Genomic DNA, 56,497 nt, shown 5'->3' on the forward strand with positions numbered 1-56,497 from the left:
TGTTTATCGCGTCAACTACTTTTTTGCGATTCGTTTTAAATTTTTTCGTCTCGCTTAACTTCCGCTTTGACTACTTCCATTTAAAACGCCTTACAACCTGCTTCACACCTCTTCGCTTCGCCGACATCCGTCGCTCTGTTTTTCAACTTCGCTTCGTGTGTCGCGTCAGCAGGGGGCGAACTATAGCAACGCCCCATCCACCGCGCAAGTACTTTTTGAAAAATAATCGAAAATAATTTAGAAGGATAGTTTCCCAGCCGCCTACCCTACCCCGCAAAGCCTTGCCCAGCTTGGCGTACAGCGGTATTGGCAAGCTCAGCCAAAAACAAAGAGAAACCGGGCCATCCCTGACGGGACGGCCCGGTTTCTCTTTTACTGCTACAAATGATTCAAATAATTAGCGAATATTGTTCCATTCTGAAGATGCTGCTCAACCTGCCTTGACGGTAAGGTCGCTCTTCACATCCCGCACGCCCTCGATGCCGGCGACCAGCTGCAAGGCATGCTGACCCAGTTCCGCACTGGGCACGGAACCCTTCAGTGTCACCACCCCATCCTTGGTGCTGACCTTGATCTTCATGGAAGAAATCTGCTTGTCCTCCACCAGCGCCGCCTTCACCTTGGCGGTAATGACCGAGTCGTCTATATAAGCGCCTGCCTTCTGGGCAGACGGCGCACTGGCGCTGCCCGCATCCGCGGCGTGGACGGCTGGGGCGGCAGCGGCCATCGTGATGGCGGCTGCCAGCAATCGCGCTGCGAGTGAAGATGTATTCATGGCGTTCTCCTTGTTCAATGGGGTGATCCTGGTATTGCCCAACGCTTCATATATATAGGCAACGCTGGCATACCCTATCGCAAAGGACGTGCCACCCCTTCAACTCCCCAATGAAATCAATGACTTACAGCGGACACCACGGGCCGTCAGGCCATGGATGAGCAAACAAAAACGCCATTTCCGTCGGCCTCGCCCGACAACGTGTATCCCTGCTGCTCGCAAGTCCTTGATTTCAAACGACTCCGTCCTGTCGTTCCAGCACGACGGGCTCTTCCCCTCCCCGGAAGCGGCGCGGGTCCAGGCCATTCTTCTGCAGCAGCCGGTAGAACTCGGTGCGGTTGCGGTCGGCCAGCCGGGCCGCATCGGACACATTGCCATCGGTCAACTTCAACAAGCGCACCAGGTAATCCCGCTCGAACTTCTGCTTGGCCTCGGCATAGCGCAGCAGATCCAGCGTCGGCACGCGCAGGGCGCGCTGGACCAGGGAAGCCGGGATCAGCGGTGCCGTCGACAGCGCACACACCTGCTCCACCACGTTATAAAGCTGGCGCACATTGCCCGGCCAATGGGCCAGGCTCAAGACTTCCAGCGCATCGGGCGCAAACCCGGTCAATCGTTTTGGATACTTGGCGGCAATGGACTTCAAGAAATGATTGGCCAGCAGGGCGATATCCTCGCGCCGCTCTTCCAACGGCGGCAGGCTGAGGGTGACCACATTGAGGCGGTAATACAGGTCCGCGCGGAAGTGGCCTTCGTTCATGGCCACCTCCAGGTCGCGGTGCGTGGCCGAAATCACCCGGACGTCCACCTCGGCGGCCAGGTTGGCGCCGACCTGGCGCACGCTCTTTTCCTGCAGTACCCGCAACAGCTTGACCTGCAAGGCCAGCGGCATATCGCCGATTTCATCGAGAAACAGGGTGCCGCCCTCCGCCGCCTGGAACAAACCTTCACGATGCTCTACAGCGCCCGTAAATGCGCCTTTCACATGGCCGAACAGTTCGGACTCCAGCAACTGCTCCGGAATGGCGCCGCAATTGACGGCAATGAAGGGCTTGTCGGCACGCGGACTGGCGCGATGGATGGCGCGGGCCAGCAATTCCTTGCCGGTGCCGCTGTCGCCGCGGATAAGGATGCTGGCATCGGAGGCCGCCACCAGCCGCGCCTCGGCCAGCAGCTCATCGACGCGCTGGCTGCGGCTGATGATGTCGGCGCGCCAGGCTTCGTCCGGCGCCTCCTGGGCGGGAGCGGACAGGCTCAGCGCCTGGGCCACCTTGTCGAGCAGCACATGCCCGTCAAACGGCTTGGTGAGATAGGCGAACGCGCCCTGGGTGGTGGCCTCGACGGCATCGGGAATGGTGCCGTGCGCGGTGAGGAGGATCACCGGCAAGGCCGGATAACGGCTGCGGATCTCGGCAAACAGCGCCAGCCCATCCATGCCGGGCAGGCGCACATCGGTGATCACCAGCGCCGGCAACGCAATGGCCAGCTGGGCCAGGGCGGCCTCGGCGCTTTCCACGGCCAGGATGCGGTAGCCGCTGGCGTTGAGGCGCAGTGTGAGCAATCGCAACAGGTCGGGATCATCGTCGACCAGCATCAGGGGGGCAGTCTTTCCCATCGGGACTCCAGTTCCAATAAAGGGAACGGGCCCGACCCGATGGCGGCCTCCCCGGTCGTCGGGGAGTGAAATTACTTGCCGCCAGCCGGCAGGGTCCGTTCGATGTTCTTGAGCGCTTCCAGTTTGTCGTTGAGCTGATCGACCTTGCGCTGCGCTTCCTTCAGTTGCACCGAGGACTTCTCGGCACTGTCGGCTACGCGGCGCAGGTCGGAATAATGTCCAACCAACAACTGCACCAGAGGCTTGAGCTTCTCCGCTTCGACGCTGCGATCGGCCATGACGTTCCATAGCTGGGCTTCGGCCTTGGCCAGGTCGATGGCGTCGCGCGTCAGGGACAGCGCCATGGCGCGGCGCACGTTGGTGGCCGGACCGGCCGGATAGGTGTTGATGCGCTGCAGTTCGCGGCCCAGTTCGGCCGGCGTCATCTTGCGCAACTGGACGTTGTAGGCCAGCAGCTCATCGATGTTGCTGGTGGACTGGACCAGCTGGATGGTGGAGGTCGGCGCGGACGGCTGCGGCCCCACGCAGGCGGCCAGCACGAGGGAGCCCACCAGGATCAGGATCTTATTTTTCATCAGGCAACTCGATTCGGAAATGCGCCCCGCCCTCACGCGGGACCAGATAGACCTTGCCGCTGTGCGCCTGCACGTACTCGCGCACCACGGACAGGCCGATACCATTGCCACGGCGGGCACCGGAGGGCTGGTGCAAGCCCTGGTAGAAGGGTTCGAAGATGCGTGCGGCGTCGGTCGGCGCCACGCCCGGCCCCTGGTCCAGGCATTCCACGCGGACCATGCCCGGTGCCTCGGTGAGCAGAAAGCGGATGAAACCGCCCTGGGGGCTGAAGCGCACGGCATTGGACAGCAAATTGGCCAGCACGATGGCCATCTTCTCGGGATCGACCACCACGGTCCGGGCCGCCCCCTCGATCTCCACCTTCAGCTCGCGCGCCAGCCATTGCAGGCGCTGGTCGTCGACGACCTTGTGCAGCAGCGCGCGCAGGTCCACCGGTACGGGATGGATGCGTTGGGCATCGAAGGATACTTCGTTATAGCGCAGCAGGTCCTCGATCTGGGTCTGCAGCGACTGGGTATTCTGGCGCAGGATGCGGGCGATCTCGCGCTGGTTGTCGGTCAGTTGCCCGGCCACGCCGTCATCCAGCAAGGCCGCGCCTTCGCACAGCGCGGCCAGCGGGGTCTTCAATTCATGGGAGACGTGGCGCAGGAAGCGCGACTTCTCAGCCTCCAGGTCGGCCAGGCGCTGACGCAGCCAGTCCAGCTGCTGGCCCAGGCGGCGGATATCGGCCGGGCCGCGCACGTCGATAGGCTGGTCAAAGCGGTTGTCACCCAGCCGGCCGATGGCCTGTTCCAGCCGCGCCATCGGGCGCGACAGCCACAGCCCGAAGCAGAAGGCCAGCAAGACCGCCAGCACGATGGCGCCGACCACCTGGGCGGTGAGTAGCTGGCGTTGCTGCTCCAGCGCCGCCGACAGCGCATTGTTGCGACGATCCACCTCGCGCCGGCTCTCCAGCGCGATGCGTTCGTTGAGTGCGGGCAGGCGCGCGAAGTCCTGGAACAAGCGGGCCTGCTCGCCCTTGTCCTTGCGCGCCTCGCCCTCCAGCACGCCGGCGGCTTCATCCACATACACACCCCACTGGCTGAAGAGCTCGCGCGGCGCCATGGGCAGCGAATCCGACAATTCGCCCACGGCCTGGCGCGCCTGCTCGCGCGCCTCGGTGAAGCGGTCATGGAAGGCAGGGTCATCCAGCACCAGGTACTGGCGCGCACTGCGCTCCATGGCCACGGTGCGCTCGGCCAGGCGCTGTGCGGATTCGGTCAGTTGCACCGCCTGGCGCGCGGTCTCGCGGCTGTTGGCCGACATGCGGTCCAGCGTGAACAGGGCGTGAATGGAGGTGCCGCTCAGGAGCGCGGCAATCAGCAGGAAGGCGGCCAGCAGCAATTGCCGGAACGACAGGCCAAGATAGCCGGGCTTGCGGCCGGCCGGCGACTGGGGCGGATGAGTGTGCTCGATGGCGTTGAACATGCGATTGATCTCGGTCCCACAAGGCTTGCTTGGTTATCCGGATGGCAGCACAGCCCTCCGGCCCGGAACATGCCGACAGGAAACGTCGGCCACGCTGTCGCGGGCACACATTGTAATCATTTGTGGCGCGGCCTGCGATGCGGCCGTATTTCCACACGGCAATCCTGCAGGCGCAGCCGGCCAAGATTTCCGCCGGCGCGCCTGGCTCGCGCCGCCCTCAGTCCTGCGGGCCGAGGAAATCCAGCAGCATCAGCGCGACCACCTTGGTGGCCTTCTTGAGATCATCCAGCGCCAGGTTCTCATCGGCCTGCTTGGCATTGGATTCCATGAGGGTGCGCGGACCGGCACCGAACAGCACCACCGGAATACCGGCCTCGCCATACAGGCGGGCATCGGTATAGAGCGCCGAGCCATTGGTGGTGAGGGTCTCGCCCATGACCTGCCGGGCATTGCGCAGCAGGCTGTCCACCAGCTTCTCGTGTCCGGGCAGCGGGCGCAGCGCGCGCGCCAGCAGCAGGCGACGGATCTCCACGCGGATGCCCGGCAGGCCGGCCACTGCGTCTTCGATCAGCTTGCGCACGCCGGCTTCGACCTGCGCCGGATCTTCCTCGGGAATCATGCGGCGGTCCATCTTCAGCACCACCTTGCCCGGCACCACGTTGGTATTGGTGCCGCCATCGATGCGGCCGACGATCATGGTCGGATGGCTGATGCCGGGGATGGAGGAGCGGATGTCCTTCAATCCCGGCAAGGCGCCATAGATCGCATTGAGGATGGCATTGGCCGCCTGCAGGGCATCATGGCCGGTCTCGGGCATGGAGCCGTGGGTAGCGCGTCCATGCACGGTCACCTCGAACTGCAGGCAGGCATTGTGGGCGGTCACCACGTTGTAGCTGAAGCCGGCTGCCAGCACGTAATCCGGGCGGGTCAGCTTCTGTTCCAGCAGCCAGCCCGGGCCGAGCACGCCGCCGAATTCCTCGTCATAGGTAAAGTGCAGCTCGACGGCACCGCGCAGTGCGGCGCCCAGCGACTCCAGCGCGCGGGTGGCGAAGATGTAGCTGGCGAAGTCGCTCTTGGAGACTGCAGCAGCACGGCCATAGATGCGGCCATCGGCCACTTCGCCGCCATACGGATCATGGGTCCAGCCTTCGCCCGGCGGCACCACGTCGCCGTGGGCGTTGAGCGCCAGAGTCGGGCCGCCGTCGCCATAGGGACGACGCACGATCAGGTTGGTGATGCTCTGCATGCCGTAGTCGCGCACCTGCTCGGCGGGCACTGCGTGCTTCTCGGCCTGCCAGCCCCAGGACTGCACCAGCTCGGCGACCGCATCGGCGTGCGGGGCGTTGTTGCCGGGCGGGGTATCGGTGGGGATGCGGATCAACTGCTGCAGGACCGCGACCTCTTCCTCGAAATGCTGATCGATCCATGCGCACAGGCGCTCCGAGAACTGCTGTTTGGACATGCTTGCCACTCCGTGATCAAAGTCGCCAGCCGCGCTGGCGCAAACCGCCATCATAGCGCAGCCGCCCGGCACATGGCCGCCTCCTGCGTAGTCGCACGTTCCCCGCTATCATTGACCGGCGCTGCCCTGCGGGGCCGCGCGCAGTCCCGGACCTCCAAGACAACCACGACAACAAGCGGCGGCGGCGCCACCGGCGGCCTTGCCTGCCTTGCACCAGCACGCTTGCTACGCCAGAACCCTACGACCCCATGTCATCGCAGCCTTCCACTCCCGGCCCTTCCGATCCCGCCCACCACATCGTCATCGCCGGCGAGGGCTTGCCGCCCGAACAGCGCGGGCGCGCCATCCTGGCGCTGGGCATCGCCGTGGGCCTGGCCACCCTCGATACCGCCATTGCCAACACTGCCCTGCCGGCCATGGCATTGGACCTCAACACCACCCCGGCCGCCTCGGTATGGATCGTCACCGCCTATCAGCTGGCGATGATGGTGGCGTTGCTGCCGCTGGCGGCGCTCGGTGAAATCATCGGCTACCGCCGCATCTATATCTGGGGACTGGTGCTCTTTACCGCCGCCTCGCTGCTGTGCGCGGTGGCCTGGTCACTGCCCACGCTGGTGATGGCGCGTTTCCTGCAGGGACTGGGCGGGGCCGGCATCATGAGCGTCAATACCGCGCTGATCCGCTTCATCTACCCCACCCGCTCGCTCGGGCGTGGCGTGGGCCTGAATACGCTCATCGTGGCCATCGCCTTCACGGTCGGGCCCTCGGTGGCCTCGGGCATCCTCGCCATTGCGCCCTGGCCGTGGCTGTTTGCGGTCAACGTGCCGCTGGGTGTGGCCGCCGTCATCCTGGCCCTGCCCTCGCTGCCGCACACCGCGCTGTCCTCGCACGCCTTCGACCTGCGCAGTGCCGTGCTCAACGCCGCCGCCTTCGGCCTGCTGATCCTGGCCATCGGCGAAGGTGCGCACCAGGCCGAGGCCCAGGTGGTCGGGCTGGAACTGGCCGCCGCCCTGCTCTGCGGACTGTTCCTGCTCAAGCGCGAACTGTCGCACCCGGCACCGATGCTGCCGGTGGACTTGTTCCGCCATCCCATGTTCACGCTCTCGACCATCACCGCCGTGTGTTCCTTCGCGGCACAGGGCCTGGCCTTCGTCTCCCTGCCCTTCTTCTTCCACCATGACCTGGGTCGCAGCCAGGTCGAGATCGGCCTGCTCATGACGCCCTGGCCGGTCGCCGTGGCCATCATGGCGCCGATCGCCGGACGGCTCTCGGACCGCTATCCGGTCGGCATCCTCGGCGGTGTCGGCCTGGCGCTCTTGTGTGCGGGCTTGCTGTCGATGACCTTCATGCCGGCTGCGCCCACCGTTTGGGAGATCAGCTGGCGCATGCTGCTCTGCGGCATGGGATTCGGTTTCTTCCAGTCGCCCAACCTGAAGGCGCTCATGACCAGCGCACCGCCCCACCGCAGCGGCGGCGCCTCCGGCATCGTGGCCACCGCGCGCCTGCTGGGCCAGAGCGTGGGCGCTTCGTTGGTGGCGCTGTGCTTCAACTTGTCAGAGACCCAGGGCTCACGCTTTGCCCTCGGTTTCGGTGCAGCATTTGCCGGCGTGGCCTGCATTGCCAGCTTCCTGCGTTTGCTCACCAGCAACCCTTACGCCCCGCCATCAAAAAAGTAAGTTTTTCTCACCATTCCTCACAGCCACCGTCGCCCGGATTCTCAGGCGGTGGCTGCCTGTCTCGGCAAGACGCCAGTTTTGCAACGATCTTCAGATCAAACATTTTCCGCACATAAACTTCCTCGCGCCGACAGGTAAAAATCCTCGGCAAGACGACGACAAGGCGCGTAAAACCGATGCCATTCTGTTACGATAGCTCGTCAGTCGGAAGATGTTCACGGACCATCCCTGGACCTCTTCCTCCGGAGAACAGGCGTCCATTTCATCAGGGAAATCGAACCGCTTTCAGTACGGAAACCAGCGACAGGCTCAGACCTGAATTCGATATGTTGAAATCCATCGCCTTGACCCAATTACGTTTGGGCATGTACGTCCATTCCATCCCCGGCGGATGGATCAATCATCCTTTCTGGCGCAAATCCTTCAAGATCGAGACGCTGGAAGACCTGCAGACGCTGCGCGAGTGCCCGGTCGAAGAAGTCACCATCGACACGGCCAAGGGCCGCGACATTGCGCCCGAACACGAGATCGACGACGAGGCCGACGAAGACGACGAGGGCGAGCACGATGAAGCCGCCCCTCCCGCCGGGATCGCCATCGCCCACGAGGGCGCCAGCGCCACGGTGGCCGTGCGCAAGCCGGCCACGCGCACCGAGACTGCGGTGGAACGCGAGCGCGCCGCGCGAATCATTTCATCCTCCAAGTCCACCGTGCTCAACATGTTCTCCGAAGCGCGCATGGGCAAGACGGTCGACGTCAAGGATGCGGCCGAACTGGTGACCGAGATCACCTCCTCGGTCTCGCGCAATGCCGATGCCTTGATCAGCCTGGCGCGCCTGAAGACCACCGACGACTACACTTACATGCATTCGGTCGCGGTGTGCGCCATGATGATCTCGCTGGCCAACCAGCTCGGCATGACGCAAGAACAGATCAAGCAGGCCGGCATGGCCGGGCTGCTGCACGATGTGGGCAAGATGGCCGTGCCGCTGGACATCCTCAACAAACCGGCCAAGCTGACCGAAGAGGAATTTGCCTCGGTGCGCTCGCACACCGTGCAGGGCCACGGCATCCTCCAGCAGATCGAGGGCATCGGCGAAGCCGCGCTGGACGTCTCGCTGCACCATCACGAAAAGATCGACGGTAGCGGCTACCCCTTCAACCTCAAGGCCGACAGCATTTCCATCATGGCCAAGATGGGTGCGGTATGCGACGTCTACGACGCCATCACCTCCAACCGTCCCTACAAGGCCGGCTGGGATCCGGCCCGCTCCATCCGCCACATGGCCGCCAGCGCCGGGCACTTCGATCCGATCACCATGGAAGCCTTCGTCAAGGCCATCGGCATCTACCCGACGGGTTCCTGCGTGATCCTGCAATCGGGCCGCCTGGGCGTTGTGGTGGACCAGCGCCCGGAGCACCTGCTCAACCCGCGCATCAAAGTGTTCTACTCCACCACCAGCCGCATGCCGCTCAAGCCGGAAATCATCGACCTGGCCCGGGGCAGCGACAAGATCGTGGCCTATGCCGATCCGGCCAAATGGGGTATCCGCAACGTGCCCGGCATCGACCTGCAGTAAGCGCAGCCTGCACCAGCGCAAACAAGAACGGCGCCCTGGGGCGCCGTTTTCACATCTGCTGCCGATCCGGTCTGGCAGGATCAGTCACGTTGCGCGAAGGCCGCCGTCGAGGCCAGCTCATTCAACAGCGCCACGGTGGAACAGCAGGAAACATCGTAGGGATTGAGCTCACCCGTGACCGAATACTTCAGCAACAGCGAGCGGTTGATCTTGTCCAGGCGGATCTTGCCCATGGTCCAGGAGGAATACTGGCGCTCGTCGATCGATTCATAGGCCAGCAGGATCACGTCCTGGTGGCGGTCATCACGCAGCAGGCGGCCATACAGGCGATTGACCTGGTCACGCCCGCCTTCGAGCACCTGCACGAAGGTCGTGTCGCTGTAGCACAGCACGCCGGTGATGCCCTGCTGCGGATTGCGCTGGCGCGATGCCGCGAGGATGCCCTCGATGGTGTCGTGGGTAATGGTCTCGCGCGAGCGGCTTGCATAGATCAGACGAACCAGCATGATTAACCTCGTTGACGTTGGGAAATCAGCGCCAGGAATTCACGGCGCAGGTTGGCGTCACGCAGGAAGGAGCCGCGCATGACGCTGTTGATCATCTTCGACTCCACATCCTTGACGCCGCGCCAGTGCATGCAGAAGTGATCCGCTTCCATGACGATGGCCAGGCCATCGGGCTGCAGCTTCTGCATCAGCAGGTCAGCGGCCTGGGAGACCGCCTCTTCCTGGATCTGCGGGCGGCTCATGATCCATTCCAGCAGGCGCGCGTACTTGGACAGGCCGATCAGGTTGGAATGCTCATTGGGCATCACACCCACCCACACCTTGCCCATGATCGGGCACAGGTGGTGCGAGCAGGCGCTGCGTACCGTGATCGGGCCCACGATCATCAGTTCGTTCAGGCGCTCGATATTGGGAAACTCGGTCACCGGAGGCGCGGCCTGGTAGCGGCCCTTGAAGACTTCGTTCAAGTACATCTTGGCCACGCGCTTGGCGGTGTCCTGGGTGTTGTGATCGCTCTCGACGTCGATCACCAGGCTCTCCAGCACCGCGGCCAGCTTGGACTGCACTTCGGCCTGCAATTGCTCCAGTTCGCCTTCCTTGATGAAGGCGGCGATATTGTCGTTGGCGTGGAAACGCACGCCGGCCGCCTTGATGCGCTGGCGGATGCGGGACGATACCAGCTGGTCATGCACGCTGGGCGCTGCAATCTCGGCGCTGGGTGCGGCCTGGTTCTTGTCTGTTGCCATGATGGAGGGCAGTCACGCCAAGCGGGACCGCTGAGTTGGGGGTGGCGCCATTATGCACGGAAAAACGCCGACGCATTGAGGGCAAACCAGCGTCAAGCCCGAGTCAAAGCGATCACAACAGCGCGGCTGTGGTGTGCCATCCACGGCGGTGACACGCGGCAGGCGAAATCGGCCGGGCTCACCGGTATTTAATGCTGGTTCGATCCAGCATTAACCTGCGCTTAATGCTGCCAGGCATACGACTTAACCGCCATTGATGATTGTTTGCCGCACTTTACACGGGCCTAACCGCTGCTTACGCCGCCAGCGGCCATCATCCCTGCACGCGCCGCCCGGCATCCAGCCTGGCCGCCATCGGGGGAGCAGCATGACATTCCAGTATCGCCTTGCCGGTGCCTGCGCACTGGCCGCATCGCTATCGGCCCTGCTGTCGGCCTGCAGCAGCCCGGCGCCCATGGTCACCGGGCCCACCAGCGTGCGGCCGGCCTACCAGGTGGCCAACGTGGAAAACAATGGCGCCATCTTCCGCGTCTCCAGCGCCCAGCTGTTCGAGGAACCGACCACCTACAACGTCGGCGACATCATCAAGATCGACATCTCCGAATCCATCAGCAGCAGCAACAAGGCTGCCACCACCAACAGCCGCGACACCACGCTCTCGCAACAGGGACCGGGCTCGGGCGCGCCGCTGGGCGGACTGTTCACGCAACTCTACAACGCCAATTATTCGGCCAGCGGCAGCAATACCTTCAAGGGTTCCGGCGACAGCAGCAATACCAACACCATGAGCGGCACGCTGATGGTCTCCATCGTCGAAGTGCTGCCCAACCGCAACCTGGTGGTGGCCGGCGAAAAGCGCATCGGCGTCAACGGCAACACCAACACCCTGCGCTTCTCGGGCGTGGTGCGCACGCGCGACATCCGCGGCGGCATCGTGGCCTCCTCCAACGTGGCCGATGCGCGCCTGGAACAGGTCGGTGGCGGCTCCATTGCCGACGCCAGCAGCGATGGCAATTTCTTCCGGCGCCTGCTGACCATCTGGTGATCGGATGATCGGGTGAACGGGTGAACGGGTAATGGCGTCGGCGCTGCGCACGCGAAGACGGCCCGCCAGAAACGACAACGGCAAGCCTGGGGCTTGCCGTTGTTCATTGGGCCAGGGATAGCGCAAGGGTGCAATACCACCCCCGGTGTTCAAAATCCGTTGGCCGCACTGCGCATGTTGCCCGGAGAGTTGTCCGCCACCTGCGGGTTGCCGGGGAAGAGCGCATCGACCAGCGGCGCCAGCTTGTCGCCGGCGCTGGCCCACTTGTCCTGGCCGAAGGAACCCAGCCGGTACTGCGCCGTCCCCAGTACGCGTCCCTCGCGGCGCAGGGTCAGCGCGGCATAGGTGAGATAGGGGGTATAGGCATCGGTGAAGACCTTGGTATCCCACTTGACGTAGCCCACATAGCTCAACGTCACCGGGCAGGCCAGGGACTGGGTGCCGGCATCGTAGACGCGGCTTTGCACGCCGTGCTTCTGCAGCTCGCCCTGCAGGCCGGGCACGAAGTCGCTCAGCGCCACCGAACCGTTCCACTCGATGCAGACCTCGTGGATCGGATCCTTGCTGTAGACGATGGGATTCTGGACCGAATTGGGCGTCATCGCGCGCACGCTGGAGGCGGTGGACCCGACCAGTCCCACGGCGTCGACCAGGGCATTGCCGGAAGTGACGATGCAGCCCGACAGCGATGAAGCCAGCAAGGTGGCGATGATGATGGTGCGCATGATGCTCTCCCCGAGCGCAATCCCTTGGCTTTCACGATCCCCGCATGGCGCAGGTGGCCGGGATTGCAGGCTGCCCATCATAGCGGCGCCTGTTGCTGCTTCAGGATCGTTTTACCTTGATTTACGCTGACCCTGCGCACGCTTAACAGGCGTGTACGCGGCGCACCGGCAGACCCGGTGGAAGACTGGCGCAGTGCTGGCACAATAGGCGCCTGTGCCAATTTGTGTGCTGCCTTACAAGGAGACTTCCATGCCCTCGCTCACCCTCCGTTCACTGCTGGCTTCGCTGGCCGCTGTCGCATTCACCGGCCTGCTGCAGCCCGCCCACGCCGACACCCTCAAGTCCGAAACCGAAGTACGCGCCCTGGCCGACAAGGTCATGGCCCAGGCCGGCGCCGGCCGCACCGATGACGCCTACGGCCTGCTCTCCCCTTATGCGCTGGTGGACATCCGCGCCTTCGAGGGGGCGCGCACCAATGCACGCAGCGCGCGCATGGCCATCGAAGCGCTGGTCGGCAATTCGGTCGGCTACGAATTCATCCGCTCTGAAAAAGTGGGGGAATCGCTGCTCAAGCTGACCTATATCGAAAAGACCGAACGCCAGGCCATTCCCTGGATGTTCATCTTCTACAAGGCCCCCGCCGGCTGGGCCGTGAGCAGCTTCAGCAATGGCGCCAACGTGGATGCGCTGTTTGAGCGCTGATCAAGCGCACGGCCTTCAGAATGAGCGCTGCGGTTCCAGGTCGGCGCTGTCGATGGCGCTGGCCACGCCCGAGATCTTGTCGGCGATGATGGCCGAGGAACCGCAGGCCGTGGTCCAGCCATTGGAGCCATGGCCGGCGTTGAGCCACAGGTTGGCGTAGCGGGTGGCGCCGATGAGCGGTGCGCCATCCGGTGTCATCGGGCGCAGTCCGGCCCAGTACTCGACCTTGGCCAGGTCGGCGCCCTGTGGATAAAGATTCTTCAGCGACTTCAGGGCAGTGGCGCAATCGCGCGGGGTCACACGCGTATCCCAGCTGCCGATCTCGGCGGTGCCGGCCGCACGGATGGAATTGCCCATGCGGGTGATGGCAACCTTGTAGTACTCGTCCATGACGCCACTGCGCGGCGCGCTCTTGGGATCGGCCACCGGTACCGTGATGGCATAGCCCTTGACCGGATAGATCGGGAGGTCCAGGCCCAGGGGTTTCAGCATGGGCACTGACGCACTGGCGCAAGCGACCACGTAGGCATCGGCACGCAAGGTGCCGGTGGGCGTGCGCAAGCCGCTGACCTGGCCACCGGCCACCTCGATGGCCTGCACCTCTGTGGACAAGTGGAACTCCACCCCATGGGCCTGCAGCCATCCTGCCAGGGCCCGCGCAAAGAGCGGGCAATTGCCGGTCTCATCCATGGGCAGCAGCAGGCCGCCCTTCAATTCGTGGCGGGCCGCATGCAGGCCCGGATCGAATGCCACGCAGCCATCGGCATCGAGCAGCTCGTAGGGCACACCGGCTTCGGCCAATACCTGGGTCGACAGCCCGGCGTTGTCCAGTCCTTCCTGGGTGCGGAACAATTGCAGGTTGCCGCCGGTGGTCTGTTCGTAGCGGATGTCCAGACGTTCGCGGATCTGCTTGAGCTGGCTGTGGCTGTAGCGCGCCAGGCGCCCCATGCGCGCCTTGTTGACGGCATAGCGCTCGGGCGTGCATTGCGCCAGGAAAGTCTTGAGCCACTTCCACTGGTGCGCATCCAGGCGCGGCGTGAAGCGCAAGGCCGCCTCGATGCCCAGCCAGCTCTGCACCGACCACTTCAGCGACTTGGCCGGCATGCCCGGCGCCGCCCACGGCGTGGCATACGAGGGGCAGACATGGCCGGCATTGCCGACGCTGGTCTCGGCGGCCACCTCGGCGCGACGCTCCACCACAACCACCTCGTGGCCGCGTTCGCGGAGGAAATAAGCAGTGGTGACGCCGACGATGCCGGCGCCCAGCACGATGATGCGCATGGTCTCAGTTCAACTTCCGAAAAATATAAATGATATAAATGATTTAAATTATTTGAATCGTTTGCGCATTACAGGGTGAGTCCGCCATCCACATGCCACACCTGTCCGGTGACGTAGGAAGCGGCCGGGCTCAGGAGGAAGGCGATCACGTTGGCGATCTCTTGCGGCTGTCCCAGGCGCTGCAGCGGGATACGCGCCAGCGCCGCCTGCCAGGCGGCCGGGTCGATGGCCGACTTGGCCGGGTCACTTTTCTGAACGTAGCCGGGCGCTACCGCGTTGACCGTCACGCCGGCCGCGGCCACCTGCACCGCCAGCGATTTCACCAGCGCCTCGATGCCGGCCTTGGCCGCTGCCGACGCCGGAAAGCCCGATTCGCCCAGGCGGAACACATGCGCCACGAACGAGCTCACCGCCACCACGCGGCCCTGCCCGCTGGCCTCCAACGGCGCGCGGCAGGCGGTGATCAGGCGGAAGAAGCCACCCAGGAGCGCATCGAGCGAGCGCGACCAGTCCGCATCAGCGAGTTCGCCGATGCGCTTGCGATCGGCAAAGCCGGCATTGGCCACCAGCGCATCGAGCCTGCCGTAGTGCGTGAGCGCCGTGTCGCGCAACTGCGCTGCGGTGTGCGGATCGGCCAGGTCGCCCAGCGCCAGCGTACACTGTGCGCCCTGCGCGCGGCATTGCTGCGCCACCGCCTGCAGCTCCGGCGACTCGGTGCGGGCATGCAGGACCAGGGCGGCATCGGGTGAGGCCACGCTCAAGGCCACCGCCGCACCGATGCCGCGCGCGGCACCGGTGATGAGGATGACACGCCCGCAATGGGGTGGAGTGGCAGCAGGAAGGGAAGGAAAAGGGGACGGGTTCATGATCCAAAAGGTGAAACAGCGCGTTCCCGCTGACCGGGAATTTGGCAAAACACTTCACTTGCGCAATCCCGTCATTTTAGCCAAAGCCCGCATCTACGGGGGTTCCCGGCGCATGATGAGACGTTTTGTTCAGTTCGTGCTCCAGGCGTTCTCCTTTACAATGGCCGGGTTCGCGGCACGCCGCAGCGTCGGTTGCAATCGCTTGCAATCCATGCGCGGGCAGTTCTTCCCATGTCCTCCCTCCTCCCGGCACCCGGCGCGCAAGTGTCCCGGATGAACAGGGCATGGTTCGTGCATGCGCAGCACACCCTGCCCTCCCCGGGCTCATGCAATTGGCAACCAAGGAAAATCGCAGATGTATCAATGGGACTTCGGCTCGCTCTGGCAATTCAGGAGCATCATCGGAATCGGCTTCGTCTATACCCTCTCCTACACCGTGGCCTGTATTGCGCTGGGCCTCCTGGTGGGCCTGGTGGTCGGCCTGGGCCGGCTGTCGTCGAACCCCTTCATCTCCGGCCCGCTGCGCGCCTTCGTCGAAGTGTTCCGCTGCACGCCGGTGCTGGTGCAGCTGGTGTGGTTCTACTATGCGCTGCCGGTGCTGCTGGGCATCGAGATGTCGGCCGGCACGGCGGCCATGCTGTCGCTGGCGCTCTATGGCGGTGCCTTCTATTCCGAGATCATTCGCGGCGGCATCGTCTCCATCGATGTCGGCCAGTCCGAAGCGGGCTGGGCACTGGGCATGACGCGTTTCCAGCTGATGAAGCGCGTGATCCTGCCGCAGGCCTTCAAGCGCATGACACCGCCGCTGGTGAACCAGTCCATCATGCAGTTGAAGAACACCTCGCTGCTGTCGGTGCTGGCCGTGCCGGACCTGCTCTACCAGGGCCAGATCATCGCCCACGAAACCTATCGTCCGCTGGAGATCTACACCCTGGTGGCCATCATCTACTTCGTGATCCTGCTGCCGGCCACCATCTGGGCCAAGCGCCTGGAAAACCGCCTGTCGGTCCAGCACGGTTGAGGAGATCACGATGAACAACCAACACTCGGACGCGATGATCCAGATCAGCAATCTCAAGAAGGCCTTTGGCGAGCACGTGGTGCTCAAGGACATTTCCATCGCCGTGCCCCGTGGCAGCGTCGTGGCCATGATCGGTCCCTCGGGCTCGGGCAAGTCCACGCTGCTGCGCTGCCTGAACCTGCTGACCGTGCCTGACCTGGGCACGGTGCGCATCGGCGAGCGCCACTTCGAATTCAGCGGGCGCAAGTCGCGCCTGCCCAAGGACCGCGAGCTGGCCGCCTTCCGGGCGCGCACCGGCATGGTGTTCCAGCACTTCAACCTGTTCCCGCACATGACGGCCGTGGAAAACGTGATGGAAGGCATGGTCACCGTGCTGCGCACGCCCAAGGCCGAAGCGCGCGCCAAGGCCATGGCGCTGCTGCAGAAGGTGGGCCTGTCGGACCGCGCCGACATGTATCCACAGAAGCTCTCCGGTGGCCAGAAGCAGCGCATCGCCATCGCCCGCGCGCTGGCCATGCAGCCGGACGTGATGCTGTTCGATGAAGCAACCTCGGCGCTGGACCCGGAGCTGGTCGGCGAAGTGCTCAACGTGATCCGCGGCCTGGCCGCCGATGGCATGACCATGATCCTGGTCACGCACGAGATCGCCTTCGCCCGTGAAGTGGCGGACCAGGTGGTGTTCATGCGCGATGGCGTGGTGGTCGAAGCCGGCCCGCCGTCGCAGGTGATCGACAATCCGCGGGAGGCCGCGACGCAGGCTTTCCTGGCCCGTTTCAATGCCTGACCGGGAGCGATGGACATCGCATTGAACCCGGGCTGACAGCAGCATTTCAGCCGGACGAAAAATTGGCGCGCAGATTTCCCTGCGCGCCATTTTTTTTACCGGACTCAGCTGCAGGCCTTACCGGAGATGGTGCACCTCCTGCAAGCCATACACCGGTGTCGCAATGCCCTCCATGCGCGCCTTCAACTGCAGCGCCAGATACAGCGAATAGTGGCGCGACTGGTGCAGGTTGCCGCCATGGAACCACAGCGCTGGTTGCTGCGTGGGCTTCCACATGTTGCGCTGCTCGCCTTCCCAGGGTCCCGGATCCTTGGTGGTAGCCGATCCCAGTCCCCAGCACTTGCCGACCTTGTCGGCCACCTCGTGCGAGATCAGGTCGGCAGCCCAGCCATTCATGGAGCCGTAACCGGTGGCATAGACGATCACGTCGGCCGGCAATTCACTGCCATCGGAGAGCAGGATGGAGTGCGCGCGGATCTCCTTGACGTCGACGCCGCTCTTGAGGCGGATCTTGCCGTCGGCGATCAGCTCGGAGGCACCCACGTCAATGTAGTAGCCGGAGCCGCGCCGCAGGTATTTCATGAACAGGCCCGAATCGTCGTCGCCGAAATCGAGCAGGAAGCCGGCCTCTTCGAGCCGCCGGTAGAAGTCCGCATCGCGCTCGCGGATCTTGTCGAACACCTGCTTCTGCATGGACGGCAAGACCTTGTAGGGGATCGACGCAAACAGCAGGTCGGCCTTGCCGGTCGTGAGGCCGCTGGCCACCGCGCGCTCCGAATAGAGATCACCGAGGGCCAGTTCCATCAACGAATCGGACTTGACGATGTGGGTGGACGAACGCTGCAGCATGGTCACGTCCACGCCGTTCTCCCAGAGTGCCGCGCAGATGTCGTGTGCCGAATTGTTGGAGCCGACCACCACCACCTTCTTGCCGCGATAAGGATCGGGGCCGGGATGGCGCGAGGAGTGATGCTGATCGCCTTGGAAATTTTCCGCTCCGGGAAACTGCGGCACATTGGGCTTGCCCGACATGCCGGTGGCCAGCACCAGCTGGGTCGGCTGCAGCACGACTTCCCGGCCTTCGCGCTCGACCACGACGGTCCACTTCTGCGTGCTCTCGTCGAAGCTGGCGGACTTGCAGACGGTGGAACCCCAGTAGTTCAGCTCCATCACCTTGGCATACATCTCCAGCCAGTCGCCGATCTTGTCCTTGGGCGCGAAGACGGGCCAGTTCTCGGGGAAGGGAATGTAGGGCAGATGGTCGTACCACACCGGATCATGCAGGCACAGCGACTTGTAGCGCTTGCGCCAGCTGTCGCCGGCGCGCGCGTTGCGTTCGATGATGATGGTGGGCACACCCAGCTGGCGCAGCCGCGCACCCAGCGCAATGCCGCCCTGCCCGCCGCCGATGATGAGGCAGTACGGTTGCTGCTGGTAGCCCAGTTCGCGCGCCTCCGCTTCGCGCTCTTCCTTCCAGGTACGGCGCTGCGTATGCACGCCATGCACCGCCCCGCGCGGGCGGTTCACGCCCTTGGGCTCTTCGTGGCCCTTCAGTTCGGCGGCGGTGGTCAGCAGGGTCCAGATCTTGCCGTCGCGCAGGCGCAGGTAGCCCTTGCCGCGGGCGATGCCGGTCTCCAGCAGGATCCAGCCCTGGGTCACGCCATCGGCTTGCGATGGCGTCTCATCCGGATCCAGGCGCAGCTGTATCGGTCCCAGCTGCGGCACTTGCGATTGCAGCATGGCGCGGATCTGCTCGCGACCTTCCAGGGTCTTGATGTTCCAGGTGAAGGCGATCAGGTCGCGCCAGTAGCCATCCTCCTCGAACAGGGCGGCGGCCTTGGCGGCATTGCCTTCGCGCAGGGCGGCCTGCAGGGTTTCCAGCGTGTGGGCGATGGACTGGCTGGGGGTTTCTTCGGGCATGACAAGTCTCCTCTATCTCGACAATAGATCTCGTGGTTGGATGGGGGTGGCGGTTCTTTGACCGCCTGGGTGAAGCCTGCAGCGCTAACGTCGATGCGGCGGCAGGATGCGGTAGCGCGCCATGCGCCGGTACAGCGTGGCGCGTGACATGCCCAGCAATTGGGCGGCGTGCGGCGCACGCCATTTGCATTCGGTCAGGGCGGCGACGATCTGGTCGCGCTCCTGGCGTTCATCGGCCTGGATGGCCTGGCTCTCGCTGCCCGCTGGCGCCTGCGTCCCGGCTGCATGCGCGCGGGCCGGACGCACCGCACGCGAGACCGGTGCGCGGACCCGGCCATAGAGCGTGGCACCGCCATGCAGGCGCAGCAGGTGCAAGCCTTGCAGGGCACGGCTGTCGAGCAGGCCTTCGAAGTGCAGGTCGAAGATCTCGCCCATGGGGCGCGGCAGTTGCTGCAATCCCGCAATGCATTCGCGCGCCCGGCGATTGGCGGCGATGATGTTGCCAAGGGCATCGAAGGCGATGAGGATTTCCGGTTGCGCTTCCACATAATGGCGGCTGCGGTGCACCAGCAGCACCCAGGCGCAGGCCATCGCATTGAGGAAATAGCCGTCCTCGATCAGGGTGGCACTTTGCAGGACGATGCGGTTGACCAGGTTCTGGCTGTCGCGTGCATCGGGCGAGCGTATCGCCGAGGCATCGAGGACGCCGATCAGCTCGCCCGACGGTGAGAAGATGGGCGCGGCGCTGCAGGTCAGCGTGGTGAAGGCGGCGCGGAAGTGATCGCTCTTGTGGACCGTGATCGGCAAGGCGTCCTGCAGCACGGCGGCCACCCCGCAGGTTCCCTCTTCGCTCTCGGACCAGCAGGAGCCGAGGTAGAGACCGGCGCGCTTGAAGTCATGCCGGCGCTCGCGGTCCACGCGATAGTCGATGGTGGTACCGCCGGCATTGGTGAGCATCACGCAGTAATCGGCTTCGCGCACGGTCTGGTGCAGCATCGACAGGCATTGGCCGGATGCCCGCAGGAAATCTTCCTCGCCCTGCTGTACCTGGCGCAGCTCGCCCGAGCTCAGCACGCGCGGGCCGCGCATGTCGGCCGGGTCCAGGTGGTGCTGGTCCAGCGACCGCAGGTAGGATGAGCTCAGCCGTTGCAGGTAGGGACTGGCGGCAGGATCAGGCTGGCCGTCGAGCAGGCGGCGCACGCGGTCGAGATGGCTGACTTTCGCAACGAAGGGCATGGGGGGGCTCCTGGCTGGACGATACTGCGCAGATCCCTTGGCATCAATGCGGACCAGGGCGCAGACGACGGTGAAGCGATGGGTGATGTTGTAGCACAGCGTGCGCGGGGAGTTGTCCTGCGGCGCAGCATCGGGGGATGGTGAGACGCTTGTCTCAAGGAGCGACGGGGCCAATCGCCCAGGTGTCGATGGCGGGATGGCGACAGCGGCTTGTCGCATGGATGGCCGCTCCCGCAGGCCCGGTTTCGCCAATCACCGGGCGAGAGAGACGCCGCAGAAAATCGAGACTCTCCTGCAAAAATTCGTCATGGCCTCGACTTCGGAGAGGGCATCTGGCAACTTCGCGGCTCTCCCCTTTCCCCTGACTGGAGGTTCACCGTGCCTACCGCAGCCATCGCTCCCCACGTACTTGAGTCCACTGCGAAAAACAAGCAAGCCATCGCGGCCGAGCCCCGGTCGCAATCCCCTTCACCAGCCAGTCGTGGTGTCCCTTCAGGATCCATCCTTGCACTCAAGGGGTGCGTACGGTCGCCGCAGCGTACCGTGTCCCTGGAGGAAATGGAGCGCGCCATCACCCAACGAGGCGGGGCAGCGCGATGATCGGATTGGATACCAATGTGCTGGCCCGCTACTTCGCCCAAGACCATCCGCTGCAGTCAGCGCAAGCCACGACACTGATCGAATCGCTGGACGAACAGCATCCGGGCTTCCTCTCCCAGATCGCCCTGGCAGAATTGGTATGGGTGCTGGATGCTGCCTACAAGGTGCGCAAACCCCAATTGGTGCGCATCATCGAGAGGCTCCTGCTGGCGCCTGAAATCATTGTGGAAAACGCCGAAAGCGCATTGCAGGCTCTGCACCGCTTCGCTGAATCAACAGCAGGATTTGCGGATTGCCTGATCGAACGCAACGGCTACCAGGCTGGATGCAGCGATACGCTGACCTTTGATCGCAAGGCCGCCAGAACCGCCGGCATGCGTTTGCTGGGCAACTGAATTCTGCCCACAAGCGCCCTCCGACCCGCCAATAAAAAACCCGCACTGGCAATGCCGTGCGGGTTTTCCTTGCTTGCAGCGGGGCCGATCGGGCCAACCGCCATTACAGCGGAATCTGCGCCGGCACATCCTCAGGCTTCACCCCGGAGAGCTTCTGCAGGTTGCCCAGCACGGTCGGCTTGATCTTGCCGGCAGCGCGCTCTGCGACGATCCACTTGTTGATGGTCTCGACCCAGGCCTTGTCCTCTTCCTTGGGCACGCCGATGTTGGTGGAGGTTGCTTCCAGCGGCTGCGGTACGGTCATCTTGCCCAGCGAAGGATTCTTCTTGAGGATGTTCAGGGCCAGCAGCCACACCAGCACCTGCGCATCGACACGGCCGGTCTGCAGCGCCAGGGTGGCATCGTCGGCCTTTTCCAGGCGCACGATGGTGGCGTTGGGACAGACGCGGCTGATCATCTGGTCGTGCGAGGAACCGATGTCCACGGCGATCTTCACTTCCGGCTTGTTCAGGTCGGCCCAGGTCTTGAATTCCTTCTTGGAGACGATCGTGAAGGCATTGAGGAACAGTGGCTCGGTGAAGCCGATCACCTCGCGGCGCGCCGGGGTCGGGTTCATGCCGAAGAACAGGTCGATCTTGTGCGTCTGCAGGTCCAGCACCGAGTTGCCCCAGGTGGTCTCGGTGATGTCCAGTTTCACGTTCAGGCTGGCCGCCAGGCTCTTGGCGAAATCGATCATGAAGCCGCCCCACTCGCCGCTGGCCAGGTCCTTGTTGTAGTACGGTGCGGCACCGCGCACGGCACCGATGCGCAGGGTCTTGGTCCGCTGCACGCGGGCCAGGGTCGGTTCCGTGGAGCCGGTCGCAGCGGCGGCCTGGGCGAAGACATTGGGGATGGCAGTAGCGGCGGCAAGGCCGGCCACGCCGGTGATGAAACTGCGACGGTTGGTCATTCTCGGTTCTCCCTGATTTGGCGGATGGCGCCGCTGCACTGTGATCGGCAGCATGGCACACGTGGTCTGCAGCCCGGCCCGAGCCGGACGGCGTCAATGATTTTAGCCCAGCCGCCAGCGGCTCGCGCAGGCAAATACCAGGCACGGGGAGCCGCATGCCCTTGCCTCCCAGCAGGCAGGAAATTATTTACTGTTCACGTGAAGTAGCGTCGCCCCGACACGCCTGTACGAAAATTGACAGCTGCCCCTCTTTAACGAGCCTCATTGAAGATTTTTTTACAGCCACGCCATCCGGGTAAAACCGGGTAAGCCACCTCCAACGGCGGCCAGGCTGCGCGTAGGCTTGCGCTGTCGCATTGATGCCGCAGGGCAATTCTGCCGACGGCACGCGTCACGAGCACAACGGGGGATCTCATGCGCACTCAACTTCATCATCATCGCCGTCGGGGCAGCCTGGTCGCCGCCTGCCTCGGAGCCGCCGCCCTGGGTGGCTGCGCCAACTTCAGCGAAGTCAGCGCTGGCCGCGACGATCTCTACACGGTCTCGGCCACGGGGGTGAGCTACACCATGTCGATCCCTGCCCTGACCTCGGCAGCCCGCGAAAAAGCCACCGCCTTCTGCGGCAAGCAGCAGATGCAGGCCGACCTGCGCCAGCTCATCCGTGGCTGGCGACCGATGCAGGTCGAGTTGATTTTCCGCTGCCAGCCTGCGGGAACGAGCCTGCAGGCGCTGCTGGACTGAACGCGCAGGTCAGGCCGCCGGCAGATCGCGCGCCCGCAGCGGCTGCCCATCCGCATCAAAGCCATCGGCCAGGCGCACAGCGGTCACGCCCAGCGAGGCCACCGCATCGGCGGCATCGAACAGCACCGCCTGCAGATCGCCCTCGACCAGATGTTCAGAGCGCGCCAGCGTGGCTTGCGCATTGCGCAGCACGACCTGCAGGGTGGTCTCGTCGTCCTCGTCCACCAGCGCGAGGAAGGCGCTGGCCTCAGTTGCCTGCGCACCGGATTGCGCCAGGCCGGCCTCCAGTTCGGAGAGCATCTGCAAGGTGCGGTATTCGCCATTGCCGGTGTGCTTGGCCCCATGGAACAGATCCTGGTACAGGAAGTGCAACTGGCACTGCGCAACCTCGCCGGATTGCCCGGTCAGGCATTGCTGCATCAATGGCGTGATCTCTTCGCTCCACTGGCGGAAGCGCTGCGCGCGTGCTTCGAAGTAAGCATCGGCGGCGGCTTCCTCCTGCGGAATCGCGTAGAAGGGATCATCCACATCCTTGAGCGAAAAACCCAGCAGGAAGCGCAGTTCCAGCGCCTCATCGTCGGGGGCGAAATGGCTGGCCGGCCAGCCGCGCATGCTGCGCTCGATGGCCGGCACGCTCAGGATCTTCTTGTCGGTCAGCGAGGCGAAGGCATCGCGGTTCATGGCCTCCACTTCACTGAAGCTCAAGGCGTTGATCTCTTCCGGGTGGTAGAGGTGGTGCACCAGCACCACGCGCGCCTTGGGGCTTTCCAGTCCGGCCTTCTGGATGCTCTCGCGCAGTGTGTCGAAGGCATCGCCATCGGCCAGGGCCTGCTCCTCGCGCAGGCCACCGCGTGTACGGGCCAGCAAGGGGATCAGGAAGGCATTGATTTCCAGCTCCTTCTCGCCCCGGCGCAGCACGATGATGTCGGCGCCCTCTTCCACCACTTCACGCAGGAAGCCATGGCCGCGCGGATCGTCGTAGCGCAGCTGTTCCAGCGCTTCATAGAGGGTGTCGTCATCGCGCTCGCGCAGGGTATTGCGCACCATGCGTTCCAGTTCATCCTGGCCGACACGGCGGCCTGCACGGTCCGGCGCATCGGCGGCCACGGCACTGGCCAGCGCCACCATCTGCTGCACGCGCAGTTCATCTTCATCCAGGCTCTGCGAGGCAGCATGCGCCTGGTGCTGGCGACGGCGGGCGGCTTCAGTGGAGACGTGGGTCTTGGGCTTGTCGCGTGCCGGGCCGGCGGGAGCGGGCTTGGGGCCCGCCTTCGCGGCTGGCTTGGCGTGGCCGGGGGCGGCTTTCTTGGGGCCGGGGGAATGTGGTTTGCCGGAGGGGCGTTTGGCTTGATTCATTTTTTTCCTCGCTCAGTTCAGCGGTAATTTTTCGGCGGTATTGCGGCCCGGCAGCGTGGCCAGGAGCATCCCGGCCAGGGCCACGGCGAAGGCGCCGGCCTGCAGGGCCGAGAGGCTCTCACCCAGCGCCAGCACCCCGACCACGGCGGCCGAGACCGGCAGCATCACGGTAAAGACGCCTGCACGTGCAGCCGGGACCACCTTCAATCCCGTCATCCACAGCCACACGGTCCAGACGCTGGCGGCCAGGGCATAGAACACCAGCAGCAGCCAGATGTTGACCGGCACGGTGGAGAAATTGAATTGCAGTGCGGTGTACAAGCCCATGGGGGTCATCAGCAGCAGGCCCCACAGGTTGATGACGGCGCTGATGCGCTTGGGCGTGAGGACCGTGGTCAGCTTCTTGCCGATGACGGCATAGGCGGCCTCGCACAACACGGCGCAGAACACCAGCACGTTGCCCAGCCAAGCGGTCTGTGAGCCGGTGGCGGCGGCCGCGCCATGGCTGTCCTTGGCCAGCGACAGCAAGCCGATGCCGATGGCGCCGCAGGCCACCGCGCCCCAGACGCGCAGGCTGATTTTTTCCTTGAGGAAGACCCAGCTCATCACCGCCACCACCGCCGGAATGGAGGACATGATCACGCCCGCCGAGACCGCATTGGTCATGGATACGCCGGTAATCATGCAGAGCGTGAAGAGGAAATTGCCGAGGAAGGATTCGAGGAAGACCAGCCAGCGCGACTGCGTGGAGAGCGGCTTTTCATCGGCCGGTTTCTTCAGCCAGCGCAGCATGGCGACCGCGCCGATGCCGAAGCGCAGCCAGGCCAGCAGGAATACCGGCAGCAGCGCCGCCAGCGGCTTGGTCAGCGCGACGTAGGCGCCGACCAGGGACATGCTCAGGATCAGGCAGCCATAGCCCATCGGGCGGCTGGGGGTGTAGCTCATGTTCGGTTCGGATATCGTGTCGAGGCCGGCGGCATGGACGACGCTGGCTCCGGTGAATGGAGCCAGCATTTTACCTGCTCGAACGAAGTGAACCGGATGAGGGCGTGCAGCCCTGTGGAAAAGACAAATGCGGCGAGGTCACTGCCAGAAAGTCTCGATGAGCTTTTTGACACCGCTCAACAGCAGAAGCAGCAATACGAACCCAATAGTGCCAAGCTCAGCCACCAGCGCACCGGCATGCATTTCGCCGTTTTTAAGATCCTGCCAGAGCTTGCGGAAAAATGACATGAGCGAATTCCCTCTCGTGAACGTTGAACCGGCCGCATGCGGACATGCGCCGGGACTTCACTATAAGGGCCGCGCTCTCGACGTTGACGCGCTTCAAAAACTTTTGCCGCGCCATCAAAACAAATCAACGTCCGGCAATAACGATCGCACTCACCAAGCCGCCAAAATCCCCCCCTTGAACTCCGTCTCGATATACCGCTTCACCTCCGGTGACTGATACGCCTGCACCAGCCTGCCCAGCCAAGGCTGCGCGCGGTCCTTGTCGCGCACGGCGATCAGGCAGGCATAGGGGCTGTCGCCGCTTTCCACGAGCAGGCTGTCGCGCGCGGGATTGAAGCCGGCCTTGGATGCATAGTCGGCATTGATGGCCGAGGCATCCAGGTCATCGAGCGTGCGCGGCAATTGCGCGGCGTCGATTTCGACGAACTTCCACTTCTTCGGATTCTCGGTGATGTCGATGGGCGTGGCATTGGTGCCGGTCAGCGGATCGATGCCCTCGCGCAGCTTGATGATGCCCTGCTTCTGCAACAGCAGCAGCACGCGGCTCTCGTTGGCCGGATCATTGGGAATGCCGATCCTGGCCCCCACCGGCACATCGTCCAGCTTGCGATACTTGCGCGAATAGATCGCCATGGGCCCGATCATGGTCTTGCCTTCGGCATAGAGCTTGTAGCCGCGCGCCTTGATCTGCGCATTGAGGAAGGGACGATGCTGGTAGCTGTTGGCATCGAGCTCGCCTGCGTCCAGCGCCGCATTGGGCTGGATGTAGTCGTTGAATTCGATGATCTTGACCTTGTAGCCAGGATTGTCACGCTCGAAGACGCGGCGTGCCTGCTCGAAGATCTGCGCATGCGGACCACTGGTCACGCCCACGCGGATCACCTGGTCGGTGGCGGCCTGGACCGTGATGGTGGCGCTGGCCAGCACGCCCATGGCAAGGCCAGAAAGCCAGTTGGTGACGAACGATTTCATTGTTTTCCCCGGTTGAAAAAAGGCCAATGTAGCGAGCCCTCAACCGGTGCGGAAGGAATCATTTCCGCTTTGCTTATGTGCTGCGCGCATGTGTCTGCGCGCAGCCACCAGGCGATTTTCTTCAGGCGTGCTCGACCGCCGCTCCCACCCGGAAACCCGCACCTACGTGCTCTTGCGGCAAGGTAGCACCGCGCTGGAAAAGTTTTTCACGCAAGGTCCCCTGGGCATAGTCGCGCTTGTAGGAACCGCGTTCCTGCAGCACCGGGATGACCAGGTTGACGAAGTCTTCGAAACTCTCCGGCGTGACCGTACGGGTCAGGTTGTAGCCGTCAATGCCGGTGTCGGCCACCCAGCTTTCCAGTTCATCGGCGATGCGATCGGGCGCGCCCACGATGCTGGAGTAGCGGCCACCCAGTTCGAGCTGTTGCAGCAGCTTGCGCTTGGTCCAGTTCAGCTCCGGTTGCGTGACCACCTTGGTCAGCGATTCGATGGCATTGGTCTTGGCCGCGCGGATCGGTTCATCCAGCTCATACTTAGAAAAATCGATGCCGGTGCCCGCCGAGAAATGCGCGAGCCCCGCTTCGGGACTGGCATAGCTGGCATATTCGCGGAAGCGCTCCTGGGCCTCTTGGTCGGTGCGGCCGGTTACCACCGTCAGGCCCATGAAGATCTTGATGGCATCCGGATCGCGTCCCTCGCGTACCGCTCCGTCACGAATGCTCTGCACCAGCTTGCGGGTGGCATCCTTGCTCTGGCTGGAGATGAACACGCATTCCGCATGGCGTGCACCGAAGGCCTGTCCGCGTCCGGACGAACCGGCCTGGTACAGCACCGGCGTGCGCTGGCGCGAGGGCTCGCTCAGGTGGATGCCTTCAACATGGTAGTAGTCGCCGTGATGCGCAATCTTGTGCACCTTGGCCGGGTCGGCATAGACGCGGCGCGCGCGGTCGCGTACCACGGCACCGTCTTCCCAGCTGCCTTCCCAGAGCTTGTAAACCACTTCCATGAATTCATCGGCGCGGTCATAGCGCTGGTCGTGTTCCAGCTGTTCGTGCAGGCCCATGGCGCGCGCGGCGCTGTCGAGATAACCGGTGACGATATTCCAGCCCACACGGCCACGGCTCAAGTGATCCAGCGTCGACATGCGGCGTGCAAACAGGAATGGCGCCTCATAGGTGAGGTTGGCGGTGACGCCAAAGCCCAGGTGTTCGGTCACTGCCGCCATGGCCGAGACCAGCATCAGCGGGTCGTTCACGGGCAGCTGTATGGTCTCGCGCAGGGTGAGGTCGGTGTTGCCCTGGTAGACGTCATAGACGCCGACGATATCGGCCAGGAACAGGCCGTCGAACTTGCCGCGTTCCAGCAGGCGCGCGAGGTCGGTCCAGTAGGTGATGTCGGTGTAGTCCTGCGAGCGGTCGCGCGGGTGCGTCCACAGGCCGTGGTTGATGTGGCTGACGCAATTCATGTTGAATGCGTTGAGACGGATTTCCTTCTTGGCCATGCGGGCTCCTCAGATCGCGCCGTGGCGCGGCGGCTTCTTGCCATTCAGGACGTAATTGCCGATGGCGTGATATTTCCAGCGCACCGGGTCATGCAGCGTATGGGTGCGGGCATTGCGCCAGTGGCGGTCGAGATTGTGTTCGGACAGGGTCGATTGCGAACCGGCCAGCTCAAACAGTTTGCTGCCGGCCGCCAGCGAGACTTCGGTGGTCAGCACGCGTGCCTCGGCGACCGCAATGGACGCCTCTGCGATGCTGTCTTCAGTGGGCTCGGCGGCCGCTGCATCGACCTTGCGGCCGGCGCGGCGCACCAGCGCTTCGGCGGCGTGCAACTGGATGGTCAGGTCACCCACTTCGCGAATGGTGAGCGGATCGTCTCCCGCGCGTTCCACACCGCTGTCGACCCAAGGGCGCGAACGGGTGCGCACGAATTGCAGCAGGTCCGCATAGGCCACGCGCGCGATGCCCAGATCGATGGCCGCGTGCTGGATCTGCGCCATCGGGCCGATCTGCGTGGGGCGCGAGAAGGCAGTGGCAAACCCGATCACGGCATCGGCCGGCACACGGACGTTTTCAAACACGGCACTGCCGCTGCCGGTGGTGCGCTGGCCGAAGCCGGACCAGTCATCGATGATGGTCAGGCCCGGTGCATGGCGCGGCACGATGGCCAGTTGCTGCACACCCTCCTCATCGATCACCGAGGTCGGCACCCAGTCGGCATAGAGCGCACCGGTGGCGTAGAACTTGCGGCCGTTGATGCGGTAGCCGGGGCCATGCTCGTTGCGGGTCAGCCGGGTCTTGCGGTCATGCGAAGTCTTGGTGCCGAGTTCGGCCAGGGCATTGCCGAAGCGGTCGCCCTGCAGCACGCGGTCGAAGAAGAAACGCTTCTGCGATTCGCTCCCGTTGACTCGGATCAGTTCCACCGCATAGAAATGGTTTTGCGGAATCTGTCCGATGGAACCATCCGCTGCCGAGATGGTGGCGATGACTTCGGCGAGCGTCCCGTAGCTGACGCCCGCGCCGCCGTATTCCTTGGGTACGGTGATGCCCCACAGGCCTGAACGCACGTAGCGTTCCAGCTCATCCCAGGGCAGCTTGCGCTCGCGGTCGCGCAGGGCGGCTTCGCGACTGAAGTCTTCGGCCAGTTTGCGTGCGGCGGCAATGGCCTCGGCATCGTCGCGGATGCGCGCCACCAGGCGCGGCGGCGTGCTCGACGGCGGCGGCAGGGAATCGAGCGTGGTGTGGGTGGCCTGGGCGGTAGCGGTCTGGGTCATGAGGGTTCGCGTTCGAATGAGGGAAGGCAGGGTCAGGGCATCAGATCCAGGAGTGGCGCGGCGGTGGCGTGCCGTTCAGGGCGTAATTGCCGACCGCAAAATATTTCCAGCGCACCGGATCATGCAGCGTGTGCACGCGCGCATTGCGCCAGTGGCGGTCGAGGTTGTGGCTGGCCAGCGTCGCGGCCGAACCCGACAGTTCGAACAGTTTTTCCGAGGCCAGCAAGGCCACTTCCGTGGATAGCACCTTGGCCTCGGCCACGGCCACCGAGGCTTGTGCCATCTGCTCGAAGCTGATCTTGGCGGGCAGGCTGTCGAGCACGGCGGCCGCATCCTCCAGCAGCGCTTCGGCCGCATGCAGCCGCAGGCTCAGGTTGCCGATGTCGCGCAGGATGTAGGGATCGTCGCTGGCGCGCTCCAGGCCGCTATCCACATAGGGACGCGAACGGGTGGTGACGAAGGCGATGGTGTCCTGCACGGCCGCGTGGGCGATGCCGGCATCGATGGCGGCCTGGATCAGCTGCGAGACCGGGCCGATGTTGTTGGGCTGCTGCAGCGCGTCCTTCAAGGGCAGCACCTGCGCAGCCGGCACGCGCACGTTGTCGAACACCACCGTGCCGCTGGCCGTGGTGCGCTGGCCGAAGCTGGACCAGTCATCGATCACTCGCAAACCCGGCGCATCGTGGCGGCTGTAGACCACCAGCGGCTGGCCCTCGTCATCGATGGCGCGGCTGGGGATCCAGTGCGCATAGAGCGCGCCGGTGGAATAGAAACGCGTGCCATTGAGCAGGTAGCTACCATCACCTGCTGCGGTGTCGAGGGTGGCGCGGGTACGCACGTCGAGCACGTTCTTGCCGTTGCGCTCGGGCCCGGCATTGCCCAGGCGTGCGCCTTCGAGCACCTCGTTGAAGAAGAAGCGCTGCTGGTCTTCACTGGCGAGGTTGGCGATCAGGTTGAGATTGCCGAAATGATTTTGCGGAATCTGGCCGATGGAAGGATCGGCGGCAGAGATCAGCCGAAACACCTCGGCCACCGTCTGCCAGGACGCGCCGATACCGCCATGGGAGCGCGGTACGGTAATGGCCCACAGGCCGCTGTGCGAAAAGCGTTCGATCTGGTCGAACGGCAGGATGCGTGCACGGTCGCGCTCGGCGGCGCTCCGGGCAAACTCGGCGGCCAGCTCGGCGGCAACCTGCAGTGCCTGCGCTTGACTGGTAATGCGCTGGGCCTGGCGCAGGCCGGGACGGCGGACGGTTTCTAGGATGTGCGCGGACATGAACCACTCCTGAGGGATAGTGCGGGCAGCGCCGAAGGGCGCGCGCGAGGGGTCTCATTAGAGCAAAGCGGGGAGCGAATCCGAACGAAGCATTGCGCATGTGCTTGCTTGTTTTTCGCATGCTGCAGCGTGCGCAGATGCTTATGCGGAAATTGCATGGAGGCTCGGCAAGCCCGGCCATACTGTGTTTTCAACCAGTACCGGAGGCCGAAATGGAGTAGAATGCGCCGACGTTTTACCTTACGTCTTTATCAAGAAATACCGCCATGCTCACCCTCACCGAACTCGAAGATGCAATCAACTACTGGCGCCACCAGCGCCCGGCCAGCGGAGAGGAGTGCGCACTGTCACCCGAAGTCAATGCCCTGGCGGGCCTGTACGCGATGATGATTTTCCATCGCCGCCATGAAGTGGACCTGGAGCAGATCGATGCCCAGGCGCGCCAGCTGATCGAGGCCTGGCTGGCCAGCTGATCGCTGGCGTTGCGGGCGCGCCTGCGCCCTTTTCGGTCACTTCCCCGTAAGCGCGTTATCCTAGACTCCTGCTGTTGTTGCAGAACCTTCACGTTGTTGCCGGATCCATCCGGTATCCCTGAAAGGAAGAACGATGCGCAAGGACCAGGATCAGTCGCCGCCCTCCCCCCGCCGCAAATCCGCCACCGCCGCCGTGGCCGCCAAGCCGCGCGTGGCGCTGGTGCTGCAGGGAGGCGGTGCGCTGGGCGCCTACCAGGCCGGGGTCTACCAGGCCCTGCACGAGAACGACCTGACCCCCGACTGGGTGGTCGGCACCTCCATCGGTGCCATCAATGCCGCCTTGATTGCGGGCAACCCGCGCGAGACCCGCATCGACCGCCTGCGTGAATTCTGGGAGACCGTGGCGCATCCGGACGCGTTCGACCTGCGCCAGGTCCCGGACGCCTTGCGCCCCTGGGCCACCCGCCTGACCACGCTCGATACGTTTCTGCGCGGCACCGCCGGCTTCTTCCGTCCGCGTCCGCTGAACCCCTTTGCGCTGGGACTGCCGGTGCCGCCCGATGAGGCCAGTTTCTACAGCACCGCCGAGCTGGGCGAGACGCTGTCGCGTCTGGTCGATTTCGAATACCTCAACGGTCCCTCCGGCATCCGCATGACGGTCTCGGCGGTCAAGGTCACCTGTGGCACCCTGGTCAATTTCGATTCGCGCCAGCGGCCGCTGGGGCCGCAACACGTCATGGCCAGCGGTGCCCTGCCCCCGGGCTTTGCGCCGGTGCGCATCGACGGGGAGCTGTACTGGGATGGCGGGCTGTATTCCAATACGCCGCTGGAAGCCGTGTTGAACGACGAGCCGCGCACCAACCTGCTCTGCATGATGGTCGACCTGTGGCATGCCGACGGACCGGAGCCGCGCACCCTGGAAGAGGTGCAGACGCGCGAGAAGGATGTCACCTTCGCCTCCCGTTCGCAGCGCCACATCGATGCCTACCTGCAGCAATACAAGCTGCGCCGCGCGGCCCACGCGCTCTACAAGCGCCTGCCCCCGAGCATGCTGACCCAGCAGGATCGCCAGATGATGGAGGAGCTCGGTGCCGACAGCACCATCCACATCGTGCGCCTGGCCTATGCCGGGCGCGACTGGAACATGGCCTCCAAGGACGTCAACTTCGCCAGGGGCTCGGTGATGTGGCGCTGGGAACAGGGTTACCAGGATGGCCTGCGTGCCATCGCGCTGGGCAAGGGCTGTCCGTTTTCCGAGAGCGAGACCGGCATCGTGGTCCATGACCTTCCCAGCGGCGACACCCACGACCGTCCGGAGAAAACGACCGAACGTTCGGCTTGATCACCCGCAAAGCCGCTGCTGGTGCGGCGTAGCAAAATGTCCACGCGGCGGATTATTTTTTGTGCGCCGCACAAATAACACTTGATTTCACCAAAGAAGTGCATAGAATAAGAATTGTTGCGGCGCACAAATCATGATTGTTGATTGATTCTGGTCGAAAGCCGCGCTCGAACGCCGATTGTTTTGATCGTCACGCTCGTCGGCAAGCTCATTTGTCATATCACCTAGGAGATGCACATGTTTTCGTACCAAGATCAGTTTTCCGCCGCCACCAAGGCCAACCTGCAAGCCCACCTGGACCTCATCAACAACCTGACCGCCAAGGCTTTCGAAGGCGTGGAAAAGATCGTTGAGCTGAACCTGTCGGCCACCAAGGCCACCCTGGAAGAAGCCACCGCTGCGGCCAAGCAGCTGGCCGCCGCCAAGGACCCGCAGGAACTGCTGTCGCTGGCCGCCGCCCAAGCCCAGCCGGGCGCTGAAAAGGCCACCGCCTACAGCCGCCACCTGGCCGGCATCGTGTCCTCGACCCAGGCTGAATTCACCAAGGCTGCCGAAGCCCAGATCTCCGAAACCAGCCGCAAGCTGTCGGCCCTGATCGACGAGATCAGCAAGAACGCGCCCCCGGGTTCGGAGCAAGCCGTCTCGATCCTGAAGGCCACCCTGACCAACGCCAACGCTGCCTACGAGCAACTGTCCAAGAACTCCAAGCAAGCGGTCGAAACGCTGGAAGCCAACCTGGCCAACGCGACCAAACAGTTCACCGCTGCTGCTGAAAAGACCGTCGCTTCGGCCCGCGCCAAGAAGTAATCTTCACTTCAGGCCGTAAAAACAAAACGCCGCCCCGGGTCACCGGAGCGGCGTTTTGCTTTGGGTGGCCAGACAGGCAAGCTGTCTGACCAGGCCTCAGCCCTGCGCCATCATATCCAGCGCCAGCGCTTCGGCCACGCGGATGCCGTCGATGGCCGCCGACATGATCCCGCCCGCATAACCGGCCCCTTCACCGGCCGGGTACAGGCCCTTGGTGTTGAGGCTCTGCAGGGTGTGGTCATCGCGCTTGATGCGGATGGGCGAGGACGTGCGCGTCTCGATGCCGGTCAGCACGGCGTCATGCATGGAGTAGCCACGGATCTGCTTTTCGAAAGCCGGCAGCGCCTCGCGGATGGCGTCGATGGCGTACTTGGGCAGCGACGGGTTGAGGTCGCCCAGCGTCACGCCCGGCTTGTAGGACGGCTCCACGCTGCCCAGCCCGGTCGAGGGGCGATTGGCAATGAAGTCGCCCACCAGCTGCCCCGGCGCGTTGTAGTTGCCGCCGCCAAGCTCGTAAGCGCGGCTTTCCCACTCGCGCTGGAAGGCGATGCCGGCCAGCGGATGACCCGGATAGTCGGCCGGCGAGATGCCCACCACGATGCCGCTGTTGGCATTGCGCTCATTGCGCGAATACTGGCTCATGCCATTGGTGACCACGCGGCCCGGTTCGGAGGTGGCTGCCACCACCGTGCCACCGGGGCACATGCAGAAGCTGTAGACCGAACGGCCATTGGAGGCGTGGTGCACCAGCTTGTAGTCGGCCGCGCCCAGGATGGGATGGCCGGCACCGGGACCGAAGCGGCACTTGTCGATCAGCGACTGCGGGTGCTCGGCGCGGAAGCCGATCGAGAACGGCTTGGCCTCGATGTAGACACCGCGTTCGTAGAGCATCTCGAAGGTATCGCGGGCGCTGTGGCCGATGGCCAGCACCACGTGGTCGGCTTCGATCTGTTCGCCGGTGTTGAGCGTGAGGCCACGGATCTGGCCATCTTCGATCAGCACATCCTCGACGCGCTGCTCGAAGCGGAATTCACCGCCCAGCTTCTCGATCTTCTCGCGCATCAACTGGATCATCTTGACCAGGCGGAAGGTACCGATGTGGGGCTTGCTGACGTACATGATCTCGGGCGGCGCGTCGGCGGCCACGAATTCGGCCAGCACCTTGCGGCCATAGTGCTTGGGATCCTTGACCTGGCTGTAGAGCTTGCCGTCGGAGAAGGTCCCGGCCCCGCCCTCGCCGAACTGCACGTTCGATTCCGGCTTCAATTCGCGCTGGCGCCACAGGCCCCAGGTGTCCTTGGTGCGCTCGCGCACGGTCTTGCCGCGTTCCAGGATGATGGGGTTGAAGCCCATCTCGGCCAGGATCAGCGCCGCAAACAGGCCGCAGGGACCGAAGCCGATCACCACCGGACGCTTCTTGATGCTCGCCGGGGCGCGCGTGACGTAGTGATAGGAGGTATCGGGCGTGGGGCCGACATTGGTGGTCTTGGCGTGGCGCGCCAGGACGGCCGGCTCGTCCTTCACTTCGACGTCGATGGTGTAGTTCAGGGTGATGGCCGTCTTCTTGCGGGCATCGTAGCTGCGGCGAAACAGGGTGAAGGACAGCAGCTCCCCGGCCGGGATGCCCAGGCGATCGAGGATGGCGGCGTTCAGTTCTTCTTCCGTATGGCTCAACGGAAGGGTCAGTTCAGAGATGCGCAACATGTGCGGGGACTTTCAACAAGACTGGGGATGCAGGAGGTGGCGCAGGCCACGATGACCGGTGTGCTCACGGCGGAAGGCTGCGCGAAAGGCGACATTTTACTCCACCCCGGCAGGCGCTCCCAGCCCGGCCCCGCCAGTTGCGCAGGTGCGACAGCGAGCCTGCCCCATGCCACCAAACAAGTTGCATAACGCAATCATCTGGCGCAACATTGATTGCACTTCGCAACCATTACCGGATCTTGCCATGGACTATGACGGCCTGCACTCTCCCCCGCGCGACCAGACCATCCGCCAGTTGCGCGAGCTGTCGCGCAAGCTGGTGCGCGAACTGGGCTTCATGCGCAGCACCCTGGCCGGCAGCGACCTGGCGCCCTCGGCGGTGCACGCCCTCATCGAGATCGGACTCAAACCCGGCCTGCAGGCGCGCGAGCTGGGCGAACTGCTGTACCTGGACAAGTCCAACACCAGCCGCCAGCTGGCCAAGCTGGAAGCGCTGGGGCTGGTGCAGCGCAGCCCAGTACCGGGCGACGGGCGCGCCTACAGCCTGGCGCTGACCGAAGAGGGGCAGACCCTGCGCAAGAAGATCGACAAGTTCGCCACCGACCAGGTCTCCGCGGCCCTGCGGCGCATCCTGCCGGAAGACCAGCAGGGCCTGGTGCGGGCGCTGGCGCTGTATTCCGAGGCGTTGTCGAGCAACAACCCGAATGCTGCACCACGCCCGGCCAAAGGCGCGACGGTGCCATTGAGCACCGGCTACCAGCCCGGCTGCATCGGCGATATCGCCAGCCTGCATGCGCGTTACTACGCCGAGGCGGCCGGCTTCGGGGTGTTCTTCGAGCACAAGGTGGCCAGCGAACTGGGCAGTTTCGCGCAAACCCTGCCCCGGGCCGGCAAGCAGCTCTGGACCCACATCGAACACGGGCGCTGCCTGGCCTCCATCGTGATCGATGGCGACCTGCAGCAGCGGCAAGCGCACCTGCGCTGGTTCATCGTCGACGACAGCCTGCGCGGCAGCGGCGTGGGACGGCGCTTGCTGGAACAGGCCATGGCCTTCGTCGATGCCCATCGCCTGGCCTGCTACCTGTGGACCTTCCAGGGGCTGGATGCGGCACGCCACCTGTATCTGTCGGCCGGCTTCGAACTGGCCGAAGAGTCGCCGGGCGAACAATGGGGCAGCCGCGTGGTGGAGCAGCGTTACGTGCGCCCGGCGCGCAAGAAGTGAGGGTGCGCATGTATCGGTCTGCCGTGATTTGTTACCGGAACCGGCGCTGCGGCGCGTTCTTCCCGCGCGCTGCACGGCGGGCGCGAAGCCGCTGATACACCTGGAAACACAACATTACAGTCTTAAAGAAGCCCGGCTCCTACAGTGGTTTTCACAGCGCGCCCCACTGGCGCTGCATCCACGCAACACCCACTTGCAGGAGTCCGACATGAAAACCAAGACCACTCGCCTCGCCTTCGTCCTTCTCGCTACCCTCTCCACCCTCGGAGCCACCGCAGCCCTGGCCCCTGCCGCGCAAGCCCAGGTGGTCGGCGTGGACGTGCGCATCGGCACACCGCCGCCCGCCCCGCGCTATGAAGTCGTCCCCGCCCCGCGTCACGGCTATGCCTGGGCGCCCGGCTACTGGGCCTGGAACGGCCATCGCCACGTCTGGGTCGGCGGCCACTGGGAACGCATGCGCCGCCACTACGCCCGCTATGAACCGGCCCACTGGCAACCGGGCCCCGGCGGCTGGGTGTTCATTCCGGGTCACTGGGTGCGTTGAGGCCGGCAGCTGAATCCGCGCCGAAGCGGGCCGGGTCCAGCGCTGCCACCAGTTCGCGCGGCAGCGGCAAGGGCTCGCGCTCGATCATCGCGGCCAGCAACTCGGCCATCAGCGGCGCCCAGATCAGGCCGCGCGAGGCATAGCCCAGCAGGCCATACACGCCCGCCTCGCCCGGCAAGGCACCGACCAGCGGCAAGCGGTCCGGCGCGATGCAGCGCTGGCCGACCCGGCCGGGAAGATGCGCATCCGCTTGCGGCAATGACATGTGCGCGGCGATCTGCGGCAGCATGTGCTGCAGGCGGGCCAGGTTCTCGGCATGGCTGTCGGCACGCAGCGCAGGATCGTCGAAGCGATCGTAGCTGGCGCCCATGCAGACCTGGCCGGCATAGGGACGCGTGAGGTAGCCGTCGCCACACAGCGCATGCGGCAAATCGGGGAAGCCTGTTGCCGGCAGATGCGTGACCTGGCCGCGCACCGCATTCAAGGGCAAACCCGCCGCCTGCTCCAAGACGCGCGCCTGCGCACCCGCTGCGAGGATCACCACCGGCGCTTGCGCAATCAGCACGCCATCGGCATCGACCGCCTTCCATTGATCGTGCACGCGCACCAGGCGCGCGACGGCGCGATTGAAATGCGTGCGCACCTCACCTTGCGCCTGCGCCACCGCCAGCAGGCGGCGGCACACCGACGGCGGATTGAGCCAGCCCGCCTCCGGGAAGAAATAGCCGCCGCCCATGGTCGGCATGCCCAGTGCGTTGGCCGTCTCGCCGGCGGACATCCAGCGTGCATAGCGCGGCGGATACTGCCACTCCTGCGCGCCCTGCTGGAAGGAGATCGCCTGCTTGGCATCGCGGCCGAATTGCAGGATGCCGCAGCGCTCGCCACGAATGGCCGCGTGATCGTCCAGCCCCACCCCGCCCAGATCATCCAGACGCTGCGAGGCAAACAGGAAGGCCGCACGCGTGAGCCGCGCCAGCGGGCTGTCATCGCGAGCCAGCGCGGGCATGAAGAGACCACCGTGATTGCCGGAAGCGCGGGTGGCCACCTCCGGTCCCGCATCGATGAGATCGACGCACCAGCCCCGTGCCGTGAGCCGCTCGGCGGCGGCCGTTCCGGCCAGCCCGGCGCCGATCACCAGGGCCTGCCGTGGATGCGGCAGATCGCGCCGCAAGGGCGTATCGGACGCCGCCACATGCGTGGCAGGCCGCGCCCAGGCCGGGGCATAACGCAAGGCCAGCACGCCGTCACGCGCTGCTCCGTGGAATCCGACCTGGCGCATCGCCGCCATCAGCGCCACATCCGCCGCCCCACCGAACACCAGCGCCCGCGCCCCGGTCCAGGCCAGGCGCGCCAAGCGCTTGCAGGCATGCGCATGCCAGGCTGGCGCAGCAGGATCAAAGCGGGTCGGGTCGGCATGCAGGTAGAACAGGTCCACCGGTGCGTCCAGCCGGGCCAGCTCTTCTTCCACCGCACCCCAGATCAGGGTCAGCGTGACGCGGCCTTCATCGAGCAAGAGACGGTGCGTGCCCGGCAAGGGCAGCGGCCATGCCGCGCGCAAGGCCTGTGCATAAGTCAAGTCTTCGGACAGGGCCTCCACGGCTGGCGGATGCGGCAGGATGGCGATGTAGTGCAGATGCACCGCGCCCTCCCCTTGCGCGCGCTGGCGGGCGAACGCATGCCAGGTGGCGAAGAAGGACTGTCCCAGCCCGAAATGCAGGTCCAGCACGGTGGCGCTGCGTTGTTCGCGCAGGCAGTCCGGAACGCCCTGCAGTGCGGCGGTGATGGGATCGGCCTCGGCGCGCCAGGCGACCAGCAATTCGGAAGAGGCAAGTTGAAGGGGACGCGCAGGCATCGTGAAAAGCCCTGTGGATAAATCAGACAAGGCCGCCATTCTACGCCGCCCTCCCCGTGCGGCATTGCGCCTTGACAAAGCAGGAGCGGCTCCGTAGCGTCTAGGGCCACATCCGACGCCGATCAACCCGCCCCGCAGCATGGCTGCGCCACGCCATGCTCGCCATCTTCAATATCGTCTTCCCGATTTTTTCGTTGATCTTCCTGGGCTGGATATGCCGCAAGCGCCGCATTCTCTCGGCGGGCGCGGCCAGCGAGCTCAATCGCTTCGTGATCTGGCTGGCGCTGCCGGCGCTGCTGTTCGACTCCATGTCGCGCCTGAAGCCTGCGGACTTCGCCAACCTGCGCTTCATCGCCGTCTTCGCCATCGGCGTGGCGGTGGTGTTCCTGGTCACGGCCGCGCTGCGCCTGCGCCAGAAGGCGGCCGCTCCTGACGTCATCATCGACAGCCTCGGCAGCTCCTACGCCAATACCGGCTTCATCGGCATTCCGCTGTGCTACCTGGCCTTCGGCAGCGACGGCTTGCCGCCCTCGGTGATCGCCATGGTGATGACGGCCTGCCTGCTCTTTGCGGTGGCCATCGTGCTGCTGGAAACCTGCCTGCATGCCCAGGCGGCATTCGGCCAGACCGTCGCCAAGGTGGGCCGCTCGCTGCTGCGCAATCCCATCATGATCGCGCCAGTGGCCGGCATCATCGTGGCCCTGAGCGGCGTGGCCATCCCCCCTGGCGTACAGCAACTCTTCAAGATTCTGGGCGGGGCGGCCGGACCTTGCGCGCTGGTCTCGCTGGGACTGTTCCTGGCCCAGCCGGTGCGCACGGCGGGCGGCTCGCCGGTGTGGCTGCTGGTGGCCTTCAAGCTGCTGCTGCAGCCGGCCGTGACCGCCGTGTTGGCCTACTGGATCCTGCCCATGCCGCGCCTGTGGGCCGACAGCGCAGTGCTGCTGGCGGCGCTTCCCATCGGCACCGGGCCCTTCATGCTGGCCGAGCTGTACCAGCGCGAAGTCACCGCCATGTCGCGCGCCATCCTCTTCTCCACCACCCTCTCGCTACCGACCATCGCGCTCATCCTGGCCTGGATTGCGCATCATTGAGCCGCATATGAAAAAGGCCGCAGCGGCATTGCCGTGCGGCCTCATTCCAGAACAGCGCGTGAAGGAAAATTACAGGATCACCCGCTCCTCGCGCAGGATCTGCTCGAACTTCTCGGCGGCCACCGGCGGACTGAACAGGTAGCCCTGGATCTCGTCGCAGCCATAGTGGCGCAGGTAGTCCAGCTGTTCATCGGTCTCCACGCCCTCGGCAATGACGCGCAGTTTCAAGTGGCGCGCCAGCGAGATGATGGAGGCGGTGATGGCCGCATCATCGGCATCGATGGTGATGTCGCGCACGAAGGAACGGTCGATCTTGAGCACGTCGATGGGGAAGCGCTTCAGGTAGGCCAGCGAGGAATAACCGGTGCCGAAATCGTCGATGGAAAGACGGATGCCCAGCTTCTTCATGCCTGCCAGGATGCCGATGGCGTGCTCGACGTCGGTCATCATGAGGCTCTCGGTCAGTTCGATTTCCAGCGAAGCCGGGGGCAGGCCGGTATCGGCCAGCACGTCGGCAATGGAAGAGACCAGGTCCTTCTGCAGGAACTGGCCCACCGAGAGGTTGACCGACACGCTGATGTCGTCATGCCCGGCCAGCTGCCACTGGCGGCACTGGGTGCAGGCGGTGCGCAGGACCCAGGCACCGATGGGCAGGATCAGCCCGGTCTCTTCGGCAAGACCAATGAAGCGCGCCGGTGACACCATGCCCAGCTGCGGATGCAGCCAGCGGATCAGCGCCTCGCTGCCCACCACGCGGCCCGAGGCCAGGTCGACCTTGGGCTGGTAGTGCAGCAGGAATTCGCCGTGATCGAGTGCATTGCGCAGGTCGCCTTCGATGCGCAGGCGTTCCAGCGCCTGCTCGTTCATGGCCGGGGTGTAGAACTGGAAATTGTTGCGGCCGGTCTGCTTGCCGCGGTACATGGCGATGTCGGCGTGCTTGATGAGGGTCTCGCCATCGGTGCCATCGTTGGGATAGCAGGCCACGCCGATGCTGCAGGTCATGAAGAGGGTATGGCCCCCCAGCGTCACGGGTGCGGCCACCGCATCCATGATGCGTTGCAGGCTGCGGGTATCGAGCGTGAGTTCATCCTGCTCCGGCAGGATCATGATGAATTCATCCCCGCCCAGGCGCGCCACCGTATCGGCTTCGCGCACGGCTGCGCGCAGTCGCCCGGCCACGGTGCGCAGCAAGGTATCGCCGGCCTTGTGGCCCAGGGTGTCGTTGACGAACTTGAAGCGGTCCAGGTCGACGAACACCACCCACAAGGCCTGCTTCTGCCGCTCGGCCGCGCCGATGGCCTGCTCCAGGTGATGGCGCAGCATGTGTCGGTTGATCAGGCCGGTCAAGGTATCGCGGCTGGCCTGGAATTCCAGTTCGGCTTCATAACGCTTCATCGAGGTGATGTCGTAGAGCGCGGCCACGAAGTGGGTGACCATGCCGCTCTCATCGCGCACCGGCGCGATGTAGAAATCGTTCCAGAGCTCCGAGCCATCCTTGTGATAGTTGCGCAGCACGACGTTGTGCTCGCGCTGCTCGCGCATGGCGATCCAGACGGTCTCAAACCCCTCGGGATCGCTGTCCCGCCCTTCCAGGAAACGAATGCTCTTGCCCACCGCTTCGCCGGCGCTGTAGCCGGTGATGCGGGCGAAGGCCGGGTTGACGTATTCGATGGCGTACTCCGGGGCCTGGGCCGAGAGGATCAGGATGGCATTGGCGCTGGCCTCGATGGCCTGGTGGCGCAGGCGCAGCGCGCGCTCGGCCAGGCGGCGGGCCTTGATGTCATCCGACAGCAGGGCATTGGTGGTACGCAGCTCGGCGGTCTTCTCTTCCACCAGCTGCTGCACGCGATGCGATCGCATCGACAGTGCCCGCATGTAGGCCGCGCCCAGCAGCGAAGCGATCACGCCGACCAGGCCGATGAGCAGCGAGCCGTAGTGATCGGCAAAGACTGACCGCGGCGGGATGCTGATCTCCATGTGCCAGGTCTGACCGGCGATGTCGAAACTGGTGAGGGTGGAAGAAGGATGGCGGAAGAAGCTGCCCGGCTTGATGATCTGGTCCAGCCATTGGGTTGGCTGGGCGACGCTTTCATGGCGGTAGACCAGGTTGGCCGGATCGGCCTGCGGGCCGACGTAGATGCGCAGGCCGATCTCGTGGTCAGCCATCAGGCCGGCACCGTCGAGGATCTTCTGCACCAGTCCGTTCAACTCCAGCACCGCCGTGGTATCGCCCACCAGCAGCGCGCGCCGGGCGGCGGTATCGGTCGGCTGCACGCCGCCGCGATAGACCGGCTGGATCACCAGCAGTCCGCGCTCATCCGGCCCGGACTGGGCCAGCCGGATTGGCGGGGTGGAGGACGGCCGGCCGCTGACCACGGCCGCATCGAGCGCGCCCGTGATGGCCGCGTTGCGCGAGACATCCAGCCCCAGCGCGGCTTCATTGCCGGCCACCGGTTCCACATAATCGACGACCAGGTAGGTGGGCTGCTGCGAAGCGCGCACGGGCCGATCGCCCTCGAGGGCGGTGATTTCGAAGCCCGGCTTGGCGCCCTGGCGCAGGGCCTCGAACACCAGCCGGTCTTCGTCGGCCACGAAACGCTGCACGCTGAAGGCACGCACGTAGGGATAGCGTTCCAGCAGCGGGCGGGTGAAGCTTTCGAACTGTTCGCGCGTGGGGTCGCCCACGGTGGCATAGAAGTGATTGACCACCGATTGCACCTGGACGGCCTCTTCCAGCCCGCGCTGGATGGTGAAGGCACGCAGCCCCGCCCGGCGCTCGAAGTCCAGGTGGACGGCATCCTCTTCCAGATGGCTGGTGGCGACGAAGACCGTCACGGTGGCACATACGCCAAGCATCAGCGTGAGCGATGCCGACAACGTTGCCCCCAGCTTGTTGATCACACGCTGCATATACGAATCGTTATATCCCTAAGGTGAGCCCGATCATAATCCGGCTTATCCCTCGTTATCGGCCCAAGCGCAGTTATTTTTAATCAGGCAAGTCCCTGGTACCTGCCCGCGAGTTGCCACACGGGAACAATGCAGCCTTTTCCCCCCTGCATGCCGGCTCAGTAGACCGGCGGCGACTGCCGTTGCTGGCGCTGCTCGCGCTCGATGGCCTGGGCCTGCATGAAGGCATCGAAAGAGCGCTCGATGGTGGCCCGCTCGATATCGCGGGTGATGAAGACGATGCGGCTGCGACGGTCTTCCGAGGGCCACTGCGGCAGCGTGGCCGTGGGGTGGAAGATGTGCTGCACGCCGTGGATGACGGTGGGCTTGTCCTCGCCCTTGAGGTTGAGGATGCCCTTGATGCGCAGGATGTTGGGGCCCTTGAAGCCGACCAGCAAGCTCAGCCATTCATCGAAGAGCACCGGATCGATGGGCTCGTCGAAGGTAAAGCAGAAGGCGCGGATGTGGTCATCGTGACGGTTCACGTCATGGGCGTGATCGTCATGATGGTGGCCATGATGATCGTGATGATCGTGATGATCGTGATGATCGTGGTGATCATGTCCGTGGCCATGATGATGGTGCGCATGATGCGCATGGGCCTCTTTCTCGGCAAAGGCTTCCTCGTTGAGCCAGCGCGCGACGTCGGGCATCTTCTCGCCGGGCTTGAAGAGGCCCGCATCGAGCAGCTCGGCTGCAGCGATCTGGCCGACCTGCGGCTGCAGCTGGCGTGCGCCCGGATTGAGCGTGCGCAGGCGTGCCTGCAGGGCCGACAGCGTATCGGCGTCGACCAGGTCGGTCTTGGTCAGCAGCAGGCGGTCGGCGACGGCGGCCTGCTGGATCGCTTCGGGATGATGGTCCAGGGTCGACATGCCATTGACCGCATCGACGGTGACGATCACGCCATCGAGCCGATAGCGTGCCGAGATGAAGGCATCGGTCATCAGCGTGTGCAGGATGGGCGTGGGGGAAGCCAGCCCGGTGGTCTCGATGACCACACGGTCGAATTTGCGCTGGCCGCCTTCGGCGAAGCGCCAGGTGATGTCCTTCAGGGTCTTCTTGAGGTCGCCGCGGATGGTGCAGCACAGGCAGCCGCTGCTCATCTCGACGATGGTCTCTTCCTGGCTGTGGGCCACCAGCAGGTGATCCAGGCCGATCTCGCCGAATTCGTTGATGATGACCAGGGTGTTCTTCATCTCCGGCTGGGTGATGAGATGGTTCAGCAGCGTGGTCTTGCCGCTGCCCAGGAAACCGGTCAGGAGGGAAACGGGTATCGGTGCGGCGCCAGCAGGTAAGGATGGGTTCATGGTGTGAAGACGGGAGAATGGTCGATCCAGCCGTCATGCTACCTGATGCGTCAAGAGGGCCGACTGCGCAAGGCAAAAAAAAGACGGACCGCACCGGGTCCGTCCTGGCTGCAAGCCGCGCCGGGCGCGGGCCGGCATCTTTACCTGGTTTTACCGGCTGGCGGGAATTCATCACCTGAATAGCCGCCCGCCATGCATTCACCCGGGTGATGGATGTGCATTACTCGTTGTCGTGGGCGTCCAGCGGCACTTTTTCCGGTTTCTCTTCGGTCTTGGCCAGTCCCGGCAACAGGTGGCCCAGCTTGCGCGCCTTGGTGCCCAGGTAGCCGATGTTGAAGGGATTGTGGTTGGCGATCAGGGCGATGCGCTCGGCCACGGTGATGCCGCTGTCTTCGAGCGCCTTGACCTTGCGCGGATTGTTGGTCATCAGGCGCAGGCTGGTGATCTTCAGGTGCGCCAGCATGGGCAGCACGATGGTGTAGCGGCGCATGTCGGCGGGGAAGCCCAGGCGTTCGTTGGCTTCCACCGTATCGGCGCCCTGGTCCTGGAGGTGATAGGCGCGGATCTTGTTCAACAGGCCAATGCCACGGCCTTCCTGGCGCAGGTAGAACAGCACGCCACGGCCTTCCTTGGCGATCTTCTTCAAGGCGGCCTCCAGCTGGGCACCGCAGTCGCAGCGCTGCGAGAACAGGGCGTCGCCGGTCAGGCACTCGGAGTGCACGCGGCCCAGCACCGCCTCGCCGTTGCCGACGTCGCCCAGGGTCAGGGCCAGGTGTTCCTTGCCGGAAACTTCATCGTAGAAGGCGTGCAGTTCGAAGGTCGCCCAGGGCATGGGCAACTTGCACGAACTGACGAAGACCAGTTTTTCTTCCGGCGCGGCAGCGGCCGGTGCGATCGGTGAGGACATGACAACCTGCTTTCGAATCGAATGCTCAGAACCGCGTATCTTACCTTGCGCCCGGGTTTATTTCAGCGCGCGGGCCGCCCCGTGAAGCCAATTGTCCAATTCGTGCAGGGAATTTGAACAGGCCGGGCCGGCCGCGTCATAATGCCAGCCAGTCCGGGAGACACCGGACACGGCGCCAGCCCCCAGGGCGGCGCCCCCTTGCAAGCCGGTCAACGATAAAAAAGGGAGACAACCGTGCTGTTCGATTACGTCATCGCCGGTGGCGGCTCGGCGGGTGCCACGCTGGCCGCCCGCCTGTCGGAAGATCCACGCGTCACGGTCTGCCTGCTGGAAGCCGGCGGCCAGGGCGACAGCCTCCTGGTGCGCACCCCGGCCGCCGTGGTGGCCATGCTGCCCGGCTACGGCAAGCTCAACAACTGGGCGCTGCAAACCACCCCGCAGGCGGGCCTCAACGGCCGCCGTGGCTACCAGCCGCGCGGCCGCGCCCTGGGCGGCTCCTCGGCCATCAACGCCATGCTCTACATCCGCGGCCAGCGCCAGGACTACGATGGCTGGGCCCAGGCCGGCTGCCCGGGCTGGGACTGGGAGTCGGTGCTGCCCTACTTCAAGCGATCCGAGAACAACGTGCGCGGGGCCGATGCCTGGCACGGGGGCAGCGGCCCGCTGCAAGTCTCGGAACAGAATCGCCCGCGCCCCATCACGCGCGCCTTCATCGAGGCAGCGCAAGCGCGCGGCTATCCGCTGCGCACCGACTTCAATACCGGCGACAACGAAGGTGTGGGCCTGTACCAGGTCACGCAATTCCACACGCCCGCTCATCGCGGCGAGCGCTGCTCGGCGGCGGCGGCCTATCTGCATCCGGTGATGGGGCAGCGGCCCAACCTGACCGTGCTGCGCCAGGTGCGCGCACAGCGCGTCTTGTTCGAGGGCAAGCGTGCGGTGGGCGTGGCCTATCGCCAGCAGCAGCAAGAAGCGCAGGTGCGCGCCACGCGTGAAGTCATCATCGCCGCCGGGGCCTTTGGCTCGCCGCAATTGCTGCAATTGTCCGGCGTGGGCCGGCCCGAGGACATCCTGCCGCACGGCATCGCCCTGCATCACGCCCTGCCGGGCGTGGGCCAGAACCTGCAGGATCACCTCGATTTCACGCAGGGATGGACCACCCGCGACACCGACAACTTCGGCCTGGGCGTGGTCGGCGGCCTGCGCCTCTTGGGCCAGCTGCTGCCCTGGAAGCGGCATGGGGAGGGGCTCATCGCCACCCCCTTCGCGGAGGGCGCGGCCTTCCTCAAGACCCGTGCGGAGCTGGAGCGGCCCGATATCCAGCTGCATTTCTGCATCGCCATCGTCGATGACCATGCAAGAAAGCTGCATGCCGGTTATGGCTTCTCCCTGCACATGTGCATGCTGCGTCCGCATTCGCGTGGGCGCGTGGGGCTGCAATCGGCCGATCCGATGGCCGATCCGCTCATCGATGCCGGCTATCTCTCCGACCCGCGCGACCTGGCCACCATGATCGCGGGGGCCCGCATCGCGCGCCAGATCGTCATGACCGAACCGCTGCGCCGCTACTGCCGCAAGGAACTGTTCGGCGGCCGCGAGGGCATGGATGACGCGCAATGGGAAACCATGATCCGCCAGCGTGCCGACACCATCTACCATCCCGTGGGCACTTGCCGCATGGGGGAGGACCAGATGGCGGTGGTCGATGCACAATTGCGGGTGCATGGACTGCAGGGCCTGCGTGTGGTGGATGCTTCGGTGATGCCCACGCTGGTCAGCGGCAACACCAATGCGCCCACCATCATGATTGCCGAGAAGGCGGCCGACATGATCCGCGCCAGCCAGGCGCATGCCGACGCGGCCTGACACCGTTCGATCACACCATGCAAGGATGCATCAATGACTGACACCACCGCTGCAGAATTGCAGCAGCTTTTCAGCGCCCAGCAGCAGGCGTTCGCTGCCGACAGTGATCCCTCCCATGCTGTGCGCATGGACCGGCTGGCGCGCTTGCAGGCCCTGATGGACGAGCACGAAGCGGCCCTCATCGCCGCCATCGACGCCGACTTCGGCGGCCGCTCGCAGCATGAAACGCGCATGGCCGAACTGTTCGTTCTGCGCGCCGGAATACGTCATGCGCAGTCGCACCTGAAGCGCTGGATGCGCCCGCAGCGCGTGGCCACCGCCCTGCACTTCCTGCCCGGCAGCAACCGCCTGCTGGCCCAGCCGCTGGGCGTGGTCGGCATCATCTCGCCGTGGAATTACCCGTTGCAACTGGCGCTGGGTCCAGCGCTGGCGGCGCTGGCAGCGGGCAACCGGGTGCTGCTCAAACCCTCGGAACTGACGCCTCGCCTCTCGGGCCTGCTGGCCGAGCTGGTCGCGCGCAGCTACGCCCCGGAGGAAATGGCCGTGGTCACCGGGGACGCCGGCATCGGACAGGCTTTTGCCTCGCTGCCGTTCGATCACCTGTTCTTTACCGGATCGACCCAGGTCGGACGCGAGATCGCGCAACTGGCGGCGGCCAATCTCACACCCGTCACGCTGGAACTGGGCGGCAAGTCGCCCGCCATTCTTGATGCCTCGTGCCGCATGACGAGCAGCCTGCAGCGCATCGCCTTCGGCAAGCTGCTCAATGCCGGCCAGACCTGCGTGGCACCGGATTACCTGCTGGTACCGCGCGGCCAGGCGGCCGGGGTGGCGCAGCAACTGGCCGGGGCCATGGGCCGGCTGTATCCGCGCCTGCACGACAATCCAGACTACACCGCCATCATCAGCCCGCGCCATCGGGCGCGCTTGCAGGCGCTGGTGGAAGAGGCGCGTGCGGCAGGGGCGCAGGTGATCGAGGTGAACCCGGCAGGCGAAGACCTGGGCCAGAGCCGCAAGCTGGCGCCCACGCTGATCCTGGGTGCGACGGCGTCGATGCGGGTGCTGCAGGAAGAGATCTTCGGGCCGGTGCTGCCCATCCTGGAATACGACACGCCCGAGCAGGCCATCGCCCATGTGCGGCAAGGTCCGCGCCCGCTGGCGCTGTACTGGTTCGGCGAGGATGCGGCGCGGCGCGAACAGGTGCTGCGGCAGACCCATGCGGGCGGTGTGACCATCAATGATTGCCTGTGGCACCTGGTGCAGGAGGAGCAGCCCTTTGGTGGTGTCGGCGAAAGCGGCATGGGGGCCTATCACGGACGCTGGGGCTTCGATACCTTCAGCAAGCGCAAGCCGGTGTTCCGGCAGGCGCGTTGGAACGGCGGGACGCTGTTGCATCCGCCTTATGGAAAAACGTTTGAATGGGTGATGGGGTTGATCAGGCGATTGAGCTGACTGCCTCCGCAGACTGGTGCCATCTCAAGCAAAGGGTCTCGCAAAGCACAAGGCCCGGAGCGGTCACTCCGGGCCTTGTTCAAACGATCCTGCTAATGGCGTCAGACCAAGCCGTGCGCCTGCTGATCCGCATGGTAGCTCGAGCGCACCATCGCGCCCACGGCGGCATGCACGAAGCCCATCTTGTAGGCCTCTTCCTCGTACATCTTGAAGGTGTCGGGGTGCACGTAGCGGCGCACCGGCAGGTGGTCGCCGCTGGGCATCAGGTACTGGCCGATGGTGAGCATGTCGACGTTGTGCGCGCGCATGTCGCGCATGACCTGCAGCACTTCCTCGTCGGTTTCTCCCAGGCCCACCATGATGCCGGACTTGGTCGGCACTTCCGGATGCAGGTCCTTGAAGCGCTTCAACAGGCTCAGCGAATATTCGTAATCCGAACCCGGACGCGCTTCCTTGTAGAGGCGCGGTGCGGTTTCGAGGTTGTGGTTCATGACGTCCGGCGGGGCCATCTTGAGGATTTCCAGCGCACGGTCCATGCGGCCGCGGAAGTCCGGGGTCAGGATCTCGATGCGGGTCTCGGGCGACAATTCACGTACACGCTGGATGCAGGCCGCGAAGTGGGCAGCACCGCCATCGCGCAGGTCGTCGCGGTCCACGCTGGTGATGACCACGTAGGACAGGCGCAACTGGGCAATGGTCTTGGCCAGGTTTTCCGGCTCGTTGGGGTCCAGCGGATCGGGGCGGCCGTGGCCGACGTCGCAGAAGGGGCAGCGGCGGGTGCACTTGTCGCCCATGATCATGAAGGTCGCGGTGCCCTTGCCGAAGCATTCGCCGATGTTGGGGCAGGAGGCTTCCTCACAGACCGTCACCAGGTTGTTGGCGCGCAGGATGTCCTTGATCTCGTAGAAGCGGGTGGTCGGCGAACCGGCCTTGACGCGAATCCAGTCCGGCTTCTTCAGCTTTTCGGCGGCCACCACCTTGATCGGGATCCAGGCGGTCTTGCCGGCGCCCTTCTGCTTGTCCAGCGGATTGGCGCGCGCCGAGCCGGTGGCATTGGAGGAAGAATCTGCTGCGGGAGTGAGTTCGGTAGTCATGTCGGTCGTTCCGGCCCCGGGCGCACACGGCGCGTGGGGCTCAAGCCATGCCCGCGAAGCGGGCGATCAGTTGGTCGGCAAGCAAGTCCTGGACAGCGTCCAGCCGGGCGTGGGCAGCCCCGAGGGTCTGCATGTCCACGGTGGCCAGGCCTTCGTAGCCGCAGGGGTTGATCCAGGAAAACGGTGCCAGGTCCATCGCCACATTGAGCGAAACACCATGGTAAGTGCAGCCGTTGCCCCGTATCTTCAAGCCCAGCGCGGCCACCTTGGCGCCCTGCCAGGGGCCGTCGGCGGCGTAGATGCCGGGCGCCCCCTCCTTGCGTACACCGGCCAGATTATACGCCGCCAGCGTGGCGATCACCGCCTCTTCGATGTTGTGCACGAATTCGCGCGCGAACAGGCGCGCCCCGCTGCGGTTGCGGCGCAGGTCCATCAGCAGGTAGATCACCACCTGGCCGGGGCCGTGGTAGGTGACCTCGCCGCCGCGGTCGGTCTGGACAATGGGGATGTCGTGCGGATTCAACACATGGGCGCGGTCAGCGCCCAAACCCAGCGTGTAGACAGGGGGATGCTCGACGATCCAGAGCTGGTCGGGGGTCTCGGGGGTGCGCGTATCGGTATAGGCGCGCATGGCGGCGAAGCTGGCCTCGTAAGGCTCGACGCCGCGCCGGACGATCTCGGGCCGGCGGGCGCCAGCCACGGGTGTGCTGGCGGTGGGCAGTGCAGTTTGCATGCCCGCCAGTGTAGCGAAATTCCTCTTTGCCCGTATCAGAACCAGCGGATCAGGCCGTGCGGCAGGAGCTTGGCAATACGTACCGTATCGTCGCTGCACCCCTTGGGAGGCAAGGGAGTGACCGTGAATTCGGCCGCACCGTTGACGGCTTCGAAGATGGCCTCGCCGCGCCCGTGAAAATCAAAGCAGCGCCCCGCCTTGAGCCAGATATCCTCGCGGCAGCCGGCAATGGTCAGCCACACCAGTCCGGAATTCACACGGATGCGCACGCCGCCCTGCAGGCGACGGGTCTGTACCTGGCCTTCCTGCAACTGGCCCGGGAGGCTGGGATCTGTGAATGAAATTGTCATGGCGCTGGCTCCTTTGCTCGACTGCCTGATTCGCCAGGCAAGCCGCGTCCCTGCCGCGATGCCCGGGAGGGTGCGGCTGCAAGGGGGGAAATGCCTGGAATGATGTGTGATGAGTCATCATTGTAGGAAAGCCCGCAAGCGCGGCAAAACGATATATATTGGTTCTCCTTGCTAATTGAATTCACAAGGAGCCGTCATGGCCGATTTGCGCAAGCTCCCCAACCTGGCCGCCCTGCGCGCCTTTGATGCAGCCGCCCGCCGTGGCTGCTTCTCGCGTGCGGCCGAAGAAGTGCACGTCACGCCCGGCGCCATCAGCCACCAGGTGCGCGCGCTGGAGGAAGACCTGGGCCTGCAGCTGTTCCATCGCCATGGCAAGCGCATTTCCATCACCGAGACCGGCGAACGCTTCGCCGCCACCATCCGCAAGGCCCTGGGCGAGATCGCGCAAGCGGCCGACCACCTGCGCAGCCTCACGCGCCAGCAGCGGCTGGTGATCTCGGCCACGCCCTCCTTCGCTTCACGCTGGCTGGCGCCGCGCCTGTGGAAGTTCATCGATGCCCATCCGGAAATCGAGGTGGTGCTGCAATCGGGCAGCCACCTGGCCGACCTGCGGCTGGACGGGGTGGACATCGGCATCCGCTTCGGGCGCGGCCAGTACGCGGGCGTAGTCACCGAGAAGCTCAGCGATGATTACTACTACCCGGTGGCCGCGCCCGGCTATCGCGGCAAGCAGAACAAGAAGCTCGCGCGCCCCGCCGACCTGGTGCATTGCACGCTGCTGCGCATGGACACGCGCGAATCCTGGCAGCCGTGGCTGACCCTGGCCGGGCTGGACCTGCCCGAGCCGCGCGGCACGCTGGTGGTAGAGGATTCTTCGCTGACGCTGCGCCACGCGGTGGAGGGCAAGGGGGTGGCGCTGTCACGCCATACGATTGCCTGGCAGGAGATCGCCAGCGGCACGCTGGTGCGGCTGTTCGACGTGGCGCAGCTGTGTGAGGAGGCACACTACCTGGTGCACCTGCCGGAGGGGCTGGAGAAGCCGGGGGTGGCGGCCTTCAGGAAATGGATCGTGGAAGAGATGCGGCAATTCCAGGCGCAGTCGGAATGGCCGGGCACGGTGCAGAAAACGTCAACCCGCAAGAAGTGATGCGGCCATGAAAAAACCGGCGCGCCTTGCGGGCTGCGCCGGTTTTCGCGAGGAGAGTGTGGACCTCAGAGCACGAACTTGACCATCTCGTGCGTGGAGAGCGCGCGATAGATGTTGTCGAGCTGGGCGCGGCTGGTGGCGCGCACGGTCAGGGTGAGCGAGAGGTACTTGCCCTGGGTGGAGGGACGCATCTCGACCTTGCCCGCGTGAAACTCCGGGTCGTGCTCGATGACCATGGCGACGATGGTCTCGGCGAAGGCGTCATGGGTGATCCCGACCACCTTGATGGGGAAGTCGCTGGGATACTCGATCAGGGATTCTTCAGGGGAAATAGTGGGCATAGTCATGGCAAACCGCCTTGGCGTTGTCCGCCTGGCGCTCCGGTTTCAATGCTCCCAGATGGGGATGAACCTGCGGGCTTCAAGCGGGGGGAATCGGGTGGGGAATGCCTGCATTCTACGCCATGCGGGCGGGGCGGCGTGCAGAAAGCGTCATCGGCCCGGACGTCCGCGCAAGCAATCTGTTCCAACATCTCCAACTATCGCGATTGATGAGCATGCGCTGCCGCACAAGACTCTGTGTCTTCCCGACAAGATGCGGTGTCCCATGCAAGTCAACCTCAAAATGCTCCAAGGTCGCTTTGAGAGGGGGTATGCCCTCGACAAGCACTCCCTCTACAGTCTCCCGGCCGGGTACAACGCGGCGGGCCACATCCAATGGCACACGCAGCGCACCGAAGTGGGAGAAGCGCTGTATCAGCTGAAATACCGGCAACAGCAGCGCTACGTCCTGCCGCTGGCCCTGGCCGTGCAATCCCACATCCTGCCCTTGCTGCCCGCATTCGGCCTGATCGTGCCAATGGCTTCATCGCATGTACGGGGCGTGCAGCCGGTCGCCGCCATCGCGCATGCGCTGGGACATCTGGTCGGCAAACCCGTGCTTGCGCTGCTGAGCAAGGCCAAGGGTGCAGCGCTTCTGAAAGACTTGCGCACGCGCGCCGAAAAGGACGCCGTGCTCACCGATACGCTGATCCTGAATCGCCTTATCCACGGAGAAGGCCGCTGGGACACGTTGCTGCTCGACGACTTGTACGATAGTGGTGCTTCGGTCGATGCTGCATGCGATGCGTTGCGCGGCTATGAGAAAATCGGGGATATTTTCGTGGCAACGCTGACGTGGAGGTAAGCCCATGACTACCGTTTTCATTGCTGGCTCCATCAGCATCCGGCACTTGCATCCCAAGGTCAGGGAAAGGATCATGAACATCGTGCGCCAGGAGTTCGACGTGGTGGTTGGCGATGCCGACGGCGCTGACACGGCGATCCAACAGTTCCTGCACGCGATGGCTTACCGGCGCGTGACGGTCTTCTGCAGCGGGCAGGCGCCGCGCAACAATATCGGTCAGTGGCCCGTACGACGCATCCACACCACGCAGCGCCCGGGCACGCGTGCCTTCTTCACGGCCAAGGATATCGCCATGGCCAACATCGCCGATTCCGGGCTGATGATCTGGGACGCCAAAAGTAGCGGCACGCTCGGCAACGTGATCGAACTGCTGAATCGCCAGAAATATTCCTGGGTCTTCATCGACCCGCCTACCCGATTCCTGGCGGTGAAGTGCGCGGAAAGGATCGAGGCCCTGCTGTCGTGCATGAGCACCTCAGCGCGCCTGCAAGCGCAGCGCAAGCTCGGGCTGGAACACGTGCTCCCTGCCCTGCATGTCAATACAAGGCAATCCAACCTGTTCACGCAGGACGTGAGCGGCGCATTGCACGCCGCCCACTAGCTCTCACAGCCGCGCCTTGGCCGCCTGGTAAGCCGCATACACCTTGGCAAACACCGGCCCCGGCTGGCCGCTGCCGACCGGCTGGCCATCGAGCGAGACCACCGGCAGCACTTCCTTGCTGGCCGAGGAAATCATGAGTTCATCGGCCGCCAGCACTTCCTCGCGCGTGATGCGGCGTGACTCCAGCACGATGCCCTGCTCGGCGCACAGCTCTTCCATCAGGCCATAGCGGATGCCTTCCAGGATCAGGTTGTCCTTGGGCGGCGCGGAAATCTTGCCATCCTTGACCACCCACACGTTGGAAGACGACGCCTCCGACAGATAGCCATCGCGGAACTGGATCGCTTCGGTCACCTGGTGCTCGGCCGCAAACTGCGCCGCCAGCACATTGCCCAGCAGCGAGGTGGACTTGATCTGGCAGTTCAGCCAGCGGCGGTCTTCCATGCTCACGCAGGCCACGCCCTTCTCGATGGACGCCGCCGGCGGCAGGGCCATCGGATTGGTCATGATCAGCACCGTCGGCACCACCTCCTTGGGGAAGGCATGCGCCCGCTTGGCCACGCCCCGGGTGACCTGCAGGTAGATCATCTGGTCTTCCAGACCATTGGCCTCCACCACCTGGCTGATGAGGGCGTTCCAGCCGGCTTCGTCATGCGGATTCGGAATACCGATGCTGTCGAGGCTGCGGAACAGCCGCGCCAGGTGTTGCTGGCCACGGAAGGCCTTGCGGCCATACATGGGGATCACCTCATAGATGCCGTCGCCAAAGATGAAGCCGCGGTCCAGCACCGGCACGCGGGCTTCAGAGAGGGGCGTGAGTTCGCCGTTGAGGTAGACGATGGGATCGTTCATGATGGGCTTCCAGGTAATCGAGGATGATCGGGTGAAGGCGGCAACCGTGCCGCGATGAATCCATTCTGTCACGCGGCTCCCGGCATCCCTATGCAAAAACGGTATAACGCCGCCCTGCCCTCACGCTGCAATCGGCAGCGCCTCTACACGATGCCCGGCCCCCTCGCCGTCGGCCGGCGGCACGAATTTCCAGCGCACGTCGTGGAAGCGCGCCAGCGTCTCACGGTGGGCGATGCTGATCACGGTCACGCCCGGCAGCTCGCGCGGCAAGGCGGCATAGAGGGCTTCCTCGGTCTCGCCATCCATGGCGCTGCTGGCCTCGTCCAGGAACACCAGGCGCGGACGGTTGAGGAACACCCGCACGAACGCCAGCCGCTGCTGCTCGCCCGGCGACAGCGCCTGGCTCCAGTTGGCCGCCACGTCGAGTCGCGAAGCAAGATGCGCAAGACGGCACAACCCCAGGTAACGAATGATGAGCGCATCATCAAAACTGCCCTCGGCGGCCGGATAGGAGAGCGCTGCACGCAGCGTGCCGATGGGCAGGTAGCTGCGCTGGGGCAGGAACATCGCGGGCGCATCCTGGGGCAGCGCGATGCGGCCCTCGCCGTACGGCCAGATGTCGGCCATGGCGCGGATCAGGGTCGACTTGCCGCATCCGGAGGGACCGCTGATGAGCACGTGTTCGCCCGACTCCACGCGCGCGTCCAGGCGGCGCAGCATGAGGCTGCCATCGGGGAAGGACAGCTGCACGCCGTCCAGCGTCACCGCACTGCCGCCATGCTGCGTGACGGCCAGCGTGCGCGGCATGCCGGCGGCACGTTCGACATCCGCATGGAAGCCCGCCAGGCGGTTGATGGAGGCCTTCCAGCTGGCCAGGGTGGTGAAGGCATTGATGAACCACGACAGCGCATCCTGCACCTGTCCGAAGGCATCGCTGATCTGCATGAGCACCCCCAGCGAAATGGCCCCGGAAAAATAGCGCGGTGCCGATACCAGCATGGGGAAGATCACCGCGAACTGCCCGTAGAAATTGACGGCCACGTTGAGCTTCTTGGTCAGCCGCATGATGTTCCACCAGTTCGCGCGGATGTCATCCAGGCGCGCGGTCAGCTGTGCGCGTTCCTGCGGCTCGCCGCGATACAGGGCCACGGCCTCGGCATGCTCGCGCACGCGGATCAGTCCGAAACGGAAATTGGCCTCGAAGCGTTCCTGGTTGAAGCTCAAACCGACCAGCGGGCGGCCGATCCACCACACCACGCCGGAGCCGATGGAGGCATAGGCGATCACGAACCAGACCATGTAGCCGGGGATGACCCACGCCTGCCCCAGCGCCGTGAAGGACAGCGGCCCGCTCACCGACCACAGGATGTGGATGAAGGAAAACAGCGTCACGCTGCTGGAAATGAACCCCAGCACCAGCGAGAGCGTATCGCTGGTGAGCGCATGCAGGTCCTCGGCGATGCGCTGGTCGGGGTTGTCGGAGAGGCGGCCCTCCTGTCCCTGCTCGATGCGGTAGTAGGCGCGATGCGCCAGCCAGCGATCGAGGTAGCGCGTACTCATCCAGTAGCGCCAGCGGATCTGCAGCGCTTGCTTGAGGTAGACGCTGTAGATGGCGATGGCCACGAAGACGAAGGCCAGTCCCGAGAACTGCCACAGCAGTGATTTGAATTGCGGATAGTCGCGCGACTGCAGCACGTTGTACATGTCGCGGTTCCAGGAATTGAGCCGCACGTTGATGTAGACCATGCCCAGGTTCAGGGCCAGGATCGCCAGCAGCAGGGCCCAGGCTTTCCATTTTTCTTCGGAGACCCAGAAGGGCTTGATGAGGCGCCAGATCTGCGCTCGCGTGGCGCGATTGGCGTGGCTGGCCTGCTGGGCCGGTGTTTGTTCGGTCATGGTGAATCCTGTGGAGGTTGTCTTCCTTGCTGCCCAGCTTGCCGCACAAGACTTAAACCAGGCTTAAACCCGGCTTGAACCAGGCTTGAACCGCGCTTGAACCGGTCCTGAAGCGCATGAGGAGAGCATTAAGCCCGGCTTAATGCTTCATGGATCCAGCATTCACGGCTATTGAATGCATCGAAACAATCAATCACGGCCGCTTCCTATCGCGGCTAGACTGCGGTCTTTGCTGATGTTGCCTGGCATCAATGCCATCGCCGGGGTGGCCGGCTAATACTTTTGTGTCATTGGCGCCGGCCGGGCAGACCGCAATAATCCGACGCACCAGGTCCGGTTCCGTGTCCGGCCCCGTCAGCGCCACCCATCCTTGCAACGCACCGCCAGAGCATCGGCTTACATTTTCCGGAGAATCCCATGCAAGCCCTATCCCCCAAGCGCCGTTCGCTCAGCGTAGCGGCCCAACTGGCACTGAGCTTTGCGCTGGTGCTGGCCATGATGCTGGTGCTGACAGTGGCCAGCATCTCCAAGGTCAACGCCATCGAAGGCAGCCTGGCCACCGTGAGCGAAGACAACAGCGTCAAGCAGCGCTACGCCATCAATTTCCGCGGCAGCGTGCACGACCGCGCCATTGCCCTGCGTGACCTCACCCTGGTGGGCGAGGCCGAGGTCAAGGACGTGATCGCCCTGATCAACAAGCTCGATGCCGACTACCAGCAATCGGCCCGGCCCCTCGATGCCGCCTTTTCCACCATGAAGGTCAGTGCCGATGAACGTGCCGGCCTGGAGCGCATCAAGGCCATCGAAGCCCGCGCCATGCCGCTGGCCGCCAAGGCCATCGCGC

General features: G+C 64.6%; 51 protein-coding genes (1 of these 51 cut by a window edge). 20 read left to right on the forward strand and 31 right to left on the reverse strand.

The genetic code is table 11. The annotated features are described in order from the left end of the window. Positions 1-430: 430 nt before the first annotated feature. The 5 genes from CEJ45_RS20350 to CEJ45_RS20370 form a co-directional block, all read right to left on the reverse strand. Positions 431-775 carry a BON domain-containing protein gene (locus CEJ45_RS20350; RefSeq protein ID WP_088756973.1) on the reverse strand — a complete coding sequence of 115 codons (345 nt, stop codon included), beginning with the start codon at positions 773-775 and terminating at the stop codon, positions 431-433. A gap of 232 nt (positions 776-1,007) precedes the next feature. Then, positions 1,008-2,390, reverse strand: coding sequence for a sigma 54-interacting transcriptional regulator (locus tag CEJ45_RS20355; protein WP_088756902.1), 1,383 nt, complete (start codon positions 2,388-2,390; stop codon positions 1,008-1,010). 71 nt (positions 2,391-2,461) lie between these two features. Further along, positions 2,462-2,965, reverse strand: a complete 504-nt coding sequence (locus CEJ45_RS20360) for a hypothetical protein (RefSeq protein WP_088756903.1) — start codon at positions 2,963-2,965, stop codon at positions 2,462-2,464. After that, positions 2,955-4,433, reverse strand: a complete 1,479-nt coding sequence (locus tag CEJ45_RS20365) for a HAMP domain-containing sensor histidine kinase (protein WP_088756904.1) — start codon at positions 4,431-4,433, stop codon at positions 2,955-2,957. The genes CEJ45_RS20360 and CEJ45_RS20365 overlap by 11 nt, the downstream gene beginning before the upstream one ends. Positions 4,434-4,650: 217 nt before the next feature. Beyond that, entirely contained in the window at positions 4,651-5,895 is a 1,245-nt protein-coding gene (locus tag CEJ45_RS20370) for an ArgE/DapE family deacylase (protein ID WP_088756905.1), read from the reverse strand. 248 nt (positions 5,896-6,143) lie between these two features. Here CEJ45_RS20370 and CEJ45_RS20375 point away from each other — a divergent pair, with 248 nt between their 5' ends. Both CEJ45_RS20375 and CEJ45_RS20380 read left to right on the forward strand, forming a co-directional pair. After that, positions 6,144-7,571: an MFS transporter gene (locus CEJ45_RS20375; RefSeq protein WP_088756906.1), complete on the forward strand. Its 1,428-nt coding sequence runs from the start codon at positions 6,144-6,146 to the stop codon at positions 7,569-7,571. Positions 7,572-7,897: 326 nt separating this feature from the next. After that, the gene (locus CEJ45_RS20380) at positions 7,898-9,151 is read left to right on the forward strand and encodes an HD-GYP domain-containing protein (RefSeq protein WP_088756907.1); all 1,254 of its coding nucleotides are present in this window, start codon (positions 7,898-7,900) and stop codon (positions 9,149-9,151) included. Between the two features lie 80 nt (positions 9,152-9,231). Here the strand turns inward: CEJ45_RS20380 and CEJ45_RS20385 are convergent, their stop codons facing one another. Together CEJ45_RS20385 and folE are read right to left on the reverse strand one after the other, a co-directional pair. Next, the gene (locus CEJ45_RS20385) at positions 9,232-9,657 is read right to left on the reverse strand and encodes a BLUF domain-containing protein (RefSeq protein ID WP_088756908.1); all 426 of its coding nucleotides are present in this window, start codon (positions 9,655-9,657) and stop codon (positions 9,232-9,234) included. A gap of 2 nt (positions 9,658-9,659) precedes the next feature. Further along, positions 9,660-10,403 carry a GTP cyclohydrolase I gene (gene folE / locus CEJ45_RS20390; RefSeq protein WP_088756909.1) on the reverse strand — a complete coding sequence of 248 codons (744 nt, stop codon included), beginning with the start codon at positions 10,401-10,403 and terminating at the stop codon, positions 9,660-9,662. A 367-nt stretch (positions 10,404-10,770) separates the two neighbouring features. Here folE and CEJ45_RS20395 point away from each other — a divergent pair, with 367 nt between their 5' ends. After that, positions 10,771-11,448: a flagellar basal body L-ring protein FlgH gene (locus CEJ45_RS20395; protein ID WP_088756910.1), complete on the forward strand. Its 678-nt coding sequence runs from the start codon at positions 10,771-10,773 to the stop codon at positions 11,446-11,448. A gap of 149 nt (positions 11,449-11,597) precedes the next feature. Here CEJ45_RS20395 and CEJ45_RS20400 read toward each other — a convergent pair whose 3' ends face one another. Beyond that, positions 11,598-12,173, reverse strand: coding sequence for a cell division protein FtsI (locus tag CEJ45_RS20400; protein WP_088756911.1), 576 nt, complete (start codon positions 12,171-12,173; stop codon positions 11,598-11,600). 250 nt (positions 12,174-12,423) lie between these two features. On the opposite strand from CEJ45_RS20400, the gene CEJ45_RS20405 reads away from it, so the two are divergent. Continuing rightward, positions 12,424-12,876: a hypothetical protein gene (locus CEJ45_RS20405; RefSeq protein ID WP_088756912.1), complete on the forward strand. Its 453-nt coding sequence runs from the start codon at positions 12,424-12,426 to the stop codon at positions 12,874-12,876. 15 nt (positions 12,877-12,891) lie between these two features. Here CEJ45_RS20405 and CEJ45_RS20410 read toward each other — a convergent pair whose 3' ends face one another. Both CEJ45_RS20410 and CEJ45_RS20415 read right to left on the reverse strand, forming a co-directional pair. Then, positions 12,892-14,157, reverse strand: a complete 1,266-nt coding sequence (locus CEJ45_RS20410; protein WP_088756913.1) for a D-amino acid dehydrogenase — start codon at positions 14,155-14,157, stop codon at positions 12,892-12,894. A gap of 68 nt (positions 14,158-14,225) precedes the next feature. Next, positions 14,226-15,023 carry an SDR family NAD(P)-dependent oxidoreductase gene (locus CEJ45_RS20415; RefSeq protein ID WP_088756914.1) on the reverse strand — a complete coding sequence of 266 codons (798 nt, stop codon included), beginning with the start codon at positions 15,021-15,023 and terminating at the stop codon, positions 14,226-14,228. 355 nt (positions 15,024-15,378) lie between these two features. On the opposite strand from CEJ45_RS20415, the gene CEJ45_RS20425 reads away from it, so the two are divergent. Together CEJ45_RS20425 and CEJ45_RS20430 are read left to right on the forward strand one after the other, a co-directional pair. After that, positions 15,379-16,044: an amino acid ABC transporter permease gene (locus tag CEJ45_RS20425; protein ID WP_008333808.1), complete on the forward strand. Its 666-nt coding sequence runs from the start codon at positions 15,379-15,381 to the stop codon at positions 16,042-16,044. A gap of 10 nt (positions 16,045-16,054) precedes the next feature. Next, positions 16,055-16,828, forward strand: a complete 774-nt coding sequence (locus tag CEJ45_RS20430; protein WP_088756916.1) for an amino acid ABC transporter ATP-binding protein — start codon at positions 16,055-16,057, stop codon at positions 16,826-16,828. Positions 16,829-16,945: 117 nt separating this feature from the next. Here the strand turns inward: CEJ45_RS20430 and CEJ45_RS20435 are convergent, their stop codons facing one another. Next, complete coding sequence (locus CEJ45_RS20435; protein WP_088756917.1) at positions 16,946-18,748, reverse strand: NAD(P)/FAD-dependent oxidoreductase; 1,803 nt, start codon at positions 18,746-18,748, stop codon at positions 16,946-16,948. An 84-nt stretch (positions 18,749-18,832) separates the two neighbouring features. After that, the gene (locus tag CEJ45_RS20440) at positions 18,833-19,984 is read right to left on the reverse strand and encodes a sigma-54-dependent Fis family transcriptional regulator (protein ID WP_088756918.1); all 1,152 of its coding nucleotides are present in this window, start codon (positions 19,982-19,984) and stop codon (positions 18,833-18,835) included. 617 nt (positions 19,985-20,601) lie between these two features. Here CEJ45_RS20440 and CEJ45_RS20445 point away from each other — a divergent pair. Then, positions 20,602-20,979, forward strand: a complete 378-nt coding sequence (locus CEJ45_RS20445) for a PIN domain-containing protein (RefSeq protein ID WP_338152878.1) — start codon at positions 20,602-20,604, stop codon at positions 20,977-20,979. Positions 20,980-21,082: 103 nt separating this feature from the next. Here the strand turns inward: CEJ45_RS20445 and CEJ45_RS20450 are convergent, their stop codons facing one another. Then, positions 21,083-21,928: a transporter substrate-binding domain-containing protein gene (locus CEJ45_RS20450; RefSeq protein WP_088756920.1), complete on the reverse strand. Its 846-nt coding sequence runs from the start codon at positions 21,926-21,928 to the stop codon at positions 21,083-21,085. A 414-nt stretch (positions 21,929-22,342) separates the two neighbouring features. Between CEJ45_RS20450 and CEJ45_RS20455 the strand changes: the two genes are divergently transcribed. Further along, positions 22,343-22,669 carry a hypothetical protein gene (locus CEJ45_RS20455; RefSeq protein ID WP_088756921.1) on the forward strand — a complete coding sequence of 109 codons (327 nt, stop codon included), beginning with the start codon at positions 22,343-22,345 and terminating at the stop codon, positions 22,667-22,669. 9 nt (positions 22,670-22,678) lie between these two features. On the opposite strand, the gene CEJ45_RS20460 is transcribed toward CEJ45_RS20455, so the two are convergent. The 7 genes from CEJ45_RS20460 to CEJ45_RS20485 form a co-directional block, all read right to left on the reverse strand. Continuing rightward, positions 22,679-24,025: a DUF2863 family protein gene (locus tag CEJ45_RS20460; protein WP_088756922.1), complete on the reverse strand. Its 1,347-nt coding sequence runs from the start codon at positions 24,023-24,025 to the stop codon at positions 22,679-22,681. Positions 24,026-24,037: 12 nt separating this feature from the next. Next, positions 24,038-24,970 carry a DMT family transporter gene (locus tag CEJ45_RS20465; protein ID WP_088756974.1) on the reverse strand — a complete coding sequence of 311 codons (933 nt, stop codon included), beginning with the start codon at positions 24,968-24,970 and terminating at the stop codon, positions 24,038-24,040. Positions 24,971-25,108: 138 nt separating this feature from the next. Further along, positions 25,109-25,258 (reverse strand): hypothetical protein, encoded by a 150-nt coding sequence (locus CEJ45_RS24855; protein ID WP_158214934.1) that lies wholly within the window; start codon positions 25,256-25,258, stop codon positions 25,109-25,111. Between the two features lie 150 nt (positions 25,259-25,408). Then, the gene (locus CEJ45_RS20470; protein WP_088756923.1) at positions 25,409-26,230 is read right to left on the reverse strand and encodes a MetQ/NlpA family ABC transporter substrate-binding protein; all 822 of its coding nucleotides are present in this window, start codon (positions 26,228-26,230) and stop codon (positions 25,409-25,411) included. 121 nt (positions 26,231-26,351) lie between these two features. After that, positions 26,352-27,731 (reverse strand): LLM class flavin-dependent oxidoreductase, encoded by a 1,380-nt coding sequence (locus CEJ45_RS20475; protein ID WP_088756924.1) that lies wholly within the window; start codon positions 27,729-27,731, stop codon positions 26,352-26,354. 9 nt (positions 27,732-27,740) lie between these two features. Beyond that, the gene (locus CEJ45_RS20480; RefSeq protein WP_088756925.1) at positions 27,741-29,003 is read right to left on the reverse strand and encodes an SfnB family sulfur acquisition oxidoreductase; all 1,263 of its coding nucleotides are present in this window, start codon (positions 29,001-29,003) and stop codon (positions 27,741-27,743) included. 40 nt (positions 29,004-29,043) lie between these two features. Further along, a complete protein-coding gene (locus CEJ45_RS20485; protein WP_088756926.1) occupies positions 29,044-30,279 on the reverse strand; it encodes an SfnB family sulfur acquisition oxidoreductase in 1,236 nt (411 codons plus the stop codon). A 266-nt stretch (positions 30,280-30,545) separates the two neighbouring features. On the opposite strand from CEJ45_RS20485, the gene CEJ45_RS20490 reads away from it, so the two are divergent. From CEJ45_RS20490 to phaP, 3 genes are all read left to right on the forward strand, one after another. Continuing rightward, entirely contained in the window at positions 30,546-30,752 is a 207-nt protein-coding gene (locus CEJ45_RS20490) for a DUF3717 domain-containing protein (protein ID WP_034331418.1), read from the forward strand. A gap of 133 nt (positions 30,753-30,885) precedes the next feature. Next, complete coding sequence (locus tag CEJ45_RS20495) at positions 30,886-32,094, forward strand: patatin-like phospholipase family protein (protein ID WP_088756927.1); 1,209 nt, start codon at positions 30,886-30,888, stop codon at positions 32,092-32,094. 237 nt (positions 32,095-32,331) lie between these two features. Further along, positions 32,332-32,901 (forward strand): TIGR01841 family phasin, encoded by a 570-nt coding sequence (gene phaP / locus CEJ45_RS20500; protein ID WP_006463404.1) that lies wholly within the window; start codon positions 32,332-32,334, stop codon positions 32,899-32,901. Positions 32,902-32,997: 96 nt separating this feature from the next. On the opposite strand, the gene CEJ45_RS20505 is transcribed toward phaP, so the two are convergent. Next, positions 32,998-34,605 (reverse strand): NAD(P)/FAD-dependent oxidoreductase, encoded by a 1,608-nt coding sequence (locus CEJ45_RS20505; protein WP_088756928.1) that lies wholly within the window; start codon positions 34,603-34,605, stop codon positions 32,998-33,000. A gap of 244 nt (positions 34,606-34,849) precedes the next feature. On the opposite strand from CEJ45_RS20505, the gene CEJ45_RS20510 reads away from it, so the two are divergent. Beyond that, positions 34,850-35,827 (forward strand): helix-turn-helix domain-containing GNAT family N-acetyltransferase, encoded by a 978-nt coding sequence (locus CEJ45_RS20510; RefSeq protein ID WP_088756929.1) that lies wholly within the window; start codon positions 34,850-34,852, stop codon positions 35,825-35,827. A gap of 208 nt (positions 35,828-36,035) precedes the next feature. Continuing rightward, positions 36,036-36,371 (forward strand): YXWGXW repeat-containing protein, encoded by a 336-nt coding sequence (locus CEJ45_RS20515; protein ID WP_088756930.1) that lies wholly within the window; start codon positions 36,036-36,038, stop codon positions 36,369-36,371. Here the strand turns inward: CEJ45_RS20515 and mnmC1 are convergent. Next, entirely contained in the window at positions 36,346-38,223 is a 1,878-nt protein-coding gene (gene mnmC1, locus CEJ45_RS20520) for an FAD-dependent 5-carboxymethylaminomethyl-2-thiouridine(34) oxidoreductase MnmC1 (RefSeq protein ID WP_088756931.1), read from the reverse strand. The two genes, CEJ45_RS20515 and mnmC1, sit on opposite strands and share 26 nt — an antisense overlap. A 155-nt stretch (positions 38,224-38,378) precedes the next feature. Between mnmC1 and CEJ45_RS20525 the strand changes: the two genes are divergently transcribed. Next, a complete protein-coding gene (locus CEJ45_RS20525) occupies positions 38,379-39,314 on the forward strand; it encodes an AEC family transporter (RefSeq protein WP_088756932.1) in 936 nt (311 codons plus the stop codon). Between the two features lie 69 nt (positions 39,315-39,383). Here the strand turns inward: CEJ45_RS20525 and CEJ45_RS20530 are convergent, their stop codons facing one another. From CEJ45_RS20530 to ribA, 3 genes are all read right to left on the reverse strand, one after another. Beyond that, positions 39,384-42,224 carry a bifunctional diguanylate cyclase/phosphodiesterase gene (locus CEJ45_RS20530; protein WP_088756933.1) on the reverse strand — a complete coding sequence of 947 codons (2,841 nt, stop codon included), beginning with the start codon at positions 42,222-42,224 and terminating at the stop codon, positions 39,384-39,386. A 158-nt stretch (positions 42,225-42,382) separates the two neighbouring features. Then, complete coding sequence (locus CEJ45_RS20535; protein ID WP_088756934.1) at positions 42,383-43,570, reverse strand: CobW family GTP-binding protein; 1,188 nt, start codon at positions 43,568-43,570, stop codon at positions 42,383-42,385. Positions 43,571-43,790: 220 nt separating this feature from the next. Next, positions 43,791-44,477: a GTP cyclohydrolase II gene (ribA, locus tag CEJ45_RS20540; protein ID WP_088756935.1), complete on the reverse strand. Its 687-nt coding sequence runs from the start codon at positions 44,475-44,477 to the stop codon at positions 43,791-43,793. A gap of 234 nt (positions 44,478-44,711) precedes the next feature. On the opposite strand from ribA, the gene CEJ45_RS20545 reads away from it, so the two are divergent. Continuing rightward, on the forward strand, positions 44,712-46,343 hold the full coding sequence (locus CEJ45_RS20545) for a GMC family oxidoreductase (RefSeq protein WP_088756936.1): 1,632 nt from the start codon (positions 44,712-44,714) through the stop codon (positions 46,341-46,343). A gap of 33 nt (positions 46,344-46,376) precedes the next feature. Continuing rightward, on the forward strand, positions 46,377-47,795 hold the full coding sequence (locus tag CEJ45_RS20550; RefSeq protein ID WP_088756937.1) for a coniferyl aldehyde dehydrogenase: 1,419 nt from the start codon (positions 46,377-46,379) through the stop codon (positions 47,793-47,795). Positions 47,796-47,896: 101 nt separating this feature from the next. Here CEJ45_RS20550 and lipA read toward each other — a convergent pair whose 3' ends face one another. The 3 genes from lipA to CEJ45_RS20565 are packed head-to-tail and all read right to left on the reverse strand — an operon-like array spanning position 47,897 to position 49,972. Continuing rightward, positions 47,897-48,889 carry a lipoyl synthase gene (lipA, locus tag CEJ45_RS20555; RefSeq protein ID WP_008333855.1) on the reverse strand — a complete coding sequence of 331 codons (993 nt, stop codon included), beginning with the start codon at positions 48,887-48,889 and terminating at the stop codon, positions 47,897-47,899. Positions 48,890-48,929: 40 nt separating this feature from the next. Next, on the reverse strand, positions 48,930-49,622 hold the full coding sequence (gene lipB / locus CEJ45_RS20560) for a lipoyl(octanoyl) transferase LipB (protein WP_088756938.1): 693 nt from the start codon (positions 49,620-49,622) through the stop codon (positions 48,930-48,932). Positions 49,623-49,657: 35 nt separating this feature from the next. Continuing rightward, complete coding sequence (locus CEJ45_RS20565; RefSeq protein ID WP_008333857.1) at positions 49,658-49,972, reverse strand: DUF2917 domain-containing protein; 315 nt, start codon at positions 49,970-49,972, stop codon at positions 49,658-49,660. Between the two features lie 196 nt (positions 49,973-50,168). Here CEJ45_RS20565 and gcvA point away from each other — a divergent pair, with 196 nt between their 5' ends. Beyond that, positions 50,169-51,119 (forward strand): transcriptional regulator GcvA, encoded by a 951-nt coding sequence (gene gcvA, locus CEJ45_RS20570; RefSeq protein WP_088756939.1) that lies wholly within the window; start codon positions 50,169-50,171, stop codon positions 51,117-51,119. A gap of 65 nt (positions 51,120-51,184) precedes the next feature. On the opposite strand, the gene CEJ45_RS20575 is transcribed toward gcvA, so the two are convergent. Beyond that, on the reverse strand, positions 51,185-51,466 hold the full coding sequence (locus CEJ45_RS20575; protein ID WP_008333859.1) for an HP0495 family protein: 282 nt from the start codon (positions 51,464-51,466) through the stop codon (positions 51,185-51,187). Between the two features lie 259 nt (positions 51,467-51,725). Between CEJ45_RS20575 and CEJ45_RS20580 the strand changes: the two genes are divergently transcribed. Further along, positions 51,726-52,304, forward strand: a complete 579-nt coding sequence (locus tag CEJ45_RS20580; protein WP_088756940.1) for an amidophosphoribosyltransferase — start codon at positions 51,726-51,728, stop codon at positions 52,302-52,304. A gap of 4 nt (positions 52,305-52,308) precedes the next feature. Continuing rightward, the gene (locus CEJ45_RS20585) at positions 52,309-52,905 is read left to right on the forward strand and encodes a hypothetical protein (RefSeq protein WP_088756941.1); all 597 of its coding nucleotides are present in this window, start codon (positions 52,309-52,311) and stop codon (positions 52,903-52,905) included. Positions 52,906-52,908: 3 nt separating this feature from the next. Here CEJ45_RS20585 and CEJ45_RS20590 read toward each other — a convergent pair whose 3' ends face one another. Further along, a complete protein-coding gene (locus tag CEJ45_RS20590; RefSeq protein ID WP_088756942.1) occupies positions 52,909-53,757 on the reverse strand; it encodes a D-amino acid aminotransferase in 849 nt (282 codons plus the stop codon). Between the two features lie 120 nt (positions 53,758-53,877). Further along, on the reverse strand, positions 53,878-55,653 hold the full coding sequence (locus tag CEJ45_RS20595) for an ABC transporter ATP-binding protein/permease (RefSeq protein ID WP_088756943.1): 1,776 nt from the start codon (positions 55,651-55,653) through the stop codon (positions 53,878-53,880). Between the two features lie 417 nt (positions 55,654-56,070). On the opposite strand from CEJ45_RS20595, the gene CEJ45_RS20600 reads away from it, so the two are divergent. Continuing rightward, positions 56,071-56,497, forward strand: the 5' portion of a protein-coding gene (locus CEJ45_RS20600; RefSeq protein WP_088756944.1) for a methyl-accepting chemotaxis protein. Its footprint extends 1,277 nt past the window's final position; the window shows 427 of its 1,704 coding nt (coding positions 1-427); the start codon lies at positions 56,071-56,073; the stop codon falls past the right edge of the window.

This window comes from Herbaspirillum aquaticum (genome assembly GCF_002213425.1).
Taxonomy (GTDB): Bacteria; Pseudomonadota; Gammaproteobacteria; order Burkholderiales; family Burkholderiaceae_D; genus Herbaspirillum; species Herbaspirillum aquaticum.

Bases quoted from the DNA above. Each gene is read 5' to 3' on its own strand.
- CEJ45_RS20510 (WP_088756929.1), top strand. From the start codon at position 34,850: ATGGACTATGACGGCCTGCACTCTCCCCCGCGCGACCAGACCATCCGC.
- CEJ45_RS20435 (WP_088756917.1), bottom strand. From the start codon at position 18,748: ATGCCCGAAGAAACCCCCAGCCAGTCCATCGCCCACACGCTGGAAACC.
- CEJ45_RS20460 (WP_088756922.1), bottom strand. From the start codon at position 24,025: ATGAATCAAGCCAAACGCCCCTCCGGCAAACCACATTCCCCCGGCCCC.
- CEJ45_RS20365 (WP_088756904.1), bottom strand. From the start codon at position 4,433: ATGTTCAACGCCATCGAGCACACTCATCCGCCCCAGTCGCCGGCCGGC.
- CEJ45_RS20470 (WP_088756923.1), bottom strand. From the start codon at position 26,230: ATGAAATCGTTCGTCACCAACTGGCTTTCTGGCCTTGCCATGGGCGTG.
- CEJ45_RS20415 (WP_088756914.1), bottom strand. From the start codon at position 15,023: ATGAACCCGTCCCCTTTTCCTTCCCTTCCTGCTGCCACTCCACCCCAT.
- CEJ45_RS20475 (WP_088756924.1), bottom strand. From the start codon at position 27,731: ATGGCCAAGAAGGAAATCCGTCTCAACGCATTCAACATGAATTGCGTC.
- CEJ45_RS20450 (WP_088756920.1), bottom strand. From the start codon at position 21,928: ATGACCAACCGTCGCAGTTTCATCACCGGCGTGGCCGGCCTTGCCGCC.
- CEJ45_RS20535 (WP_088756934.1), bottom strand. From the start codon at position 43,570: ATGAACCCATCCTTACCTGCTGGCGCCGCACCGATACCCGTTTCCCTC.
- CEJ45_RS20440 (WP_088756918.1), bottom strand. From the start codon at position 19,984: ATGCCCTTCGTTGCGAAAGTCAGCCATCTCGACCGCGTGCGCCGCCTG.
- CEJ45_RS20595 (WP_088756943.1), bottom strand. From the start codon at position 55,653: ATGACCGAACAAACACCGGCCCAGCAGGCCAGCCACGCCAATCGCGCC.
- CEJ45_RS20525 (WP_088756932.1), top strand. From the start codon at position 38,379: ATGCTCGCCATCTTCAATATCGTCTTCCCGATTTTTTCGTTGATCTTC.
- CEJ45_RS20410 (WP_088756913.1), bottom strand. From the start codon at position 14,157: ATGCGCATCATCGTGCTGGGCGCCGGCATCGTCGGCGTCACCACTGCT.
- mnmC1 (WP_088756931.1), bottom strand. From the start codon at position 38,223: ATGCCTGCGCGTCCCCTTCAACTTGCCTCTTCCGAATTGCTGGTCGCC.
- CEJ45_RS20385 (WP_088756908.1), bottom strand. From the start codon at position 9,657: ATGCTGGTTCGTCTGATCTATGCAAGCCGCTCGCGCGAGACCATTACC.
- phaP (WP_006463404.1), top strand. From the start codon at position 32,332: ATGTTTTCGTACCAAGATCAGTTTTCCGCCGCCACCAAGGCCAACCTG.
- lipB (WP_088756938.1), bottom strand. From the start codon at position 49,622: ATGCAAACTGCACTGCCCACCGCCAGCACACCCGTGGCTGGCGCCCGC.
- CEJ45_RS20425 (WP_008333808.1), top strand. From the start codon at position 15,379: ATGTATCAATGGGACTTCGGCTCGCTCTGGCAATTCAGGAGCATCATC.
- CEJ45_RS20480 (WP_088756925.1), bottom strand. From the start codon at position 29,003: ATGACCCAGACCGCTACCGCCCAGGCCACCCACACCACGCTCGATTCC.
- CEJ45_RS20575 (WP_008333859.1), bottom strand. From the start codon at position 51,466: ATGACTATGCCCACTATTTCCCCTGAAGAATCCCTGATCGAGTATCCC.
- CEJ45_RS20375 (WP_088756906.1), top strand. From the start codon at position 6,144: ATGTCATCGCAGCCTTCCACTCCCGGCCCTTCCGATCCCGCCCACCAC.
- CEJ45_RS20585 (WP_088756941.1), top strand. From the start codon at position 52,309: ATGACTACCGTTTTCATTGCTGGCTCCATCAGCATCCGGCACTTGCAT.
- CEJ45_RS24855 (WP_158214934.1), bottom strand. From the start codon at position 25,258: ATGTCATTTTTCCGCAAGCTCTGGCAGGATCTTAAAAACGGCGAAATG.
- CEJ45_RS20465 (WP_088756974.1), bottom strand. From the start codon at position 24,970: ATGAGCTACACCCCCAGCCGCCCGATGGGCTATGGCTGCCTGATCCTG.
- CEJ45_RS20590 (WP_088756942.1), bottom strand. From the start codon at position 53,757: ATGAACGATCCCATCGTCTACCTCAACGGCGAACTCACGCCCCTCTCT.
- CEJ45_RS20370 (WP_088756905.1), bottom strand. From the start codon at position 5,895: ATGTCCAAACAGCAGTTCTCGGAGCGCCTGTGCGCATGGATCGATCAG.
- CEJ45_RS20400 (WP_088756911.1), bottom strand. From the start codon at position 12,173: ATGCGCACCATCATCATCGCCACCTTGCTGGCTTCATCGCTGTCGGGC.
- CEJ45_RS20505 (WP_088756928.1), bottom strand. From the start codon at position 34,605: ATGTTGCGCATCTCTGAACTGACCCTTCCGTTGAGCCATACGGAAGAA.
- ribA (WP_088756935.1), bottom strand. From the start codon at position 44,477: ATGTCCTCACCGATCGCACCGGCCGCTGCCGCGCCGGAAGAAAAACTG.
- CEJ45_RS20430 (WP_088756916.1), top strand. From the start codon at position 16,055: ATGAACAACCAACACTCGGACGCGATGATCCAGATCAGCAATCTCAAG.
- lipA (WP_008333855.1), bottom strand. From the start codon at position 48,889: ATGACTACCGAACTCACTCCCGCAGCAGATTCTTCCTCCAATGCCACC.
- CEJ45_RS20405 (WP_088756912.1), top strand. From the start codon at position 12,424: ATGCCCTCGCTCACCCTCCGTTCACTGCTGGCTTCGCTGGCCGCTGTC.
- CEJ45_RS20565 (WP_008333857.1), bottom strand. From the start codon at position 49,972: ATGACAATTTCATTCACAGATCCCAGCCTCCCGGGCCAGTTGCAGGAA.
- folE (WP_088756909.1), bottom strand. From the start codon at position 10,403: ATGGCAACAGACAAGAACCAGGCCGCACCCAGCGCCGAGATTGCAGCG.
- CEJ45_RS20530 (WP_088756933.1), bottom strand. From the start codon at position 42,224: ATGCAGCGTGTGATCAACAAGCTGGGGGCAACGTTGTCGGCATCGCTC.
- CEJ45_RS20495 (WP_088756927.1), top strand. From the start codon at position 30,886: ATGCGCAAGGACCAGGATCAGTCGCCGCCCTCCCCCCGCCGCAAATCC.
- CEJ45_RS20380 (WP_088756907.1), top strand. From the start codon at position 7,898: ATGTTGAAATCCATCGCCTTGACCCAATTACGTTTGGGCATGTACGTC.
- CEJ45_RS20550 (WP_088756937.1), top strand. From the start codon at position 46,377: ATGACTGACACCACCGCTGCAGAATTGCAGCAGCTTTTCAGCGCCCAG.
- CEJ45_RS20515 (WP_088756930.1), top strand. From the start codon at position 36,036: ATGAAAACCAAGACCACTCGCCTCGCCTTCGTCCTTCTCGCTACCCTC.
- CEJ45_RS20490 (WP_034331418.1), top strand. From the start codon at position 30,546: ATGCTCACCCTCACCGAACTCGAAGATGCAATCAACTACTGGCGCCAC.
- gcvA (WP_088756939.1), top strand. From the start codon at position 50,169: ATGGCCGATTTGCGCAAGCTCCCCAACCTGGCCGCCCTGCGCGCCTTT.
- CEJ45_RS20355 (WP_088756902.1), bottom strand. From the start codon at position 2,390: ATGGGAAAGACTGCCCCCCTGATGCTGGTCGACGATGATCCCGACCTG.
- CEJ45_RS20395 (WP_088756910.1), top strand. From the start codon at position 10,771: ATGACATTCCAGTATCGCCTTGCCGGTGCCTGCGCACTGGCCGCATCG.
- CEJ45_RS20580 (WP_088756940.1), top strand. From the start codon at position 51,726: ATGCAAGTCAACCTCAAAATGCTCCAAGGTCGCTTTGAGAGGGGGTAT.
- CEJ45_RS20350 (WP_088756973.1), bottom strand. From the start codon at position 775: ATGAATACATCTTCACTCGCAGCGCGATTGCTGGCAGCCGCCATCACG.
- CEJ45_RS20485 (WP_088756926.1), bottom strand. From the start codon at position 30,279: ATGTCCGCGCACATCCTAGAAACCGTCCGCCGTCCCGGCCTGCGCCAG.
- CEJ45_RS20455 (WP_088756921.1), top strand. From the start codon at position 22,343: ATGCGCACTCAACTTCATCATCATCGCCGTCGGGGCAGCCTGGTCGCC.
- CEJ45_RS20360 (WP_088756903.1), bottom strand. From the start codon at position 2,965: ATGAAAAATAAGATCCTGATCCTGGTGGGCTCCCTCGTGCTGGCCGCC.